Raw genomic sequence first — 57,671 nt, forward strand, 5'->3', positions numbered from 1 at the left:
TGCTGACCGAACCGCTGTGCGGTACTCCGTCGTCGTCGACTCCACGGTCGATCACCTCGGGGGTGACCATCAGTTGGATGGCGACCAGGACTGCGACGACGAAGCAGCCACCGGCGACGATGGCCGGAAACACTTGTGGACCAGGTGAAGTGGCAGTGGCCGGCACTTCCATGGTGACAGTTCCGTAGACCAGGAACACGCCGAGCGCGACGAGCAGAGCGGGGACGATCAGCCCACTGCGGCCCGTCCAGAAGGATCGGCTCGTTTCGGTAGTCGTCGTTGTCATACCAGCCCCAACTCCTCGAGAATTCCGGTGATACGTGCCTGCTCGACGTCGAGGAACTCTCCGAATTCGTCTCCGGTCACCACCGATTCCTTCCAGCGGTTGCGTTCGACGGCCGTCGCCCACTGCTCGGTCTCGACCATCTCGCCGACGATCTCGATGAGGGTCTGTCGGTCCTCGTCCGAGATCCCCGGTGGCGCAACGATTCCTCGCCAGTTGACGAGATCGACGTTGTAACCCTGTTCGATGAAGGTGTCCACATCGAATCCGTCGAGCGGTTCGGGCGATGCCACGGCGAGAGCCCGCACGTTGCCTGCCTCGATCTGATCGCGAAAGTCGTTGAAACCACTGACTGCAACGCCGACGGTGTTGGAGAGCAGAGACGTCAGCACTTCACCTCCGCCGGAGTAGGCAATGTAATTGATTGCGGCAGGGTCGATGTCGGCTTCCTGTGCCAACTGCCCGGCGACGATGTGGTCGATGCCGCCGAGTGAGCCGCCGCCGATGGGAAGTCCGCCCGGGTTGGCCCGCCAGGCCTCGATCATGTCGTCCAGATTCTGGATCGGTGAATCCTGGGGGACGACGAACACCTCGAAGTCCTCGGCGAGCTTGGCGATCGGGACGGTGTCGGCGAGAGTGGTCTCGGACCTGTTGATCGCGATTCCGCCGAGCATCACGGTGCCGGTGATCATCACCGTCGTCGGCTGACCTGCGAGGTTTTCGAGCTGGCTCAGACCGATGGTGCCACCGGCTCCGGGAACGTTGACGACCTGGGCATTGTTGACGATGCCATCGCTGCGCAGCGCCTGCTGCGATTCGCGTGCCACCAGATCCCAGCCTCCGCCCGCGGCGGCCGGTGCTATCAATGTCAGTTTGGCGCGGGCGTCGGAGCCGCTGGTACTGCGGGCGGCGTCGATGCCTGCCACAGTCACCGCTCCCACCACCACCAATGCACCGACAGTCCGTAGGAGTGTGGGAGAGATCGCCATCAGAGACCTTTCGTGTGATGTGTCACAGCGTCAGGTTAGATACAGTCTGTCTGATTAGTCCAATTCACAAAAACCTCGAGGTTGACCTCGGTGGATTCGAGCAACGGGAGAGACCGTGTCGGTAGCGAGCGCAGTGGCAGTAGCTATGAGCAACACACCGGAGGGGCACGAAGCATTGCGCCGCGGTGCTGCCGAGGCCGAACTGCGGCGGGCTTCATTGGTCGTGTTGTCCGTGGTGGACCGGGATTCGATATCGGCCGAGGACCGTAGCGCGGCGCAGGCCGAGGTTCAGCGGGTGCTCCCGGGAGCGGCTCCGACCCTGCGCGTCGAGCCCGATGGCGGCGATCCGGCGGGCGCATTGGTCGATCTCGTTGCAGACGTCGGCGCGAGCTTGGTCGTCATCGGCTCCAAGCGTCGATCCGCGGTGGGCAAGTTCCTGATGGGGAGCACGGTGCAGCGGGTGCTGCTCGATTGCCCGGTTCCAGTGCTCGTCGTGAAGGCACCGTGATCCGATACCGACGCTGACCCGGTAGTATCGGACAAACTTCACCCAAGACAACCCCGAGGAATCATGGACAGCGATAAACCCGGGCCGGACACGGCCCCCCGCACTACAGCTACTACGTGCGAGGCGGTGTCCGGCGGATGAGCGTTCTGCTCACTCTTTTGCTCGGCCTGCTCGTCGTTTTTCTCATCACTGTCGCAACCGGATACTTCGTTGCGCAGGAATTCGCCTACATGACCGTGGACCGGTCCCGCCTGAAGGCGCGTGCCGAAGCCGGTGACGCCGTCGCGGCCCGTACATTGACGGTCACCAAGCGCACCTCGTTCATGCTGTCCGGTGCCCAGCTGGGCATCACGGTCACCGGACTTCTGGTCGGCTACGTCGCCGAACCGCTGATCGGCCAGTCGTTCGGCACGATGCTGGGCGGCATCGGAATTCCGACCGCTGTCGGCGTGGGACTCGGTGCCGTTCTGGCGCTGACGTTCTCGACGTTCGTGCAGATGCTGTTCGGCGAACTGTTTCCGAAGAACTTCGCGATCGCTCGTCCCGAACCGGTCGCTCGATGGCTCTCACTGTCGACGACCATCTATCTCAAACTCTTCGGCTGGTTGATCACCATCTTCGACCAGTCCTCGAACCTGCTGCTCAAAGCACTGAAGATCGAGCCCGTACACGATGTCGAGCACTCGGCAAGTCCCCGCGATCTCGAACACATCGTGTCCGACTCGCGTGAGACCGGTGACCTCCCGGAGGAGCTCTCGACACTCCTCGATCGGATTCTCGACTTCCCGACGCGCAACGTCGAACATGCGATGATCCCGCGTTCACGTGCCGCGACCGTGCGCGATACCGACACGCTGGGGGAGGTGAAAACGTTGATGGGGCAGGAGCATTCGCGTTACCCGGTGCTGGACGAGGACGACGGAATCGTGGGTGTGGTGCATCTGCACGACGTGCTTGACTCCGCCGAACCCGATGCGACGCCGATCTCCGGTCTTGCCCGCGAGGCGCTGATTCTGCCCGAGATGCAGAGCCTGCCCGATGCGATGCGCGAACTGCGGGCCACCCGTAACCAATTGGCCTGCGTCATCGACGAATACGGCGGACTGACCGGCGTCATCACCATCGAGGATCTGGCCGAGGAACTGGTCGGTGAGATCACCGACGAGCACGACGACGGTGTACCGGACCCGAGCCCGGTCAGCGCCGACGACGGTAGTTGGACGATGGCGGGCGAGGTGCACATCGACGAGGTCGAACGCGCGATCGGGGTGGATCTGCCCGAGGGTGATTACGAGACCATCGCCGGTTTCGTCATCGCGCACCACGGTTCGCTGGCGGGAGTCGGAACCCGAATCGAAGTGGATCTACCGCCCGACAACGCCGATCTCGCCAATGACGACGAGACGCCCGTTCGATTCGTCACCGTGGAGGTGCAGGAGATCGACAGCCACGTGCCCTCACTGCTCACTCTCACCATCGACGAGCGAGCAACCGAGCACGACGAGAATTCGGCCGAGACCGACGCCGCAGGAGCACATCGATGAGCAATATCTGGGTATTCCTCGCCGTCACCATCGGTCTCATTGCGGCGAGTGCGTTCTTCGTCGCAGTGGAATTCGCGTTGCTCGCGGCCAAGCGGCACCGCCTCGAAGATGCTGCACCGAACTCGCGGGCCGCACGGGCCGCGTTGCGTAGTTCGTCGGAGTTGACCGTGCTGCTCGCCGGCTCTCAGCTCGGCATCACCATCTGCACGTTGGCGCTTGGTGCGACCACCAAACCCGCCGTGCACTACTGGCTCACGCCTCTGTTCGGCAGTATCGGCCTTCCGTACTGGTTCGCCGATGTTCTCGGTTTCGTCCTCGCGTTGATCATCGTCACCTTCTTGCATCTCGTCGTCGGCGAGATGGCTCCGAAATCCTGGGCCATCGCGCATCCGGAGAAGTCGGCCACGATGCTCGCACTTCCCATGCGCGGGTTCATGTTTCTCACGCGTCCGGTGTTGACGGTGTTGAACAACATGGCGAACTGGTGCCTGCGCAGGGTCGGGGTGGAGCCTGCCGATCAGGTGGGCTCGGGCCAGAACGCCGACGACCTGCGTCAGCTCGTCGAGCATTCGGTCAATGTGGGGGCGCTCGACGCCAGCTACCAGGCCCAGATCTCCGGTGCGCTGGAGTTGCAGGATCTCACCGTCGGGGATCTGGTTGCCCAGAGCGGCACGCCCACATCGGTGTCGTCCTCGGCGTCCATCGACGACGTGCGGGAGGTCTCGCGCATCAGTGGACATCTGAGGATTCTCGTCAGCGATGACGATGTGGTGAAAGGTGTTGTGCACGTTCGAGATACGTTGACCGATGCGGAGGATCTGGCGCAGATAACGCGTCCGGCCTACACGCTCGATTCCACCACCCCGGTGTACGTGGCGCTGGCCTCGATGCGGGAAACCAGGCACCACCTGGCGTTGGTGGTCGACGCGTCGGTCGGTGCGGGCGAGAGCTCACGCACGATCGGCGTCGTCACTCTCTCGGATGTGCTGACGCGGCTTCTGCCCGAACCCGTCTGACTCGAGTACCGCACGTGCTCGAAGCATCCCCGCCCGGACTGTTCTGCCGAGCGGGGATGCTTCGTTGTGCCTCGTCTTCTACCCGAATCAGATCGGGGCGATGACCAGAAGGTGTGCCCAGTACGACGCGACGTCGTGGCCGAGCTGGGGGAGCAGCACGTCGTAGAGCAGGTAGGACATCATTGCCGTCGAACTCCTTGTTCAGCGGGTCGTTGCCGACTCGCATGCCGAGACTTGTAGGTCATTGAAACTGTAGATGACCCGGCCCTCGGCGGCATCAACATCGCCTACCGGTCTTTTCGGAGGCGGACGTCAGCCGATGCAGCCCTGCAAGGTGGTGAAGCTGCCTGCGATGCCTGCGCCCTCGCATACTGCACCCTCGGGGGTGAGCGTGATCGTCGAACCCGGCGCGGCCACTGCGATCGACAGGCCGAGACCGGACGCGGTGTTCTGCGCGAGGGCGCCTGGGCCGAAGGCGATTGCTGCGGGTGCGCCGCCGAAACTGCCGTTGCTGACGGCGGTACCGCCATTGAGCCCCAGTGCGAGGGCTGCAGCGTTGTTCATGGCCTCGGCCGACCCCCAGCCTTCGAGCCCGACGCCGGCTGCGGCGCTCGCGCCATCGGCCGAGCTGTCGCACTGAGATCCGCCCGCGAGAGCAGTGATGTCCATGCCTCCCGGTGCGGTGGTGCACGCGACCGGAGCTGCGGACGCCGTGCCCGGCACCAGGGCCGCGAAGGTACAGGCGAATCCGAATGCTGCCGCTCCGCCGAGAATTCTCTTGGTGTGGAACATGGTGAATGCCTCCCGAGATCGGTGTGTCGGCACCGGTGTGCCGCGTGTCGAGGGGGCTGGGCCAGTTCTGTCAGGGACCCGACTCCCTGGTTTCGAGTGTTGCTTCGGCGAGCGACGGCGCGGATTCGCGAACATCTCGAATAGGTCTCGGTTCAGCAACGAAAAGATAACGCACCATTGGGGGTGGTCGGTCCCTAGGATGGCGTCATGATCGGGCGCATCGACGAAATCGTGTTCGACTGCACGCAACCGGCGGTGCTGGCGCAATTCTGGGCCGGGGTGCTCGGCGGGCAACCGGAAGCACGCGACGACTCGTGGTCCTTCGTGGATGTTCCCGGGTTCACCCGCCTGGCATTTCAGCGAGTTCCGGAGGGGAAGGTCGTCAAGAACCGACTGCACCTCGATGTCGATGTACCGAACATCGACGACGCGGTGGTTCGGGCGGTCGGTCTCGGTGCGACAGTGGTCGGCCAGAAGCACTCCGACGCGGCCGGATCCTTTCAGGTATTGCTCGACCCCGAGGGCAACGAGTGGTGCTTGGTGACCCCGCCTGGAACAAGCCCCGGTGCGTCAGCGCGCGTCGTGCTCGGCGCGTGACTCCAGCACGGTCGGCATCGAGCCTTCGATGAGTTCGATGAGATCGGTCAATCGTGATCCGACCTCGCGACCGAGTGGGGTCAGGCTGTATTGCACTTTCGGCGGAATGGTTTCGAGCACGGTACGCACTGTCAGGCCGTCGCGTTCGAGGGTCTGCAGAGTTTGCGCGAGCATCCGTTCACTGACTCCGTCGACGCGTCGGCGGAGGGCATTGAATCGGTAGTCGCCCTCGGTGAGTGCGGCCAACACCAGTACTGCCCAGCGGCTCGTCGCGTTGTGGAGCGTCTGCCTGGACGCGCATTCGCGTGCGAAGACGGATGCTGCGAGAGATTCGGCTGCCTCGGACATCCGACCATGTTAGCGCAAGCAAATCCGGAAGTGCTATTGATCGATGTTGCACTGCACGAAAAGTAAGTGCATGATGCATATAGCTTGATACTTCAACTTCAGGAGCGATCTTCATGACCACAGCAATCACCGGAGCAACCGGCAATCTCGGCGGGCTCGTCATCGCCTCGCTGCTCCGCCGCGGCGTCGCACCGGCCGATATCGTCGCCGTCGTGCGCAACGCCGACAAAGCGGCCCCGCTCGCCGAGCGCGGTCTTGTCGTGCGGGTGGCCGACTACAGCGACACTGCCGCCCTGACCTCGGCATTCGCGGGAGTGGACACGGTGCTGCTGATCTCGGGATCGGAAGTGGGCCAGCGAATTGCGCAGCACAACAACGTGATCGAGGCCGCGGAGGCGGCCGGAGTGGGCCTGATCGCGTACACCAGCCTGCTGGCCGCCGACACGTCGGGAGTGAGCCTGGCACCTGAGCACAGGGCCACCGAGCAGCGCCTGACCGCGTCCAGCATTCCCGCGGTGTTCCTGCGTAACGGGTGGTACTGGGAGAACTACCTCGGATCGCTCGCCCAGACCGTCGACGGCGGAGTTCTGCTCGGCGCAGCCGGCAGCGGCACAATTGCCGCGGCCTCGCGAGCCGACTACGCAGAAGCGGCCGCTGCGGTCCTGACGTCGAGCAACCAGGGCGGGAAGATCTACGAGCTCGGCGGTGACGAACACCTGAGCTACGCCGATCTGGCCGCCATCATCGCCGACCTCTCCGGAAAGCCGGTCGTCTACAAGGATCTCGGCGAGGCCGAGTACGCGACCGTACTCCAGGGCGCAGGCCTGCCGGACGTCGTGGCGACCATGCTCGCCAGTGCTGACGCCGGAATCTCTCGCGGTGAGCTCGATACCGACTCCGGTGACCTGCAGGCTTTGATCGGGCGTGCGTCCACTCCCGTCGCCGAGATATTTCGCGCGGCACTGTGACGGGGATCGCTGCGCTCCTTGTACCGTGGGCGCGGTGAATCACAAGACGACCCGCACCCTGTTCCTGGCCGCCACCGCTTCGCTCGCGCTGATCACCGGTGCGTGCAGTTCGGACGCCGACACCTCGGCAACTGCCACGTCCACCACCGCTTCCAGCTCCACCGCTGGTTCGGCCGAGGCAGCGGCGGTCAGCACGTGCCCTACGGCCGCCCCTGATGCATCGGCAACACCCGAGTGGACGCTGGCCGGCGACACCGGCAGCATCGCCGTCGTCGGACCCACGGAGACCACGGCCCCTGCGGTCACGGTCGAGACGCCATTCAGTGTCGCCGAGACGCAGGTCGAGACGCTGCAGGCCGGGGATGGCCCGGTCGTCGCCGACGATGCGACGGTATCGGTGTGCTACATGGGTGTGAACGGACGCGACGGCACGACGTTCGACAGCAGCTACGAGCGAGGAGCGCCGGTCGAGTTCCCGCTCGGCGGCGTGGTTGCGGGCTTCCAGAAGGCCATCGCCGGACAGACCGTCGGCTCGACGGTCGCCGTCGCGGTCACCTCGGCAGACGGTTACCCCAGCGGGCAGCCGCAGGCCGGAATCGAACCGGGCGACAGCCTGATCTTCGCGATCTCGATCCTCGGCGCGAACTGAGTGCGTAGCCGCAGTGGTGCGGCGCGACCGATCCGGAAACGGAGCCGCACCACTGCCGCAAGCACTACACCGTCGACAGCTGCTGAATCGTGGTCGCTCCACCTGGGGTGGGCGTGGTGGTGATGAAGTTCGAGTCGTAACCCAGCGATTCGACGACGCCGCGGATCTCGCGGAACTGCTCGACGCTGACGTCGGGCGTGCGCTTGAGCACGAATCCGGACGTGCGGCTCGGGCTTCCGACAAATGCCCAGGAGTAGTCCTCGGCGATGTAGGCCACGATGTAGTTGGTCGGACCGTCCAGGCTCTCTTGGGTGGGAACGCCCGGGAAGCTCACGTGCAGTTGGGCATTGGTGGTGGTGTCATTGACCCGTGCGTTACCGACGATGCGGTTTTCCTGACCGGTCCAGGTGGTGCAGGTGTTCTCGACGCGAATGTTCGACGCGTCGATCAACTGGTAGTTGGCCTGGGTGTCGCGCGCACAGATCAGGTTGAACGGCTGCGGTACTGCAGCAACCTGGTTCCAGGTGCCGAGGTAGCGGTCGATGTCCAGCGACGCGACCGGGGCGAGCGGTTCGAGGCCGACCGATCCCAACGGGCCCACCGGTTGCGCTTGCGCGGGGGTAGCGGCAAGCAGTGCGCCCGCGAGGACGGCACCGGCAAGTGCGGTGCGGCCGAATGCGTGACGGATCTTCATCAATTCGCTCCTTGTGTTGTGGTCGTGCCGGGTGTTGATTTCGTGCCGGGTGTTGTGGTCGTGCCGGAATCGAGTGTGTTCGGCCACCAGATCCGCGGGCCGATGAGGGTGAACAGGGCGGGGATGACGACGGTTCGTACCACGAAGGTATCGAGCAGAATGCCGAGTCCGACGATGATGCCGAGCTGGGTCAGGGTGATCAGAGGCAGCACGCCGAGCACACAGAACACTGCTGCCAGAACGATTCCCGCGCTCGTGATGACGCCGCCGGTGGCCGATACGGCCCGCACGATGGCAGATCTGGTGCCGTGGAGATGTGTTTCCTCGCGGGTCCGGGTGACCAGGAAGATCGTGTAGTCCACCCCGAGGGCGACGAGAAACAGGAACGCGAACAGCGGTGTGTTGTCGTCGAGTGCGGGAAATCCGAAGATGTGCAGGCTCACCCAACTGCCGATGCCGATCGCGGCCACTGCGCTCAGCACCGTTGTCGCGACGAGAATCAGCGGTGCCACAACAGCTCGTAGCAGCAGTACCAGGACCGCCAGCACCACCACGAGGATTGCGGGAATCACCACGAGGCGATCGCGAGCAGAGGCATCGGTGGTGTCGAGCGCTTTGGCGTCGCTACCACCGACTCGGGCACCGTCCACATCGGACAGTGCCGAGCGCAGATTCTCGACCACGGTGAACGACGCGTCCGACGCGGGGGCAGCGTCGGTGACGACCGACAGGCGGGTCAGGCCCGTGTCGGAATCTGCGACGCGATCGACCGAGACGACTCCGCCGATGCCCTCGACGATGCCGATCACCGAGTCGACCTCGTCGGTGGGTGCGAGAACCGTGATCGGGTCGGCAGAACCGGCCGGAAAGTGTTGCGAGAGAGTATCGAAGCCCTCGACGGACTCGGCGGTCACTCGGAACTGCTCGGTTTGGGAGAGTCCGATCTGGGTCCCGAACAATGCCGCGCAGCACGCCAACAGGGCAGCGATGGTGACCGAGGCCGTCACCACGGGACGCTTCGCGACGCCCGCCGCCACCGAGTGCCAGACGCCCTCGGTGGTGGTGTCTCGGTCGGTCTCCTTGGGCGCGAACGGCCAGAACAGCTTCGGGCCGAACAGGGCCAGTAGCGGAGGCAGTACGAACAGGACGAAGACCGCTGCGACCACGAGGCCCGCGGCGGCGAGAGCTCCCAGGCTGCGTGTGCTCGGCAGGATCGCCAACAACAAGGTCAGCAGCGAGAGCACGACGGTTGCATTGCTGGCCACGATGGCAGGTCCTGCGTGCCGGACGGCGTTCCGCAGGGCACGCCGGTGATCGGACTCGCGACGCAGTTCCTCGCGGTATCGAGAGATCAGCAGTAACGCGTAGTTCGTCCCGGCACCGAACACGAGCACGCTGGTGATGCCCGAGGTCGAACCGTCGAACGAGAGTCCGGTGGCCTGTGCGAGGACGGTGCCGACAGTGGTGGCGAATCGGTCGGCGAATCCGATGACGGCCAGCGGAACCAACCACAGGATGGGTGACCGGTAGGTGACGATCAGTAGTACTGCCACCACGAGGGCGGTGACGGCGAGAAGCGTGAAGTTGGCACCGGAGAAGGAGTTCGCGATGTCGGCACCGAACGCAGGTCCGCCGGTGACCTGAGCGCGCAGATCGGGCGGGAGGTTCTCGGTTGCTGCGCTCCGCAGGTCGGTGATCAGGTCGTCGAGAGTGAAGCCCGACAACTTCGAATCGACCTGGACGATCGCGATAGCGGCCTTTCCGTCGGGTGCCACGATCGGGGGAGGGCCGGGTTGGTCGGGGACCGAGCGATCGACGGCGAGCAGCCTGTTCTGAGCGGCGGTGGCGGCGTCGATATCGGCGGGGGTCAGGTCTGCGCCGTCGGGGCGACTGAGCACCAGAATCACGGGCGCGGTGTCGGAATCCGGAAACTCGGCCAGCAGTTGGTCCACCTGATACGACTCGGCGGAGGTCGGCAGTGAATTCGGCGACTGGCCCGCGGAATCGTTGCTGCCGACGAGCCCCATCACGGCACCGGAAAGGACGAGGATCGCCAGCGCGATAGCCCAGGACCTTCGGTGCGTGACTGCTGCGGCGATGCGGTCCCAGGCGTCGTTGCGGTCGGTTCGGGTACTGTCCACGTTCTAAACAATCTCATTAACTTAGATGTTAAGCAACTGAATCTATTGCGGGCAGTACGCTGACGGTGACCGATGCGAAGGAGTTACCACCGACATGTCCGACCGAAACCACCTCGAATCCGCGATATCAGCGGATCTGCGAGCGTTGTCTTCGGTCTCCGAGCAGATCGGCCAGGTGTTCGGTGCCCTGCACAATCTGCGGCCCAACGACTTTCGAGCATTGCTGCATGTGATGGTCGCCGATGTGGAGGGTTCGCCCCTCACCGCTGGCGAACTCGGCGCAATGCTGGGGCTGTCCTCCGCGGCCATCACCTATCTGGTCGAGCGCATGATCGCTTCGGGGCACATTCGGCGAGAGTCGGACGTATCAGACCGACGCAAGGTGATTCTGCGGTACGACGAGCACGGGATGGAGGTGGCTCGGGGCTTCTTCGGCCCCCTCGGTGTACGCACCAGTGCCGCTCTGGCGGACCTTCCCGACGCCGATCTGGCAGCCGCCCATCGAGTGTTCGAATCCCTCATCGGTGCCATGCGCGAACACCATGCCGACCTGGGCAACCGCAGTCGAACATGAATGCAGGCACCGCCTGACGTTCGAGACGCTGGTGGGCGGCCTGCTCGAGCCGATGCTGGACGCTGAGGCTGCCGGTGACGTAGGGTTGGCAGCGGTTGAGCTAACAGCCGGTCACGGGGAAACGCAGCGAAGTCGGCGTCCGGGTCAGGCATCACAATGCTCCCGCTGCGTCAATCGGTTTCCCCCTCAGTTCGACCGATCGATGGGATCTGCCATGAGTGTTGAATCTTCAGGCAACAAAGTCCGAACTACCTCGTCGGCCGTCGCGGAAAAGTCCGTATCCGTGGCAGCAACCGGCGCAATCTTCACCGCACACGATGGACCGGACGGTTCACTGATCGTCGCTGTTCACGGGGACATCGATATGCGCAGCGCGCCCATGTTCTCCGATTTCGTGTGCAGTCGCATGTCCAGCAGAGCGCATGTGACCCTCGAGCTGACCGATGTCGATTTCTTCGGTATCGCGGGACTCACCGTGTTCGATGCGGTACGCGAATACACCGCAGGCATCGGGGCAACCTGGTCGGTCGTCGCGGGACGTTCGGTCTCGCGCCTGCTGCAGGTCGCACAGCTCGACTCCACGATTCCGATGGCTCGACCGTCGAACGGGCGGTAGTACTTCGGCAATCTTCAGTGCTCCGGCGATCATCGCCGCGATAAGAGGTGGGCAGCTCCGATATCGGGGCTGCCCACTGTTGTGCACGGGCATGCCCCAGTCGGTTCATCGACCGCCGGTCCATCGACATCAGGTGCACCGACTCCGGCGGAATCGGACGGCTGCAACCGATCTGTAATGCCGTCCGATTCCGTTGCGGGACAGTCGATCTAGTCCTTTGTTCCTTCGGAGTCGCTGAAGAAGGCCCACTCGCCGTCGTGCTCGACTTCCAGTCGCCACCCCAGGTCCTCGTTGTCTGCGCGACTGTCCTTGAACCAGGCCTGCGCGTCCTCGGCACTGGAGATGTCCTTGGTATCGACGACGGTTCCGTGCGGATCGATCACTCTGTAATTTGCCATGACCTCGGGATGCCCCGATGTGGCACAACCTAATCCACGCCGGATCGCTCCCTGGGAAGCGGCGGCCGGCTCCCGCGGTCCGCGAATGCGCGCGCATTCGTCGAATGCGCGCGAAATCGCCTCAGTAAAGGCGAGATTCCGCGCGCACCTGGCAAACGCGCGCGCATTCGCGGTGATCGACTCGACCGGAGAACCCTCTACCTACGCGAGATCAGCGAGCGCGCGAAGAACATCAGGTTCGCGGGCCGCTCGGCCAGCCTGCGCATGAAATAGCCGTACCACTGCTCTCCGTACGGCACGTACACCCGAACGTGTCGATCGGCGTCGACGAGCCGCCGTTGCTCCGGATCGCGTATCCCGTAGAGCATCTGGAACTCGAATTCATCGGAAGACCGCCCTGTGGATGTTGCCAGCCGCTCCGCAGCCTCGATCATGTCCGGGTCGTGCGAGGCGACCATCGGATATCCGCTGCCCTCCATCAGCACCTGCAGGCACCGCAGATAGGAATCGGACACCTCGCGAGCGCTCTGAAACGCCACCGACGACGGTTCGTTGTACGCCCCCTTGCACAGTCGGATCCGCGATCTCGGCCCCGACAGGGCGACGCAGTCCGCCTCGGTGCGCCGCAGGTAGGCCTGCAGCACCGTGCCCAGATCGGGAAAATCCGCGCGCAGTTCGCGGACGATCGACAGCGTCGAGTCGGTGGTCGTGTGGTCCTCGGCATCCACCGTCACCCACACTCCGGCTGCCTCGGCCGCGGTGCAGATCGTTCGCGCATTCTCGAGCGCGAGACTGCGGTCGATTCCCTGGCCGAGCGCCGACAACTTGAGCGAGACCTCGAGCGCCCTTCCGCTCGTTTTCCTCGTCGAAAAGCGTTGTATCAGCGACAGATACGAATCCACGGTGGCGGCAGCCTGGGAGCGGTCGGTGGTATCTTCGCCGAGATAGTCCACCGAAACGAAGCGGCCGGAGGACAGGAGCGTATCGACGGCGGCGACGGCCGCAGGTTCGGACTCTCCTGCAACGAATCGGTCGACGAGCGATCGGGTCGCCCGAATCCGGGTGAGACCGGCCTGCAGTTTCGAGGACCTGGCCGCCGCCAGCAGCGCAGGCCGAAGGGGATTGTTGAGCAGGGTGGTCATCGCGTTCCCTCGCCTTCCTGGTGTGGGTAGCCGTGGGTGGTCGGCGGGACGAACGTTTCCTTGACGGTGCGGGCGGAGGTCCAGCGCAGCAGGTTCTGCAGTGACCCGGCCTTGTCGTTGGTTCCCGAGGCGCGAGCGCCACCGAACGGTTGCTGACCGACCACGGCACCGGTCGGCTTGTCGTTGACGTAGAAGTTTCCGGCCGCGAATCGCAATGCCGCGTGGGCCTGTTCGACCGCAGCGCGATCGGTGGCGATGACTGCTCCGGTCAGTGCGTACTTCGATCCGGTGTCGACGGTGCGCAGCGTCTCGGCGTAGCCGTCGGGCTTGCTGTCGTCGTAGACGTGCACGGCGAGGATGGGGCCGAAGTACTCGGTGGTGAAGGCCTCGTCGGTCGGGTCGTCGCCGAGGAGGACGGTGGGGGAGACGAAGTATCCCTCGGAGTCGTCGCAGGTTCCGCCTGCAGCGACGGTCAGGCTCGGCACCGACTTGGCCCGGTCGAGGGCAGCTGCGTTGCGGTCGAATGCTTTTCGGTCGATGACTGCCCCGCCGTAATTCGACAGGTCGGTCACGTCGCCGTACTTCAGCGCCGAAACCTGCTCGATGAATGTCTCGCCCATCTTCGCCCACACCGATTTCGGGACGAAAGCCCGCGATGCTGCCGAGCATTTCTGGCCCTGGAAGTCGAATGCGCCGCGAATCATGGCCGTGGTCAGCACATCCGGATCGGCGGAGCTGTGCGCGACGATGAAGTCCTTGCCTCCGGTCTCACCGACCAGACGCGGGTAGGAGTTGTAGTTCGAGATGTTGTTGCCCACCTCGCGCCACAGCGTCTGGAACGTCGCGGTGGAGCCGGTGAAGTGAATGCCGGCCATGCGCGGATCGGCCAGGGCCACCTCCGAGACCATCGGCCCATCGCCGAGGACCAGATTGATCACCCCTGGAGGTAGTCCTGCGGCTTCGAGCAGTTGCAGTGTCAGGTACGCGGCCACGGCCTGGGTGGGAGAGGGCTTCCACAGCACGGTGTTGCCCATCAGCGCAGGCGCGGTGGGTAGGTTGCCCGCGATGGCGGTGAAGTTGAACGGGGTGATGGCGTAGACGAACCCCTCGAGCGGGCGGTATTCGAGCCGGTTCCACACTCCCGGAGCCGATACCGGCTGATCGGCGAGGATCTGCCGAGCGAACGCGACGTTGAACCGCCAGAAGTCGATCAGCTCGCAGGGGGCATCGATCTCGGCCTGGTATGCGGACTTCGACTGACCGAGCATCGTTGCCGCTGCGATCCTTTCGCGCCACGGACCCGAGAGAAGATCGGCCGCGCGCAGGAAGACCGCAGCGCGCTCGTCGAACGGCAGATCCCGCCACATCGGGGCCGCTGCGCTGGCGGCGTCGATGGCATCGCGCACGTCCTGGTGACCGGCACCGGCGAAGCTACCGATGACGGACGAGTGCCGGTGCGGCTCGACGACGTTCTCCACGGCACCGTCCGCATGTCGGTGTTCTCCGCCGATCACCTGGCGGATGTCCACGGGGGAGCCTCGGAGCTCGGTCAGGTGCGCACGCAGGCGAGCGCGTTCCGCGGTCCCTGGGGCGTAGGTGTTCACTGGCTCGTTGGTGGGGGTTGGTACGGATGTGACCGCGTCCATGGCTGCTCCTCGTCGTCGATGTCTTGTGCTCATTGAAGTCCGATTCGCAGGCCGTTCAATCAGCTCATCGGCCAAAGAATTCGTGATGTACTTGTCCGCATGGCCAACGCCGTCACGCTCCGAACACTGCTCGCATCACTGCACAGCGCGGTCGTCGAACTCGTCCTCGCCCCTGCCGGGATCGACATGACCGTCGGCTCGGTGGCGTTGCTCGACGCGGACGACCTCCGCCTGCCCCCCGGTGCCAGCGCCGATGTCACGCTGCTGGTGGGAGTGACCGAGGCCGAGGTGGTGCGCTGGCTCGACGATCTCGCGCTGCGCTCCACCGCCGACCGGCCGCTCGCAGTTCTGACCAAGGTCGCCGACTCGGCTGCGCTGACGCACGGAGCCCGCGAGACCGGTATCGCGTTGGTTGCCGTGCACCGGCAAACACGATGGGAACTGCTGCTGTCGATGACGCGCGGAGTGCTCGACCAAGTACGTGCGCACGACCCGGAGAACGACACCTTCGGGGCCGATACCGATCTGTACGAACTTGCGCAGACGGTCGCGTCACTGACCAAGGGCATGGTGAGCATCGAAGACGAGCGCTCACACGTGTTGGCCTACTCGGCGGCGGACGACGCAGCCGACGAACTGCGAACCCTGTCGATCCTCGGCAGAGAAGGACCCGCCGACTATCTGCGCCGACTGCACGAGCGCGGGGTGTTCGATCGCCTGCGTCGCACCGACGACGTCATCGACGTGCCCGCCGACCCCGAACTGGGGATTCGTCGACGCCTCGCGGTGGGAATTCGTCGTCTGACCGGTAGCTCGACGACTCTCGGGACCATCTGGGTGCAGGAGGGCCTCACTCCGCTCACCGGGGAAGCCGACGCGGTACTGCGCGGAGCCTCGGCTGTCGCAGCCCGGCTGATCACCCGCATCACCAACGCGCCGACCAACGAGACCCTGCAGATTCAGCGACTACTCGGGGCACGGGGCGGCGGAGTGGACGTGCCCTCGCTGGCGTCGGCGCTGTCGATCCCCACCTCCGGGTCCTCGGCAGTCGTCGGGTTCGCTCCCTGCGGCGACTTCGACATCGGCACCCTGGCACCGTCGATCCGTCTGCACGCCAGTGCTTTTCGACGTGAATCTCTGGTCACCACCATCGGTGCGAGAATCTACGCACTGTTTCCCGGGGTGGCGTCGGGCACCCCGATTTCGGCCTGGACCGCCGATGCCGTCGGCCGGATCGAGACGCGGACCTCGCTGGCCCTGCGTGCCGCGGTGGCCGCGCCGATCGCAGACCTCGAAGCCGTGGCCGTGGCCAGATTCGAGGTAGATCGGGTACTCGACGGCACCACCGGGGAGGTGCGTGTCACGACGCTCGAAGAGTCGAGAACATCGGTGCTGCTGGGGGAGATTCTCGAACTGATCGGCAACCACGAACAGTTGCGTGATCCGCGTATCGCCGCCCTCGACCGATACGACGCATCCAACGACGCGAGAATGAGGGAGAGTCTGGACATATACCTGGCGTGCTTCGGCGACGTTCGGTCCGCTGCCGAGTCTCTGCACGTTCACCCGAACACTCTGCGTTACCGTATCCGCCGCGTCGAGCAGATCCTCGAGCTCGATCTCACCGATCCCGATGCACGTCTGCTCGTCGAGATTCAGCTGCGGATGTGATTGTCCCACAAGGGGTTCGCTCGGACACGGACCCAGCTGTCCGGTGAGTCAGTGCAGCTCGTGAACCGACTGTTTGCCGCTCTTGAGCCAGCGACTCGGAAGCCGACCGACCAACTCTCCGAGCGGGTGAACCGCAGCGGAGAGTATCTCCACGGAATCCTGCAGGATGTCGATCGAAATGCTCATCCGCTCGATGTTCGGTGCCACCGCTGTCAGCGTCTCGGAGAGTTTGACCAACTGATCGAGTGGACCGCCCTTGGCCGTCAAGCGCTCGACGGCTCCGTCCTCGGCCAGCATCGTCTCGAGGATGCCGTCCTCGGCGATGGCGCGTTCGATCAGGCCGTCCTGACGTGTGAGTACCTCGAGCGGGCCGTCCGTGGCCGTGAGCCGTTCGAGCGGACCGTTGGTGGCGGTGATGCGGTCGAGCAGGCCGCCCTCGGCGAGCAGTCGCTCGAGCGGTCCGTCCTCGGCGAGTAGCCGATCCAGGGGCCCTCCCGGCGCGAGAATCCGTTCGACCGGCCCACCCGGAGCCAGCAGCCGTTCGAGGGTCCCGTCCTCGGAAGTGAGGCGATCGACGACGCCTCCCTGGGCGAGCAGGCGGTCGAGGGGCCCGCCCTCCTTGAGTGCATTGCCCAGGGCGCGGTCGTCGGAGGTGAGCTGACCGAGTTGGGTGAGAAGCTGCATCGTGCCGCCGCGCGGGTTGGCCAGCGAGGCCACGCCTGCAGTATTGGACGCGCCGGTTGCCAATGCCATCCGGGTGGTCGCCAGGGCAACCTCCGCGACGCCGACTGCCTGCTCGGCGATCGCGAGTCCGGCGCGCGCGGGCAGTGTGATCGCTGACACCCAGTTCATCGTCTTACTGTAACTGCTCGTAGCTCGGAAAATCAGTGAAGAACCTTCAGTCCGATAACGCATCCGACAATGCCGCGCAGGAGCGCAACTTTGAGCAGCGAGGCGGCCTCGGCCCCGGTGAGCATGGCGTACGTGACCGTCAGGGTGGCACCGATACCGACCCATACTGCGTAGGCGGTACCGGTGGGCAACGACCGCATCGCGATCGCGAGTCCGATCATGCTGAGCACCACCGCGACACCGAACACCACCGAGGGGCCGAGTTTGGTGAAGCCCTCGGATTTGCCGAGCGCGGTTGCCCAGATCGCTTCGAGAACGCCGGAGACGACGAGAATCAGCCAAGCCATGAGAGATCACTCCTCTGACACCGTCTTGTCTGAGCGGGTACGGTGCCCCTCGTCCGATTGTCGGAAGTGACTTGTACGATCGTACCAATTTAGGGCCGAAGTGGCCATATCAGTAGGCGTACGTGTTCTCCGGTGCCTCGATACGTTCTACCGACGAGACCGTCATCGTGGGCGTGAATGCCGTCTGCTCGGTGGCAGTAGCCGCGTCGACGGTCCCCGACACGCGCAGCCAGGTGCCCTCCGCAATGCCGTCGAGAGCGACGCGACCTGCATCGAGATGGATGCGAACGGACCTGGCGTCGGCCGCGCAGCAGATGATGAGAATGCGGGCGAGGTCGATGCCTTCTCTCGTGCCGTCGGCGCGCGGCGAGCCACCGTCTGCGGTGGCGACGGCGAATCCGGTGACGCGAATCTCCCGACCGTCGAGGCTGCCTTCGGTGTCCCTGACCGCGCGTTGGACGACCTCGAGGAGAGCAACCTCGGGCGCGTCCTCGTCCGGCAGGGGTGCAAACGCTGTCCTCTGACGATCGGCTGCCGAGGTGACGGATCGATCGCCGACGGCCGAGACGCCCAGCGCGGGCGGGGCGATGAACACGATGACCGCCAGCGGGACCAGAAGCAGCCAATACGGACGCGAATCATGATCGTGTCCGTCGTCGCCGGGCCCACCGCGGCGGATGTCGGCAACGATCGACGCAATCGCCAGGGCGACGATCACCACCCCGGCGGCCAGCAGATACGGGTGCAGCGACGGTTTGACGTATCGCACAAAGGTGCCGTCCAACGAGATCTTGACCGTGGCCCCGCCGAGGAACAGCAGCAGCAGATTCTGCACCTCACGTTTCATCGCGCACCCACCAACACGTAGCCGCTCACCGAGGCGCAGACGATTGCGACGACGAAGGTCAACGGGGCGAAGCGAGCAACGAAGCCGCGTCCGAAACTGCCCGCCTGCATCGCCATCAATTTCACGTCGACAGCAGGTCCGACCACCAGGAACACCAGCCGAGGCAACAGCGGCAGCATCGACATGCTGGCCGCGACGAATGCATCGGCCTCCGAGCACAGCGCCAGAATCACCGCCAGGACGGCCATGACCACGATGGAGAGCAGCAGCTGCCCAGCCAGATGCGCGAAGACCCAGTCCGGAACCACCAGGTGCAGCAGCGCGGCTGCCGCTGCTCCGAACACGAGAAACGCTCCGGCCTGGAGCAGGTCCGCCCTCGCAGACTCACGGAAGGTCTCCCACGGGGTGCCTTCGTGGCGGTGTTCGCGATCAGCGAGCCGTGCGGTGATCCACTCTGCCTTGCCGAATCTGGTCCACAGCCAACCCATCACCAGAGCGGTGGCCAGCGAGCCGAGGAACCGCGCGAGCACCATCGCCGGTTCGCCGGGGAAGGCCACTGCGGTCGAGACCAGGACGACAGGGTTGATCGCCGGTGCCGAGAGCAGAAATGCCAGAGCGGCAGAGGTAGGAACACCCTGATCCATCAACCGCCGCGAGACCGGCACCGCCCCGCACTCACAACCGGGCAACGCCATTCCCGCGAGACCGCTCACTCCGACCGCAGCGGTGGCGTTCTTCGGTACCACCTTCTGCAGCACACGGGGCGAGACGAACGCGGCGATGCCACCGCTGACGAGCACACCGAGCACCAGGAAAGGCGTCGCCTGGACGAAAATCCCGGTGAACACCGTCGTACCGGTCCGCAGCGCCGGGGACGACAGGACCCACCGGGAAGCGTCGGCACCGAAGACGATGCCCAACACGAGCAGAGTTGCGAATACGTGCATGGATGAGATCGGACGCCGAGCCCGCGGACGGGAGTCGGTGTTCGCATCGAGCATCGCTGCCATCATGCCCCCTCCTCGGTCTCGCTGTTTCGGCGACAGGCTCACAGCAACCTCACAGCGAGAGTGCAGCGAACCAGCAGTCTCGCGCGCGAAGATGGGTACCGTGAGCGAGACACCCGAGGCGAGAGTCCTGATAGTCGACGACGAGCCCACCATCGTCGAACTACTGTCGGTCAGTCTCAGGTTCCAGGGATTCGAGGTGGCGACGGCCTCGTCCGGCCCCGAGGCTCTGGACAAGGCCCGCAATTTCCGGCCCGAGGCCCTGATCCTCGACGTGATGATGCCCGGCATGGACGGCTTCGGGCTGCTTCGTCGCCTCCGCGCCGACGGGACCGACGCACCGGCACTGTTCCTGACGGCGCGCGATTCGGTGGACGACAAGGTGACCGGCCTGACCCTCGGTGCGGACGACTACGTCACCAAGCCGTTCTCCCTCGAAGAGGTGGTCGCCCGGCTCCGGGTGATTCTGCGGCGATGGGGCAAGGACGAGGACGCGCAACCGTCGCGAGTGGTGTTCGCGGACATCGAACTGGACGACGACACCCACGAGGTCTGGAAGGCAGGCGAGCCGATCTCCCTCTCACCCACCGAGTTCACGCTGTTGCGGTATTTCATGGTCAACGCGGGAACCGTGTTGAGCAAGCCGCGGATCCTCGATCATGTGTGGCACTACGATTTCGGCGGCGAAGTGGGAGTGGTGGAGTCCTACGTGTCCTACTTGCGACGCAAGGTCGACACAGGCGACACCCGCCTGATCCACACGCTGCGAGGAGTCGGATACGTCATGCGCCGGCCACGGTGAGGGGGCTTCGGGCACGGCTGCGACATCTCCCGCTGCGACTGACCTTGGTCGCGGCGCTGCTGCTTCTGGTCGGGGTGGGCCTGTTGGCGTCGGGAGTGGCGGTGACGACCTCGCTCGAGACGTCTCTGATGCGTCGCCTGGACAGCCAGCTGGTGGAGGCCTCCCGTGGGTGGGCGCAACCCGACGCCCGCCCGCTTCCGCCGCTGGACGAGCCGAACCCGGGTCGGCCCCCGTCGAACTTCTTCGTTCGCTCGGTGGCCACGGACGGTACCGTGCGCGGCCCGATCAACGATGTGGCCAACGACGGTCCGGACCTGTCGGGCCCGCCGTCGGCGATCCCGAAAACCGTCGGGTCCGAGGGTGACCCGTCGAAGCAGTGGCGGGTGATCACGGTGACCAACAGCGCAGGTTCGACCACCGTGGGAATGTCGCTCAGCGCCAATCAGATGACCGTCGGCAGGCTCGTGGTACTGCAGTTCTACATCGGCGCGGCCGTGTTGCTCGCGCTGGGTGTGATGGCCTACTTCGTGGTGCGACGCAGTCTTCGTCCCCTCCGCGAGGTGGAGACGACTGCGGCGGCCATCGCGGCCGGGGATCTGCATCGCCGCGTACCCGAATGGAGTGAGAAGACCGAGGTGGGTCGGTTGTCGGCGGCCCTGAACGGAATGCTCTCGCAGATCCAGCGCGCGTTCGCCGCAACCGCGGCCTCGGAGGAGGCGGCCCGTGCGTCGGAAGATCGGATGCGCAGATTCGTCGCCGATGCCAGCCACGAACTGCGCACGCCGCTGACGACGATCCGCGGATTCGCCGAACTGTATCGGCAGGGCGCGATGAGTGACATCTCGTTGCTGATGACGCGTATCGAAGGCGAGTCGGCGCGCATGGGTCTGCTCGTCGAGGACCTGCTCATGCTGGCCAGGCTCGATGCCCAACGCCCTCTCGACATGCGCCGGGTCGACGTGCTGACCATCGCCGCCGATGCCGTCCACGACGCCACGGCGATCTCGCCCGGCCGAGACATCACACTGAAAGTGATGGCAGAGCAAGGGATTCCCGAAGTCATCGGCGATGACCCACGGCTGCGTCAGGTGGTGGCGAACCTCGTCGGAAACGCGGTTCGGCACACCCCCGACACTGCGTCGATCACCGTATGCGTCGAGACGACCCGCTCGTCGGTGCTGCTCGACGTGCAGGACACCGGTCCCGGTCTCAGTGAAGACGAGGCAGCTCACGTCTTCGAGCGCTTCTATCGAGCGGACTCCTCGCGGACCCGCGAGAGTGGTGGCAGCGGTCTCGGGTTGTCGATCGTTGCGGCGTTGGTGGCCGCTCACAGTGGCACCGTGAGCGTGCAGAGCGTCCCGGGGAAGGGCGCGAGGTTCCGGGTCGAATTACCCCGCGCCGACGGCTGATTCGCGAGGACGGTTGATTTGCGAGGACGGTTGATTCGCGAGGACGGTGCCGTCGGCCCCGAGCGCTCGGCTCATCCGGTCGGACGCACTCATGCTCCGGACTTGACCAGCAGAACCGGAACCGGAATCTCGAGGAGCAGGCGTTGAATCGTCTGTCCCATCAGGAACTTGCCGACGGCCGAGCGATGGCGCGAGCCGACGACCAGGATGTCGGACTTGTGCTCCTCCACCAATGCCAACACGGTGCTCACGGCGTCGGGATCGGGTCGGCCCACTGCCACGGACCAGGTGACGGCACCGGCGTGATCGAGATCGCTCAACGCGGAGTCCACGGCAGTGGACACCGCCTGAGTCTCGACCGTCTCGGCAGCCGGTTCGGCAGATCCGGACAGTGCGTGCAGGACGACGAGATCGGTTTCTCGGATACGGGCCTCGCGAACCGCGGCCGCCAGGGCGGCGCGGCCCTCGGGTGCATTGTTGTGCAGTACGCCGACAGTCATGCGGTTTCTCCTACGAAGTGGGGGTGGGGTTCAGCCGAACGGAATCTGGCCGAGGACGACGCCGACGGCCAGCATGGCCAGGGACACGACCACCGCTCGCCACAGCACCTTCTTGTGGTGATCGGCCAACGAGACTCCGGCGAGGGTGACCAGCAGCAGGATGGCGGGAACCAGCGGGCTCTGCAGGTGCACGGGCTGGCCGGTGATCGAGGCACGGGCCATCTCGACGGGGTCGATGCCGTACTTGCCCGCAGTCTCGGTCAGCACCGGCAAGACCCCGAAGTAGAAGGCGTCGTTGGTCATGAAGAACGTCAGCGGGATGCTGAGAATGCCGGTGATGACGGCCAGGTACGGGCCCATACCGGACGGGATCACGTTGAGCAGCCACTCGGCCATGGCCTCGACCATTCCGGTGCCCTGGAAGACGCCGGTGAGGATCGCCGCAGCAAGAACCATCGCGACCACCGAGACGATGGAGGACGAATGCCGAGCGATCGCGTCGCCCTGCTCCTTGACCTTGGGGAAGTTGACCGTCAATGCGATCGAGGCCGCGATCATGAACAGCACCGGAATCGGGAGGACATCCATGACGAGGATGACGAGCAGGCTGACCGTCAGAGCAGCGTTGAACCACAGCAGCTTTGGGCGCAGAGTGGCGCGGTTGGGGTCGAGGCCGTCGAAGAACTGACCCGATTCGCCGTCGTCCGATCCACCGGTGCCCGCCCCGCCGGTTGCCGTGCCGCTCCTGCCGGTACTGCCGCCGCCACCACCGGAGGCCACCAGTTCGGGCTCGTAGATCAGCTTGCCGATGCGTCGGCGTTCCATGATGCCCAGGTGAACGGCGAAGAGCAGCACGATGATCAGGCCCACGATCATCGAGGGAACCATCGGAACGAAAACCTCGGACGGGGAGATTCCGAGAGCAGAAGCAGCGCGAACCGTCGGGCCGCCCCACGGAATGATGTTCATCGTGCCGTTGGCGAGACCGGCGACGACCGTCAGAATCACCGGGCTGACACCGAGTTTGAGATACAGCGGCAACAGGGCGGACGTGACGATGATGAACGTCGTCGAGCCGTCACCGTCCAGCGAGACGACCATGGCCAGAACAGCAGTTCCGACAACGAGTTTCATCGGATCGTTGCGAACGACCCGCAAGATGCCGCGGACCAGCGGATCGAAAAGTCCGACGTCGATCATGATTCCGAAGAAGATGATGGCGAAGAAGAGCAGGGCTGCAGTGGGGGCCAGGGACTTGATGCCGTCGGTGATCATATCGCCGATGCCGAGCCCGGCACCGGCCAGCAGACCGAAGATGACGGGTACGAGAGTGAGTGCGACGACGGGCGTTGCTCTCTTCGTCAGGATCAAGAACATGAAGGCGGCGACCATGAGGAAGCCGAGTATCACCAACATCGTGCACTCCTTGTCGAATGTGTGAGGTGGGTCCGGTCGGACTCGGTGTGTGACTGAAGTTACGTAACCGGCATCACAGGATCGCTGTTGTGCGCACTACCCGCGCAAGCGACGTAAAGAGCCTTTTGCGCATTGTGCTCACGGCCCGGAAGTGGAGCCTGCGGAATGACCCCAAAGGTGTGTTCTGGGCATAGCCTGGCCGAGTGCGATTGAGGACTCAGGTGCTGTTGTTGCAGGCCGCACTGGTGGCGGTGGCTCTGGCGGTGGCGTTCGGAGTGTTCGCGATCAGCAGTGGCAGGCAGGCGAGCGAGGAATACGGTGAACGCGCCCTCGCGGTCGCACGGACGGTGGCGTCGGATCCGCAGGTCCGCTCGCTCGTCGAGCAGTTCTCGGCCGCCGACACCGCGGGCACCGATGCCGCACCTGCGGGAGTGCTGGCAGGCGGGGCATTGCAACGCGCGGCCGAAGGTGCTCGGATTCGCACCGATGCCTTGTTCGTCGTCATCACCGATGATCGTGGTCTGCGGTTGGCGCATCCGGACCCCACCGTTCTCGGTCAACGGGTCAGCACCGACCCCTCGGGCGCGCTGGCCGGAAACGAGGTGGTCGAGCAGCAGCGCGGCACCCTCGGTGACTCCGTACGCGCGAAAGTGCCTGTGTTGGCGCTCGGTTCGAGGGACGTGGTGATCGGTGAAGTAAGCGTCGGTATTTCGACGACGGCCGTTCGCACGGAATTGTCGAAGGATCTGATCAACGGAGGGTTGGTCACCGGTGGCGTGCTGTTGTTGGGCCTGGTCGGTTCGATTCTGTTGGCGCGCAGATGGAAAAGACTGACCCTGGGGCTCGAGCCGGAGGAACTGGCCGAACTCGTGCGTGAACAGGAGGCCGTGCTGCACGGAATCGGGGAGGGCGTGGTGGCAATCGACCCGGACGGGGTGGTGACGGTCGTCAACGACGAGGCGCGCACGCTGCTCTCGATCGACGGCAGGCCGGGGATGCGGGTGGAGGACATCGGCCTGACCCCGCGGCTGCTCGAGGTCATCGAAAATCCGACGGCCGAGCCGGTGCTCGCCGCCGTGAACGAGGTGGTGGTCATTGCATCCGCCCGAAAAGTGCTGCGCGACAGCCGTGATCTGGGTACCGTGCTGACGGTGCGCGACCGGACCGATGTGGAAACCCTGACGCGTCAGCTCGACGCGGTGCAGTCGATGTCCGCCGTACTGCGCGCACAACGTCACGAGTTCGCGAACCGGATGCATCTGGTCAGTGGCTTGCTGCACGAGGGGCATCCGGATCGGGCCTCGCAGTACATCGACGACATCCTCGGAATCGGTTCGAGGTCGGAATCGATCGAGGGCATCGATGCCGTCGCCGATGCCTATCTTCGGTCGTTCCTGACAGCAAAGGCCGCACATGCGCGTGAGAGCGGAGTGCGGTTGGTGCTGGGCGAGAACACCTGGGTGGGCGGTGAGCTGGCCGTTCCGGTGGACGTGACCACGGTGCTGGGAAATCTCGTCGACAACGCGATCGACGCGGCACGGTTGGGGGTTCGTCGGCCGGCGGAGGTGGAAGTGGAACTGGTGCAGGATCATTCGACGCTGCACATCGTGGTCCTCGATTCCGGCGACGGCGTGGACATGCCATCGGATCAGGTGTTCGTCGAGGGTGTGTCGACGAAATCGACCGCAGAAACGCCCGGCGGCCGAGGAGTGGGCCTGGCCTTGAGTCGTCAGATCGCGCGTACCCGCGGCGGCGATGTGACTCTGGCCGATGTCGGCGGGCAGGTCACCGCGGACAACGGCAGAGGCGGCGCGGTGTTCATCGCGTCGATACCGGGTGCGCTACACGACAACGAGGTGTCGCAATGAGAGTTCTGGTGGTGGACGACGACTTTCGGGTGGCAGATCTGCACGCGGCACTGGTGAACTCGCTCGAGGGCTACGAGGTGGTCGCGGTGGCGACGAGTATCGCGCAGGCGCGTGAGCTGTTGGCGACCCGGTCGTTCGATCTGGCATTGGTCGACGTGTACCTGCCCGATGGCTCCGGCATCGAGCTGGTGCGCGAACTTCCGTGCGAGGCAATGGTGCTCTCTGCCGCCGCCGATCAGCCGACGGTGCGAGCTGCGATGATCGCGGGTGCCTGGACGTATCTGGTGAAGCCGTTTCCGCGCTCGGCATTGGTCGACCGTCTCACCGGCTACGTTGCCTACCGCGCTGCCCTCGATCGTTCGGAGGAGCTCGGTCAGGCCGATATCGACAGTGGACTCGACGCGCTGCGCCCACGCCCATCTGCCCCGACGCCGACCTCGCAGTCGGTCACCCGCGATCTGGTTCTCGACGCCGTCCGCGGTACGTCCGAGCCGATGTCGGCGGGCGAAGTTGCAGCCGCCATAGGGATTTCGCGGGCGACGGCGCAGCGCTACCTGGCAACACTGGTATCCAAGGGACGGCTGCGCATGCAGTTGCGCTACGGGTCCACCGGTCGACCGGAACAGGAGTATTCGTCAGTTCCTGGTTCGTGACGCCGCCACCACCACGGCTCCGAACACCGAGATCGCTGCGGTGACCAGGGCTGCGGTATTCCAGCCGTGTACCAGTGCGACAACGCCGCTGGCACTCGCGCCTACAGGAACTGCGACCACCGCGACGATGGTGACACCGATGGCAGAGCCCACGTAGCGCGCGGTGTTGTTCGCGCCACTGCCCATTCCTGCTCGCCCCGCGGGGACTCCGGCCACGGCCTCGCGTCCCAGTGCAGCGTTGAGTACCCCGCTGGCGACTCCGGCCACGAGTAGGCCGGGGAGCAGCCGTGGCCAGGATGCGTTCTCGGACAACCCTGTCAGCATCACCATCCCGATGGCGACGCCCACGAGACCGACGGCAAGTTGCGTGCGGCCACCGATCGAGGCGGGAAGTCTGCGGGCCAGCAAGGCGGTGACCACGGACGTGGCCGACCATCCGAACAACAGCAGGGCGGCACCGAGCGCATCGATCCCGAGCGCGATGCCGAGAAATCCTGACATGTACGACATCAACGCGATGATCCCACCGCCCGTGGCCAGCGCTGCAACCGTCGCAGCGACGAACGGCGGGTGCTGAAACAGAGCGAGGTCGAGCATCGCTGTTGTGCTTCGCAATTCGAAGACGACGAAGCCGACCAGCAGGAGTGCGGCGAGAACGAACAGCAGGATCGGGACGAGCGAGGTCCACCCCTGCCTGCCCTCGACCAATGCGGCCAACAATGCACCGACGCCCGTCGCCAACAGCAGTGCGCCGAGTGGGTCGAGCCCTCTGGGTGCGTCGGACGTGGATTCCTCGACGAGCAGATGTGCGGCCACGGTCAGCACGGCTGTGGCCACGGCCAGCACCACGTAGGCCTCGCGCCAACTCGCCCAGCGATCCAGGACGGCGGCCAGCAACGGGCCGAGCGCGATGCCGGCACCCACGCTTGCGCCCCATACTCCGCTGGCCTTGGCGCGAACGGGACCGGCCGGGTGGGTGTGCGCGATGATGCCCAGGCTCGATGCCATGACGGCAGCGCCGCCGAGGCCCTGCAGGATGCGGGCCAGCACGAAGGTCAGTGTGTTGGGGGCGATGGCGCAGACGACCGCGCCTAGGGCAAGCACCGCAGCACCGAGCACGAACGTGCGGCGACGACCGAAATCGTCGGCGACCGTTCCGGTGGTGAGCAACGCGGCTGCGAGACCGATGCTCATGGAACTGAGAATCCAGGTTCGTCCCGCGGCGTCCGACATCAGATCGGCCGCGGTGCTGTTGATGGTCGCGAGCGGCGCGGTGAACGCCATCAGCGTCAGCAGCGTGCCGAGGGCGGCGACAGACAGGGCTCGGGTGCTGTTCGCTGTGCCGGTGGGTGAGGGCGCGGAGTGGGTCATCTTCGTCCTTCTGGTCTGGTGATCGAACTGTAAACGCCCAACTTGGTTCGGTCAACAGACTGTAGGATCACGCCATGGCACTCGGAATCGACTATGCCCGCCAGGACTGCTCCCTGGCCCGCGCCCTCGAACTCGTCGGCGAGCGATGGACGATGCTCATCGTGCGTGACTGCTTCTTCGGCATCCGGCGCTTCGGCGACTTCCTGGTCCACCTCGATATCTCCAAAGCCGTCCTCACCCAACGACTCGGAGCACTCGTCGACGCCGGGATCCTCGAAAAACGAGCCCGCACCGCCGAGGGTGGACACGACGACTACGTCCCCACAGCCGCCCTCGAAGGACTGTGGCCCGCTCTGTTCGCCCTGACCTACTGGGGTGAGGAACAGACCGCGAAACCCGAAGGGCGGCGTCGGCGATTCCTGCACGCTCCCTGCGGAACCGACCTCGGACCACTGGGACTGTGCCCCGAATGCGGCGTGGCACCGGGCCCGCAGGACATCGACACCGACATCGGACCCGGTTACGACCCCGACACTCGATCCGACGAGGTGTCGATGCAACTACGAACGCGTCGACGGCTACTCGAGCCCCTGCGCTGAGCGAGAGTCAGTCCGGCACGTGTGCCGCGTGGCCGAGATCGCGCAGGGCCGCCCGCAGCGTGCTCGCGGCCTCGTCCTGCGACTCCGGTGAAGGGTTCGGATCCGCTCCGGAGATGTCGAAGTTCCCCATCTCGTACGCCGGGAACACGTGCAGGTGCAGATGCGGCACCTCGAGTCCGGCAATCAGCAGTCCGGCGCGGGGCGCGTCGAACGCCGTCCGGACGGCCTGGCCGACGATCTGCGCGACGGCAGTGACCTTGGCGAACACGGCACCGTCCACGTCCTGCCACTGGTCGATCTCCTCCCGAGGCACCACCAACGTGTGGCCCTGGGTGACCGGGGCGATCGTCAGAAACGCGACCACATCGTCGTCCTGCCAGACGAAGCGACCCGGAATCTCGCCGGCGATGATCTTGCTGAAAATGGAAGCCATGGGAACAGGATGCCTCATACAAGGTCCTGTTCACCGGTCACTCCACAGGTTGCGCTCCTGACTCCCTGCTGCCCTGCTGCCCTCCCAGGTGATTGCCAGGTTCATCGCAGGCAGGGTCCAGCTCTGCACCCGAGCCTTGTCGACATGACAACGAATTCCCTCGCCCGAGCAGCAGGCCCGCGGCCCGGCTCGAACACCACTGCCACGCTCGAGGTGGTCATCCCGGTCTACAACGAAGAGGCCGACCTGGAACAGTGCATTCGTCGTCTCCATGAGCATCTCGAGGACCGGATCCCGTTTCGGTCGAGCATCACCATCGCCGACAACGCCAGCACCGACGGCACCCTCACCGTCGCGCATCGTCTCGCCGAGCAGATCGACGGAGTTCGAGTCCGTCATCTGGACGAGAAAGGCCGCGGACGCGCACTCAAGGCAGTGTGGTCGACATCGACGGCAGATGTCGTGGCCTACATGGATGTCGACCTCTCGACCGACCTCAACGCGCTGATGCCGCTGATCGCACCGCTGATGTCCGGGCACTCGGACCTCGCGATCGGATCGCGGTTGAACCGATCATCTCGGGTAGTCCGCGGAGCCAAACGTGAGTTCATCTCGCGCAGTTACAATCTCATTCTGCGTACCTCGCTGCGCGCGCGATTCTCCGATGCCCAGTGCGGCTTCAAGGCCATGCGCACCGACGTGGCCCGGCAATTGCTGCCGCTCGTCGAAGACACCGGATGGTTCTTCGACACCGAATTGCTCGTCATCGCAGAGAAAGTCGGGCTGCGGATTCACGAAGTACCCGTTGACTGGGTCGACGATCCGAACAGCAGCGTCGACATCGTCGACACCGCCGTCGAGGACTTGCGGGGGTGCTGGCGCGTCGGTCGCGCGCTGGCCACCGGAGTGCTGCCCGTCGCCGAACTACGCCGGAGCCTGGGCCGGGAACCGCTCGTACCCGGTGTGCCGCACGGAATGATCAGCCAGATGGTGAGATTCGGCATCATCGGTATCGCCAGCACCGTCGCCTACGCTCTGCTGTACCTCGTGCTGCACCCGTTGATCGGGGCCCAGGCCGCGAACTTCGTCGGGTTGCTGATCACTGCGGTACTCAATACAGCGGCCAACCGCGCCTTCACCTTCGGGGTGAGAGGCTCCGACGGGGCAGGCAAGCATCAACTGCAAGGGCTGGTGATCTTCGGCTTCGCCCTCGTCGTCACCAGCGGGTCGCTCGCAGTGCTGCATGCCTGGGCTCCCGGCGTCGACCGGCACGTCGAACTCGCCGTCCTCATCGTTGCCAACCTCGTGGCCACCGTGTGCCGATTCGTAGCTCTGCGATGGGTCTTCCGTAACCCGGAGTCGGCGCTCGCACCGACCACGGTGGAGCCGAGCCGATGACGACGACGATCGAGCGGCCCTCACCGGCCGCGGAATCCGCGCCCGCGACCTCCCCCCGGTGGGAATGGATCGCAACCGCTGCGCTGTTGGTCGGCACCGGTGTCGCCTACCTCTGGGACCTCGGAGCGTCGGGCTGGGCCAATTCTTTCTATTCTGCTGCCGTACAAGCAGGTTCGGTGTCCTGGAAGGCCTTCTTCTTCGGATCCTCCGATGCCGGCAATTCGATCACCGTCGACAAGCCGCCGATGTCACTGTGGCTGATGTCGCTGTCGGTGCGTCTGTTCGGGCTCAGTACCTGGGCGATGCTGGTGCCGCAGGTACTGCTCGGCGTCGCCTCGGTGGCACTGCTCCGCGCCACCGTCAAGCGCCACTTCGGCGCCGCCGCAGGCTTGCTCGCCGGCCTGGTACTGGCCCTCACCCCGGTCGCGGCACTGATGTTCCGGTTCAACAACCCCGATGCGTTGCTCGTACTACTGATGATCGCGGCGGTCTGGGCCCTGCTGCGCGGTGTCGAGACCGGAAAGACCACGTGGCTGTTGCTCACCGGGATGTTCGTCGGATTCGGATTCCTCACCAAGCAACTCCAGGTGATGCTCGTGGTGCCGCCGCTGGCGCTGACCTACCTGATTGCCGGACCGCCCAAGCTCGTCACCCGAGTGCTGCAGCTGTTCGGCGCGCTCGGTGCGATGATCGTCTCGGCCGGATGGTGGCTGCTGATCGTCGAATTCTGGCCCGCATCCTCACGGCCGTGGGTCGGTGGATCGCAGAACAATTCGATCCTCGAGCTCACGTTCGGCTACAACGGATTCGGCCGGCTCAGCGGCGACGAGACCGGAAGCGTCACCCGCGGTGGCTTCGGGGGTGCGGGTGGCGGCTCGATGTGGGGCGAAACCGGCATCTCCCGCATGTTCGACGCCTCCCAGGGCGGCCAGATCGCCTGGCTGATCCCGGCGGCGCTGATTCTGCTGGTGGTCGGACTCGTGTTGTGCGGCAGATCTCCTCGATCGAACGGTCGGCGTGCGTCGTTGATCGTCTGGGGTTCGTGGGTGCTCGTCACCGGTCTGACGTTCAGCTTCATGGCGGGGATCTTCCATGCGTACTACACAGTTGCACTCTCGCCTGCCATTGCCGCGCTGATCGGCATCGGCAGTGTGATGGCGTGGCGTCGGCGCGAGAGGTGGTGGGTGCGGACCGCGATGGCGGTCGCGGTGGCGGCGACGGTTGCGATGGCCTGGGTGTTGCTCGGGCGCAGTGCGAGTTTCGTGCCGTGGCTGAAGTGGACGATCGTCGTCGTCGGAGTGCTCGCCGCGACGGCCCTGCTGATCCCCGCCCTGACCCGTGGCCGGTTGGCGGCAGTGTCGATCCTTGCGGTGATGTTCGCCGGCCTGGCCGGTCCGACGGCGTACGCGGCCGACACGATCGTCACCCCGCACACCGGATCGATCGTCTCGGCCGGGCCGAGCACCGGCATGCGCGGATTCGGCGGCACGGGCATGGGCAAGGGCATGGGCGAGGGCCACGGAGGCCGAGGTGCCATTCCTGCCGGTATGCAACTGCCGGCCGGATTCCCCGGTCGCACCGGGGCTCCCGGGCAGGCACCCGCAGCCGGTCATGTGTCGGAGATCGGCCGCGGGATGGGTGGTCTGCTCGAGGCCAGCACACCCACGGCAGCGATCACAGCCATGCTCGAGCAGAACGCGGATTCGTACACCTGGGTGGCGGCGACCGTCGGAGCCAACACCGCCGCGGGGTACCAACTGGCCACCGAGGATCCCGTCATGCCCGTGGGCGGATTCAACGGCACCGATCCCTCGCCGACACTCGCCGAATTCGAGCAGTACGTCGCCGACGGACGGATCCACTACTTCATCGGCGGTGCCGTCCCGGGAATGCAGTCGGGTACCTCGGCTGCGATATCGGCCTGGGTCGCCGAGAACTTCACCGCGACCACGGTCGACAGCGTGACGTTCTACGACCTCTCGAAGTAACACCGGACCACCACGAAAGAGCCCCGCACCATGACAGGTGCGGGGCGCTTTTGCGTCGAGCAGATAGTCTGATGCACTGTGCGCGTACTAGTCATTGGTTCCGGTGCTCGAGAGCACGCCCTTCTCCTTGCGTTGAAGGCCGACCCGTCGGTCGAGAAGCTCTTCGTGGCTCCCGGTAACGCAGGCACTGCAAAGCTCGCCGAGCAGCACGCGGTCGACGTGGCCTCGGGTGAGGCGGTGACCGCGCTGGCCAAGGAACTCGGCGTCGATCTCGTCGTCATCGGACCAGAGGTCCCCCTGGTGCTCGGCGTGGCCGATGCACTTCGTGAGGCAGGTATCGCTGCGTTCGGCCCGTCCGCCGATGCCGCTCGCATCGAGGGCTCCAAGGCGTTCGCCAAGGATGTGATGACCGCTGCGGGTGTGCGGACCGCGCACAGCGAAATCGTCGACTCGCCCGCGCTGCTCGACGCAGCCCTGGACCGTTTCGGTCCCAACTGGGTGGTCAAGGACGACGGCCTGGCCGCAGGCAAGGGCGTCGTCGTCACCACCGATCGGCTCGTCGCCCGCGCACACGCCGCCGAACTCCTCGAGAACGGCCACCCGGTGCTCCTCGAATCGTTCCTCGACGGCCCCGAGGTCTCCCTCTTCTGCCTCGTCGACGGCGAGACCGTCGTGCCGCTGCTGCCCGCGCAGGACCACAAACGCGTCGGCGACGGAGATACCGGGCCCAACACCGGCGGCATGGGTGCGTACACCCCGTTGCCGTGGTTGCCCGAAGGCGCTGTCGACGAGATCGTCCGCGATGTGGTGAAACCTGTTGCCGCCGAGATGGTCCAGCGCGGTGTGCCGTTCTCCGGTCTGCTGTACGCCGGGTTGGCGATGGGGGCCGACGGCCCGGCGGTGGTCGAATTCAACTGTCGCTTCGGTGATCCCGAGACCCAAGCCGTACTCGCTCTGCTGAAGACACCTCTCGGTACCGTGTTGAACGCAACCGCCACCGGGACTTTGGCGTCGTTGCCCGCGCTGGAATGGGCAGACGGTGCCGCGGTCACTGTCGTCATCGCCGCCGAGAACTACCCCGGACGTCCGCGCACCGGCGACGAGATTCTCGGTTCCGACGGAGCAGGCGTCCTGCACGCAGGCACCGCCGTCGAGGACGGCGTTGTGGTCTCCGCCGGTGGCCGAGTACTGAGCGTCGTCGGTACCGGATTCGACCTCACCGCCGCCCGAGACGACGCCTACTCCCGGATCGCAGGAATCCGGCTGCCGGGCAGCCACTTCCGTACCGATATCGGATTGGCTGCCGTCGAGGGTCGTATCTCGCTGTAGATGCGGTCGGTGTCCACAGTTTCGCCTAGCACACCCGATACCGTGCACCGGGTCGAAAAGTGGACACTCAGGTCAGTAGTCCACAGGTAGCAGCGCCATCCACATTTCTCGAATCGCCCGCCAACGGGGAGCTGTTCGACGCCAGGCTGTCACCCGTGGGGGTTTACACGAGGCAACAGTTGCTGGACGACGGCGTCAGCGAGGGCGCAATCGTCTACCGGACCGGGGTCGGCACACTGACCCGTCTGCTTCCGAGTATCTACTGCACGGGCGAACCGACGTTTCGCGATCGCTGCGTTGCCGCGACACTGTGGCAGCCGCACGCAGTGCTCAGTCACCGCACTGCGGCGTGGTGGTGGAACCTGCTCGATCACGAACCCGAGCAGGTGGAGATCACCGTTCCCCGCAGCTCGAGGCCGCGCGGTCCGAAGTGGCTGCGGGCGTATCGTCGCAGTCTCGACGAGTCGAGCTTCGCCCACGGTCTGCCGGTCGTGACCATCGAGCAGTCCGTCATCGACGTCGCCGTATCGCTGACCCGTCCCGCGCTGGAGAAATTCTTCGACTCTGCGCTCAGTCGCGCGGTGAGCTGGCGCGCAGTGGCGATCCAATGCGAGAAGTCAGCGGGGATGGCCGGCATCACCGAGGTGAGGAGGCAGCTACGCCTGGGGTGCCCGCGCACTCTGTCCGAACCCGAACGCCTGGTGGCACGGGCACTCACCTTCGCGGGCTACTTTCTGGAGATCAACGCCGAGGTGGGGCCGTACTATGCGGATCTGCTGGATCGCCGGGCGCGCGTGATCGTCGAAATCGATGGACGTGAGTTCCACAGCGCACCGGAAGTGTTCACCAACGACAGGGTTCGGCAGAACGGTCTGACACTCGACGGATGGCTCGTGCTGCGCTACTCGGCTGCGATGGTGATGACGGATCTGGACTACGTGTCGCGGCAGATCATCGAGACCGTGCGACGTCGGCGGAAGGCACTGACCTGAGTGTCCACATTGTGCAGTCACGATCGCGATCCCGTCTGGCGAGCGAAATAGTGGACATTCACATCAGTAGTGTCGAGACAATGCACAGTGAATCCCAGCGATCGAGGGTCGAGCCGTTCCATGTCATGGATGTGTTCGCCGCAGCTGCCGAGCGGGCGCGCACCCACGGCGACGTGCTGTCCCTGGCAGCGGGGCAGCCGTCGACCCGCGCGCCCGAGCCGGTGTTGCGCGCCACTCGTGATGCACTGGATGCGCACCTGCTCGGCTACACCGAGACGCTGGGCATCCTGCCGCTGCGGCAGGCGATCGCCGAGTATCACAGCGAGCGATACGGAATCACCGTCGACGCCGACGACGTGGTCGTCACCACCGGGTCCTCCGGCGCGTTCACCCTGCTGTTTCTCGCGGCGTTCGACGTGGGGGACACCGTCGTCATGGCGAGGCCGGGATATCCGGCGTACCGAAACACATTGGCGTCCTTGGGTTGCCGGGTCGTCGAATTGGACACTCTGGCAGGCACGCGGTTTCAGCCGACCGTAGCCATGCTCGAGCAGCTGCCCGAGCCGCCCGCCGGCCTCATCATCGCCAGCCCTGCCAACCCAACCGGCACGATCATCGATGCGGACGAGCTCGCGGCCATCGCTCGCTGGTGCGACGAGCACGGAACGCTGCTGATCTCGGACGAGATCTACCACGGCATTTCGTACGGCGCGCACACCTCCAGTGCCTGGGAGACTTCGAAGGAATCCGTGGCGATCGGATCGGTGTCGAAGTACTTCTCGATGACCGGGTGGCGGTTGGGATGGATGCTGTTGCCGTCTCGATTGCGAAGAGCCGTCGAGCGATTGGCCTCGAACATGACGGTGTGCCCGCCCGCGATCTCCCAGGTTGCCGCCATCGCGGCGTTCACCGAACAATCGCGCACGGAGTTGGACTCACACGTCCGGCGTTACGCCGTCAACCGGCAGATTCTGCTCGACGGTTTGCCGGCCATGGGCATCACTGATCTCGCACCGGCCGACGGCGCGTTCTACGTGTACGCCGACATAGCGCATCTCACCGACGATTCGCGGGCGTGGTGCGCGCAGGTGTTGGCGCGGACCGGAGTCGCGTTGGCGCCGGGTGTCGATTTCGACACCGTGCGCGGCCATACGACTGTGCGCTTTTCGTTCGCGGGGACCACTGCCGATGTCGAGGCGGCGTTGACGCGGCTGCGCGGGTTCACAACCTACTGAGTGCCTCGTCGATATCGGCGGCACTGACATCTCGGTGCGTGACGAAGCGCACCTTGCCGGCAACCGTCACTGCGGCGACGCCGAGCGCGTCCAACTCCGCGACCGTCGCCGCCGGATCGGGAACCGATGCCAGCACGATGTTCGTCTCGGGCTCCGCCACATCCCAATTCCGCTCGCGCAGTCCACCGGCGAGTGCCGATGCGTTGGCGTGATCGGCGGCCAGATCGCCGATTCGATCGAGGGCGACCAATCCGGCCGCGGCCAGGACTCCGCCCTGACGAACGCCGCCGCCCAACATCTTTCGGACCCGTCGTGCGTCGTGAATTCGATCGGCATCGGAGACCAGCACTGACCCGACCGGTGCGCCGAGGCCCTTGCTCAAGCACACCTGCACCGTGTCGGCGCCGGCGGCCAACGACGCGATCGGAACATCGAGGGCCACAGCGGCATTCCACAGTCGTGCGCCGTCCAGATGAATGCTCAGCCCGCAATCACGCCCGGCAGCAACGAGTTCGGCCCACTCGGCCGGACCGAAGGCGGCGCCGCCTGCGAAGTTGTGAGTGTTCTCGAGTGACAGCAGCGTCGTCCGCAGCGTGAAGTACGGTCCGGCACCGCCTGCCTTCGCGCGCACCGTCGACGCCAGCGGCCGCCCGGGCCCACCGTCGTGGGGGAGCGCGTCGGGCATCCCGCCCGCCAACCACGCGGCGGTACCGAGCTCGGAACCGAGGACGTGCGCGTGCTCGGGTGCCAGGAATCGATCGCCGCGCTGCAGATGCAGCATCAGCGCGATCATGTTTCCCATCGAACCCGAGGGGACCCACAGTGCCGACTCGAAACCGAGCAGCCCTGCAACCGCTTCTTCCAGTGCCGCCATCGTCGGATCGTGATCGAGGACATCGTCACCTACATCGGCCTCGGCCATGGCTCTGCGCATGACCGAATCGGGACGGGTGATGGTGTCGGAGCGGAGGTCGATCGTTCGATGTGCCACGAGCACTGACAATTCCATAGCGCCAAAGCAGTCCGACGAAGGGCCTCGAGCTGGCACGATAACTTGAATGTCCGCAGGTCCGACCGAGTCGCAGCACAAGGTGTCGGGTGCGACTCCCAAGGGGGTGCGCCGGCGCCAGGCACTCGCGTCGGCGGCTGCGGACCTCCTCGTCGAGGGTGGGTTCGACGCGGTTCGGCACCGATCGGTTGCTGCACGGGCCGGGCTGCCGCTCGCATCGACGACCTACTATTTCGAATCCCTCGGCGACCTGGTCGCTGCGGCCGTCGACATCGTCGGAACCCGCGAAATCGAGGTCATGCGCGGCCGGATCGACGACGAGGGCACCTGCTCACGCAAGATGGAGTCGACGGTCGATCTGATCGTCGACCTGCTCATCGGCCCACAGGACGGCCACGAGCACCTGATCGCGAGATACGAGCGTTTCATCGCCTCCGCCCGGCATCCAGAACTGCGTGAGGTGCAACTGCGGTTGCGCGCACAGATCGACGATCTACTCACCGACGTGCTGCGCAGGTCCGGACGAACCGTGCGCGAAGAGCAGCTTCGTCGGCTGGTGGCCGTGGTCGACGGTGCGGTCGTCGGTGCCCTCAGCGAGGTGGACCCCGATCCGCGCGGCATGGCGCGCAGCATGCTCTTGGCCGTCATCGACGTCGTCGCACCAGCCGAATGACGGGGCCACGTAAGCTGGTCGCTCGTGAGCATCCCGAATGTCCTGGCCACCCGCTACGCAAGTCCCGAACTGGTGGAGCTGTGGTCACCGGAGCACAAGATCGTCCTGGAACGCCAACTGTGGATCGCGGTGCTGCGCGCGCAGTCCTCCCTCGGAGTCGACGTCCCGAGCGCCGCCGTCGCGGATTACGAAGCGGTCGTCGACCAGGTGGACCTCGCGTCGATCGCCGAGCGTGAACGAATCACCCGGCACGACGTCAAGGCTCGGATCGAGGAGTTCAACGCCCTCGCCGGCCACGAACACATCCACAAGGGCCTCACCAGCCGCGACCTCACCGAGAACGTCGAGCAGCTGCAGATTCTGCGTTCACTCGAACATGTCCACGGGCACGGGGTCGCGGTGGCCAAGCGCCTGGCCGAACGCGCGGCCGAGTACTCCTCGCTCGTCATGGCCGGGCGCAGCCACAATGTCGCAGCTCAGGCCACGACTCTCGGTAAGCGCTTCGCATCTGCCGCCGACGAACTGCTGCTGGCTCTGTCACGCCTGCAGGAACTGATCGCGCGCTACCCGCTGCGCGGAATCAAGGGCCCGATGGGCACTTCGCAGGACATGCTCGACCTGTTCGGCGGCGACTCGGCCAAACTCGTCGCGCTCGAGCGGATCGTCGCCGATCACCTCGGCTTCCGTCACACGCTCACCAGTGTCGGCCAGGTGTACCCCCGCTCGCTCGACCACGAGGTCGTCTCCGCCCTGGTCCAGGTCGGTGCCGGTCCGTCGTCCTTCGCGCACACCGTTCGCCTGATGGCGGGCCACGAACTCGTCACCGAAGGTTTTCAGGCCGGGCAGGTCGGCTCGTCGGCGATGCCGCACAAGATGAACACCCGTTCGTGCGAGCGCGTCAACGGCCTGCAGGTGGTGCTCCGCGGCTATGGATCGATGGCCGCCGAACTCGCCGGTGCGCAATGGAACGAGGGCGACGTCTTCTGCTCCGTGGTGCGCCGCGTCGCGCTGCCCGACGCCTTCTTCGCCATCGACGGCCTCATCGAGACCTTCCTGACGGTGCTCGACGAGTTCGGGGCCTACCCGGCCGTCATCGCCAAGGAACTCGACCGGTACCTGCCGTTCCTCGCGACGACGAAGGTGCTGATGGCCGCCGTGCGCGCAGGCGTCGGACGCGAAACCGCACACGAGGCGATCAAGGAACACGCCGTGGCTGTCGCGTTGGCGATGCGCGAGCAGGGACTCGAACCGGATCTGCTCGACCGCCTGGCCGCCGACGATCGCCTGCCGCTCGACCGCGCCGCACTCGACGCGGCACTGGCAGACAAGACGGCCTTCATCGGTGCTGCCGATGCGCAGGTCGGTTCCGTGGTGTCGGCAGTGGAGCGGCTGATGGAGAAGTTCCCGGCCGGCGCGTCCTACAGCCCGTCGCCGATTCTCTAGTCAGGACAGGACGCCGGGAAGGTCGGCGACCGAGGAGATCACGTAGTCGGGTTCCATCGCGAACTCGTCCTTGATACGTCGGTCCAGCACATCCTGCTGGAACTTGCCGGTGCGGACCAGGACTCCGGTCATTCCGACGACCTGTGCGGCCAGTACGTCGTTGTCCAGGTCGTCGCCGACCATCACGACGTCCTCAGGGTCGATGCCCATCCGCTCGGACGCTGTTCGGAAGCCGAGAGGTGCCGGCTTCCCGATGGCCTTCGCGGTGTGTCCGGAGGCCTGCTCCATCCCGGCCAGATACATACCGGTGTCGATACGAAGCCCGGCCCCGGTGCTCCACATCAACGAGCGATGCATCGCGACGACCGGTATGCCGCGACAGAGCCAGTCGTAGACGCGACTGAGGCGCTCGTGTGTGAACTCCGGGCCTGCACCGCCGACGACCACGACATCCGGATCCTCGGAGGATTCGTCGACGAACTCGATACCCGGCATATCGTGTGCGATCTCACCGTTGTTGATCAGTACCACCCGGGCGTCCGGATAGTTCTCGCGGAGATGATCGGCGGTGAGCGACGCGGCGGTGACGATCTCGTCGGAGTGCACGTCCAGTCCCACCTCGCGGAGCGCAACAGCTATCTGCTCGCGGGTCTTCGAGGTGGTATTGGTCAGAAACGCGCGGGCGATATCTCTGCTGTCGAGATACTTCAGAGTTTCCGCGGCACCGGGCACCGCCTGCCACGACGTGACCAGGACGCCGTCGATGTCGAAAAGAACCCCGCCGATACCCATCGGCAAACAGTAGTCGCCGGGCCCGGGCCTCGCAGCCCCAGCGCGTCGAGCGCCTACGCTCGGAGGCTGTGAACCCCTACACGATTTTCGCCGAGATCATTGCCGGGACGGCCGAGGCTTCTCGGGTCCACGAGGACGAGACAGCGATTGCGTTCATGGACATCAGGCCGCTCACCAGCGGACATGTGTTGGTGGTGCCCAAGGAGCAGTATCGGACGCTGGCGGAGCTGCCGCCGGAGATCGGGGCGCACCTGTTCGTGGTGGGGCAGAAGGTGGCCGCCGCTGTGCGTGCCAGCAATCCGCGGGTGGCCGGCGTCAACTTCTTTCTCGCCGACGGCACAGTGGCCGGTCAGGAAATCTTCCACGTGCATCTGCACGTCATCCCGCGCATGATCGGCGACGGCTTCGGGCTCCGTGCCAGGCCGTCGTCCCCGCAGCGATCCGAACTCGACCGGCAGGCCGGAGAGATCGCAGCCGCGCTGCCTCGGTAGTGACCTTCTGCGCTGTCGATAGAGCTGTGCCGTCCGCGGCCGGGTGCGCGCTGAGGTCGACGGCCCGGGCCCGACGCATCTAGCTTCCCCAGGGTCGGCTAACGCAGGGTAGCCTGCCCTTATGAACTGGTGGCATTCTTCTGTTCGCACCCAGTACGACGCAGAGCGCAGCCGATCGAAGGGGCACCGGATGGATCCGCACGGAATCGGGACCGAAGAACTGCGGGCACAGGTCGCAGAACTGATCGGCTCCGAGCCCGAGGCGGTGCCGATCGATGCGAACCTGTTCGAGTTGGGTCTGGAATCGATCGTGCTGATGCGGTTGGTGGGCAGATTCCGTCAGCAGGGCAGGGCGGTGACATTCGCCGATCTTGCTGCGCAGCCCACGGTCTCGGCCTGGTCCGAACTGGTCGGCGCAGCAATCGAGCCGGTACCCGCGGCCACCGCTCGCACCCCGGAGCCGAACCGGCCTGACACCGGCAGCTTCGATCTCGCCGTACTGCAGCACGCCTATTGGATCGGCCGCAGCGCAGAGCAGCGGTACGGCGGCGTCGCCCCGCACCTCTACACCGAATTCGACGGCAGAGCCGTCGATCCCGAACGGCTACGCGCCGCACTCGACGCCGTGGCCCGCAGGCACGACATGCTGCGGGCTCGGATCACCGACGACGGACATCAGGTGATCGAGTCCAACCCTGGGTGGCGCGGACTGACGGTGCACGATCTGCAGAGCGAGTGCGACGCAGTGGTCGAGCTGGAACGAACTCGGCAACGCCTGACGCATCAGATGCTCGATATCGAAGCCGGAGAGGTGTTCTCGGCCGATCTGTCGTTGCTGCCGGGCGGCCGAACTCGGCTGCATCTCGACGTGGACATGATTGCAGGCGACGCCGTCAGCTTCAGAATTCTGGTCGCAGATCTGGCGAGGGCATACGATGGCCAGGAGCTGCCGGCAGTCGACTACAGCTACGCGCGCTACCTCGCCGACCGTCCGCAGGATCGCCGACAGGCTCGGGCGCAGGCCGAACGCTACTGGACCGATCGATTGGATTCTCTGCCCGGAACGCCCACTCTGCCTCTGGTGGAACGTGATTCGGGCTCACCCTCGGCGACGCGTCGGGCGTTTCACCTCGACTCGCAGCACTATTCGCTCTTGCAGTCGCGGGCTCGCGCACAGGGCGTCACTCCGGCGGTGGCGGTGGTAGCGGCCTTCGCCGAAGTGGTCGGGGCCTGGTCGGTCGAGCAGCGATTTTTGCTCAACGTTCCGATGTTCGACCGTGCCCCGACGCATCCAGCCGTCGGAGATCTCGTCGGGGACTTCTCGTCCTCGGTGATGTTGGACGTCGATCTGCGGGAAAGTCTGTCGTTCGCCCAGCGGTCCCGGCGGTTGCGGGCTCGACTGCACGAGGACGCCTCGCACGTCGACTACTCCGGGGTGGAGGTACTGCGCGATCTCGGCCGTCGTCGCGGACAGCCGGTACTCGCGCCCGTGGTCTTCACCAGTGCGCTCGGATTGGGTGAGCTGTTCGACGCACGTGCTCGGGAGGTGTTCGGAGACCCGGTGTGGATCATCTCGCAGGGGCCGCAGGTGGTTCTGGACGCCCAGATCACCGAACTCGACGGCGGCGTGCTGGTCAACTGGGACATACGCGAGAACGAGTTCCTGCCAGGGGTTCCCGAGGCGATGTTCGACGCCTTCGAGATGCTGGTCCGTGCACTCGTGGTCGATGGTGACAGCGTGTGGTCGGAACCGGTAGGGCAGCTGGTTCCGCCGCGTCAGCTTGCGCCGAGAACCCCGGCCGCCGAGGTACCGCGGATCGATGCATTGCCGACCGCCGAGAACCAGACCCTGCACCGCGCTTTCTTCGATCGCGCATCGCGCAACCCCGATGCGGTGGCGCTCGTATGGGGCGATGGCGAGTCGATGACGTACGGCGATCTGCGCGATCGAGCGATGAGAGTGGCTGCGGCACTGACGGATCGGGACGTGGCAGTGGGCGACACGGTCGGGGTGACGCTGCCGAAGGGGCCGGATCAAGTGGCCGCAATTCTCGGTGTGCTCGCCGCAGGCGGCGTGTACGTACCGATCGGCATCGACCAACCGGCGAGTCGAGCTTCCCTGATCGCCCGAAAGGCCGGGTTCGCGGTGACGATCGGAGGATCGGGTGACGACGGCCTCGCGGTGTCCGACGCGGTCCTGACCGAGCCGATGCCCGTCCCGCACCTCGGACCCGACACCGCTCACGCATACATGATCTTCACCTCCGGTTCGACGGGGGAGCCCAAGGGTGTGGTCGTCCCGCATCGCGCGGCGATGAACACGATCGGCGATCTGGTCCAACGATTCTCACTGGACGAGCGCTATCGCCCGTTGTGCCTGTCGGAGTTGGATTTCGACCTGTGCACGTTCGACCTGTTCTCGGTGTTCGAGGCCGGCGGTACGGCCGTGCTCATCGAGGAACACGAGCGCAGAGACCCGCAGCGCTGGGTCGCGCTGATTCGTGCGCATCGAGTCACGGTGATCAGCTGCGTACCGCCGCTATTGGACATGATCCTGTCGACCGGCGAGGATCTGGGCGACTCGCTCGAGGTCGTCATGCTCGGCGGGGACAAGGTGGGTCTCGACCTCTACCGCCGGATGAACGCAGCGGTGCCGGGATGTCGGTTCGCCGGACTCGGCGGCGCAACCGAAACGGCGATCCACAACAGCATCTGCGAGGTCGTGGACGTCGATCCGCACTGGCGCACGGTGCCGTTCGGACTGCCGCTACGGTCGATGGCGCTCCGGGTCGTCGATGCGCGCGGCCACCAGGTGCCGGACTGGGTACCCGGCGAGCTGTGGGTGGCAGGAACAGGATTGGCCGACGGTTACCTGGACGACCTCGAACGCACGAACGAGCGCTTCGTCGAGGCCGATGGCTACCGCTGGTACCGCACCGGCGATCTGGTTCGCTACGGCACGGACTCGATGGTCGAATTCATCGGCCGCGTCGACAACCAGATCAAGATCAACGGATTTCGCATCGAGCTCGGGGAGATCGAGTCCGTCCTGGCCGGCGATCCCGAGGTCGTTGCCGCCGCCGCAGTCGTCGACCGCTCGGGTTCTGCTGCGGTGATGGCAGCGGTGGTTCTCGGCGATTCCGCTGCCGACCCCGATCAGAGCGTGGCGGGCATCACCGGCAGGGTGGCCGACCGTTTGCCCGCCCACATGGTGCCGGACCGGATCGTGGCACTGCGCACTTTGCCGCTCACCGTCAACGGCAAGATCGATTCCGCGGCAATTGCACAGCAGTGCCGAGCTGCAGGTGATTCCGAGCGAGCCGGAGCGCGTGTTGCGCCTCGAACCCGACTCGAGGGCGCACTCGCCCTGATCTGGCAGAGCGTGCTCGGTGCCGAGGAGGTGGGAGTCACCGACACCCTGTTCGCGTTGGGCGGCGATTCGGTACTCGCGACCACCATCGTCGCCCGAATTCGCGCGGCGTTCGACATCACCTCCGTCACGGTGCGGATGCTGTTCGCCGCGCCGACCGTGTCGGGTCTGGCGGAGTCGATGATCGCAGCCGAAGGCAACGGCGAACTGCTCGAGGCGACCGCAGAGATCTACGGATCGATCGAATCCATGTCGGAGGACCAACTGGTGGCCGCACTCGACCACCAGCACACTCCCTGACTCGATATGCCCACTCCCTCCTTCGAAGATCGGGAATCCACAGTGCACCCAGTCATCGAGCACCCAGATATCGAGAACCCAGCTGACTTCGTACCGTTCGACGACAGCCGAACCCGGACATACCTCGACGCCGGACTCTGGCGCGAGACAACACTTCCCGAGGTGTTCGCCTCGTGGGTAGACCGGTTCGGCTCTCGTCGCGCGATCGTCGACGACACCGAGGAGCTGACGTACGACGAGCTGAATTCGCGAGTTCGAGCGACCGCAGCGGGGTTTGCCGACCGGGGAATCGGGTCGGGCGATCGGGTGCTGGTGCAATTACCCAATTCGGTGTGTTTCGCGGTGGTGCTGTTCGCGTTGCTCGAGTGCGGCGCGGTTCCCGTGCTCACCCTGCCCGCGCACCGTCGACGCGAAATCGTCCATCTGGCAGCCACATCGAAGGCCGTGGCGTACGTGATCGCGGAGCGGGACGGAAACTTCGACTGTATAGCGCTCGCCGACGAGACGATGGCGGCGGTGCCGAGCATTCGGGAGGTCTTCGTCGATGGCCCGACAGATCGGGGCGGGGTGCATACCCCGTTGTCCGGTGTCGTCGGTGCGCCACGGGAGTTTCCGCGTGCGTCCCCAGCGGATATGGCAGTGCTGTTGGTGTCCGGCGGAACGACGGGTCTGCCGAAGTTGATTCCGCGTACCCACAACGACTACGAGTACAACGCGCGGGCCAGCGCGGAGGTCTGTGAACTGACGGCCCAGGATGTCTATCTCGCGGTTCTTCCCGCTGCACACAACTTTCCGCTGGCGTGTCCAGGCGTGCTCGGGGCGCTCGGGGTCGGAGCGACCGTGGTCTTCGCTCGTGTACCCAGTCCCGATCAGGTGTTCGCGGTGATCGAGCGGCATCGGGTCACCGTCACCGCACTGGTTCCGACGTTGACTCATCTGTGGTGTGAGGCGACGGACTGGGAAGAGGCGGACCTGTCCAGTCTGCGGCTGCTGCAGGTCGGCGGCGCGAAGCTCTCGCCCGAGGTCGCCAAGCTCGTCGAGCCGTCGCTCGGGTGCCGGTTGCAGCAGGTGTTCGGCATGGCGGAGGGGCTGTTGAACTACACACGGGCAGGCGACGCACCGGATCTGGTCATCGGCACCCAGGGGCGCCCGCTGTCCGAGCACGACGAGATCCGAATCGTCGATGCCGACGGTGACGACGTGCCGGTCGGGGAGACGGGCGAGCTGCTCACCCGCGGCCCGTACACCATCAACGGCTATTACTCTGCAGCAGAGCACAATACGAAAGCCATCACCCCCGACGGCTTCTATCGGAGCGGAGACCAGGTTCGACGGTTGGCCTCCGGTCATCTGGTCGTCACCGGCCGGATCAAGGACGTCATCACCCGCAACGGTGAGAACGTCGCGGCCGACGAGCTGGAGGATCTGCTGCTCACCCATCCCGGAATCGCCCGAGTTGCGGTGATAGGCGTACCCGATCCCGCTGTGGGCGAGAGCATCTGCGCGGTGATCGTGCCTAGCGGCAGCGCTCCGAACCTTGCCGAGGTGCGAGCATTTCTCACCGCCGCAGGCTGCGCCGGGTTCACCTTGCCCGATCGTGTGGTGACACGAACGACGCTTCCCGTCACCGCGATCGGCAAAGTGGACAAGTCCATGCTCGTCAGGCGGGCAACCGAACGACAGGTGAGAACATGAAGCCCTCGGATCTCGACGACATCAAGCGCCGGTTGCTGGCAGATCGTCTGCGGCGCAGCAGGGGCGGTGAGACCGCCGAGGTCGAGCGCGGTCCTCTCGCACATCTCCCATCGTCCGAATTCGACTGGCTGAGGACGCGATTCGAGACCATCGACGATGTGTGGCCGCTGTCTGCGCTGCAACTGGGGTTGGTTTACCAGATCGGGGTGGATGCGAACGCCACCGATCTCTACACCGTTCGTACCGTGGTCGAGGTGGACCGAGTTCTGGACGGCGACCGGGTTCGGCACGCTCTGCAGTCGGTGGTCGACTCCACTGCGGCGTTGCGGACGGCGTTCGTCACTCCCGACGGCGGTATGCCGGTGCAGGTGGTGCTGTCGACGGTGCAGGCGCCGTTGACGGTTGTGGACCTCGGTCGCTGTTCGGCGAGCGAGTTGGAGGAACAGTGGAACCGGGTGCTCGCCGACGACCGGCAGTGGTCGTTCGACATCGCTGTTCCTGCCCTGTTCAGGGTCACACTCGTCCACCTGCCCGACGGGGTCGACCGCCTGCTGACGACCTACTGGTTCGGGTGTTTCGACGGTGGCTCCTCGGCGCTGTTGGTCTCTCGTGTCCTGGAGCAGTACGACGGCGCGAGCCCGAACCTCGATCACGGCTACCGGGAGTACCTGCGCTGGTGGACCTCTCGCGACCGGGCCGAGTCCGAGCGGGCATGGCAGCGGTGGTTCGGCGATGTCGACACCCCCACACTGGTGGCCGATTCGGGTCAGGGCGTCGGCCAGGCTCCCCGGCGGGTCGAACGCAGACTGTCGCGAGCTCGGTCCGGTCGACTGGATTCGGTTGCGCACGAAGCGGGTTCGACACTCTTCACCGTGCTGGCTGCCGCGTGGGCGAGCGTGCTGATGCGCGTGGTCGGTCGGTCCGACGTGGTATTCGGTACCGCAGTGGCCGGACGACCGATGGAGGTGCCGGGCTCGGAGCGAGCCATCGGACCGTTCATCAGTACCGTTCCGCTCAGGGTCGCGGCAGGCGGATCCGATACAGCCGCAGACATCGCCGTCCGGGTGCAGGATCAGCGTCTGGATCTGATGGCGCACGACTCGCTCGGTCTCGGCGGGATTCAGAAGGCGATCGGTGCCGGTGCGCTGTTCGACACCCTGCTGGTGCTGCGCAACGCAGCGGGTCCTGCAGCCGACACAGATGCCGCGCCGGGGCGGCAGGTGCGACACATCTCGACCGTCGACGGGTCGGAATTCCCGGTGTCGATTGCCGTCGACCCGGGTAGCGAGCTGAATCTGTCGGCGACGTACCTGCCCGACTCCGTGGACGACGATCGCGCACGGTACCTGCTCGACTCCTTCGAAACCGCCCTCGACGCCGTTGCCGAACAATCCGATCTGCCGATATCGCGGTGGCCTGCCCCGGCAACCGAATCGACGAGCATCGCGGACAACGGCTTCGACGACAGGGACGAGCGGCTGCCCGATTCCACGATCGCCGAGTTGCTGGCCGATCGCGCCGCGGCCGTCCCCGAGTCGACCGCGCTGGTATTCGGGGCCGAACGGGTGACGTTCGCAGACCTGGACGTGCGGGTCCGCGCGTGCGCACGGGCACTCCTGCGCCGAGGTGCCGGTCCGGAATGCATCGTTGCGCTCGCGCTGCCGCGGTCGGTGGAGATGGTGGTGGCGCTGTTCGCGGTGCTGCGCACCGGCTCGGCCTATCTGCCTCTCGAACTCGACTACCCGAGCGATCGCCTCGACCTGATCTTGGCCGACGCACAGCCGACGATCCTGGTGACGAACACCGAGACGCAGTCCCGTGCACTGACGACCGACGCCATCGAGATGGTCGTCGACGACCCCCGTGTGGCTGCCGAATTGGCGCAACGCGTCGAGCCGTCGGAGTTCGACACGGGTCCGTTCGCGCCTGGGACACCCGGCCGCCTCGAGCACCCGGCCTATGTCATCTACACCTCGGGTTCGACCGGCACACCCAAAGGCGTCGTCACCCCGTACCGGGGCCTGACGAACATGCTGATCAATCACCGCGACCAGATCTTCGGCCCCACCATCGCCGCGGCCGGGCATCGGACACTGCGGATCGCGCACACCGTCTCGTTCTCCTTCGACATGTCCTGGGAAGAGCTGCTGTGGCTCGTGGAGGGCCACGAGGTGCACGTCTGCGACGAGGAACTGCGCCGTGACGGTGACGCATTGGCGCGATACTGCGAGCAGAACCTGATCGACGTGGTCAACGTGACGCCCACGTACGCCGGGCACCTGCTGGATCTGGGACTGCTGAACGAGCATGACGGACATCGGATTCCGCTGGTACTTCTCGGCGGAGAGGCGGTTCCCGAGTCGTTGTGGCAGCAGCTCGGCGGTGTCGGATACAACCTCTACGGACCCACCGAGTACACGATCAACGCGCTCGGTGCCGGTACCCGTGACAGCGACACCCCGTCGATCGGATCACCGATTCTCGGTACCCGCGCGTACGTTCTGGATCAGTGGCTGCGGCCGGTTCCAGTGGGATCTGTCGGTGAGCTGCACCTGTCCGGTGTGGGCCTGGCTCGTGGTTACCTGAACCGATATGCGCAGACGGCAACCAGTTTCGTCGCCGATCCCTGGTCGCCGGGCGAGCGAATGTACCGCACCGGCGATCTGGTCCGGATCAGGCCCGACGGCCAGTTCGAGTATCTGGGCCGGGCAGACGACCAGGTCAAGATCCGCGGCTATCGCGTGGAGACCGCGGAAGTCGAACGGGCGGTGAAGAACTGCGACGCGGTTGCCGGGGCGGTGGTGCGGGCGGTGGACAGAGGTGCGGGCACTCGGGCGCTCGCCGCGTACGTGGTCCCCCTGCACGCCGCTGCGTCCGAGGACCATGGCGCGCTGTTCGGATCCATTCGGGACGAGCTCGCGGCCGTACTGCCGGAGTACATGGTGCCCACGCTGTTCGCTGCGCTCGAACGCGTTCCGATGACGATCAATGGCAAGCTCGATTATCGGGCTCTGCCGACCGTGGATGCCGCGGGCACCGGCACGTTCGTGCCGCCGCGAACACCGGTGGAGACGATGCTGTGCGAGATCGTCGAGGCGGTACTCGGGGTCGGTCGGGTGGGAATCGACGACGATTTCTTCGCCCTCGGAGGTGACAGCATCACCTCCCTCGCCGTGGCATCGCGGGCGCGCAAGGCAGCGATTCCGCTGGCACCACGGGAGGTGATGCGCAAGCGAACAATACGGATGTTCGGTGCGGAACTCGTCACCGACGAGACCGTCCGGCCCGCAGTCTCCGCTGCGGCGGTCACCGTGGATCTGTCCCAGGACGAGCTCGACGAATTCGAAAGCAGTATGTGAGTGACCGAGACGACGACCGGTACCCCGGCGACTCCGCAATCGAAGATCGCGGCTGTTCTGCCATTGACGGCGCTCCAGGTGGGAATGTATCTGCAGTCGAGTCTGGCTGCAGCGACACAGGATCCGTATCTGTCTCAGACGGTGCTCGACCTGTCTGCTCCGGTTCGAATCGACCGCCTCACACGGGCGCTGGAGCAGCTCTTCGAACGTCATCCGAACATCAAGGCGCTACTGCGCCAGCGCCGCAACGGTGACCTGGTGTGGGTGATTCCGCGCGCATCGACACCGGAACCGACGCCTGTCCGCGGAGACTGGGACGATCATCTGGTCCGCGACAGGTCCGCCGGATTCGCGTTCTTCGAAGGGCCGTTGATCCGCTGCGCGTACTCGACCGATCCTCGGTCGCCACGGGTACTGATCACCTACCATCACGCCCTGATGGACGGGTGGTCCGAGGCCATCTTCGTTCGCGAGTTGATCGCCCTCTACCGGTCGGGGGAGACAGAGGTGTTGGCACCTGCTCCCGACTATCGCGACTACCTGGCCTGGACGGCCGGTCAGGATCGTGATGCTGCGCTGGCGCGTTGGGCGAACTATCTCCACGGCTTCGACTCTCCGACACTGATCGCAGACGGCGCACCGGCACAGACCAATTCGTGCTCCCGTATCGACCTCGACATCGCCGACGAGATGGCAGGGCGTGTCGCCGACTACGCGCGGAGTCGCGGCGTGACCACGAACGTGGTGGTGCAGATGGCCTGGGCGTCGATGCTGGCGGCTCGGACCGGAGCAGGCGACGTGACCTTCGGAATGGCGAGCTCCATCAGGCCGTTCGACCTCGACGGGGCCGAGGCCATGGTCGGTCTGCTGCTCAACACCGTGCCCGTTCGGGTTCGATTCGATACGAGCAAGGCCGTGGCCGATGTGGTCGACGGCCTACAGACCGACCATCTCGACCTGGACGAGCACCGGTTCCTCGGCCTGTCCGAGATCGCCGGAACCGTCGGCGGCGGTGCACTGTTCGACACGATCGTCGTGTATCAGAACTATCCGACACTGCCCTCCGAAGCGAGCGCGGCCGTCGACCAGGTCACCGTACTGGGCGCTCACATGAGCTTCCCGATGGCTCTGATCGTCGGTCCCGACCCTGCTCTGTGGGCGTTCGTGCTGCACGACGAGGCAGCCGTCGATCACCGTTCGGCCACGGTGTGCGCCGAGACCTTCGTCGAGATGCTGGACAGGCTGACGAGCCGTCCGGACGTCGATGTGCCGCAGCTCCTCTCGGCCCCCGACGGCCAGGGATACAGCATCGGAGCGTCTCGGCAGGTGCCGACGCTGGAGACGGCCCTCGCCGACCGGTTCGCGCAGTCGAGCGAGGACGTCGCGTTGACGGTCGGTGGTGACGCGATCACCTACGCCGAACTGCGATCCCGGGTGGCCGAGGTGTCGACGCGGCTCCGCAGCTGGGGTATCGGGACCGAGAACCGTGTCGCGATCGCGCTGGGCCGGGGAGTCGACATGGTGGCTGCGCTGCTGGCGACCATCGACGTGGGTGCGGTGTTCGTACCCATCGACATTCGCTACCCGCGTGAGCGCATCGACTACGTGCTCGCAGACTCTCGCCACGACATTCTGTTGGTCGACGATGCCACCCCTACCGCGCTGACCGCTCTCGAGACCGCGGCGAGAATCGATTCGATGTCGACTACCGAGACAGTGGAAGAACCCTTTGCCCGGAGCATCCCGGACGACTGCGGGTCCTATCTTGTGTACACCTCCGGTTCGAGCGGAATGCCCAAGGGAGTGCTGGGAACCAGAGCCGCGCTGGCCCATCGTCTGCACTGGGCGACGCTGCACTGGGGCGGTCCGAGGAGCCGGATTGCCAAGAGCTCATTGTCGTTCATCGATGGAGCAACCGAACTGCTGACCGGGATTCTCGCGGGCCAACACGTGGTGTTCGCACAGGATCACGAGTATGCCGATCCGAGGGCGCTGGTCGAGCTCATCGCTCGATCCGGGGCCGGGCAGATCACCGCCGTCGGGTCGCTCGCCGCGGCATTGGCGACGACTTCGCCGCAGGAATGTGGTTCGCTGACCAGTTGGATACTCAGCGGAGAACCTTTGACCAGCAACACGATCGCTGCGATCGGAGCAGCGACGCCCGAGGCGGCGGTGTACAACTCCTACGGCTCCTCCGAGGTGGCGGGCGACGTTGCCGTGCACAGGGTCGCAGGCGACCCGGCCGTCATCGGAACGGCGGTGGACAACACTATCCTCGGCGTGCTCGACGACCGACTGCGCCCGCTGAGAACAGGGATCGGCGGCGAGCTCTACGTCGCGGGGGTGCAGCTCGCGCGTGGATATGTCGGTAGACCGGCCGAGACCGCCGCACGGTTCGTCGCAGACCCGGGCGGGGACGGCGGCCGAATGTACCGCACCGGTGATCGCGCCCGCATCCTCGACGACGGTGCGCTCGAATTCCTGGGACGCGCCGACCGGCAGGTCAAGGTCAGGGGCCATCGCGTCGAGCTGGGGGAGATCGAAAACCTCACTGCCGAAATCGAATCCGTGGACGCGTGTGCAGTGGTCGCGGTGACCGACGACGGGGGCGCAACCGTGCTCGTCGCACATGTGACCCCCGGTAATGTCGATGCCGCCGCGGTGCGCGACGTCCTGCGAGGGCGGGTGCCCGACTATCTGGTGCCGGCGTTCTGGGTGGCGATAGACCACGTACCGCGCACTCCCAACGGCAAGACGGATCTGGTCACTTTGACGCAGCGCGGGATTCCCGAGAACGGACCGAGCCGGTCACGAGCAGCTGCGAGCGACGACGAGCAGTGCCTCGTACACCTTTTCGCAGATGCGACTCGTACGGGTGCAGAGTCGATCGGGGTACACGACGACTTCTTCGCGTTGGGCGGCGACAGTATCACCGCCATCAGCATGGTTCATCACGCACGCGGTACCGGATTGGCGATCACGACCGCCGACGTCTTCGAGTGCCGCACAGTCGCGGCGCTGGTCGAGCGAGCCCGGCTCGCCGAAACGGTCTGTGCTGCAGCAGAACCTGACAGCAGCGCGCCGCTACTGGACGCGCAGGACCTGACCGAGCTACGCACACTCGGAATCGATACAAAACTCGCACGTCCGGCAACTCCGTTGCAGCAAGGGCTGGCATTCCAGTCGCTCGCGGGAGGAGACGGACTCGAGGAAATCTACGTCATCGCCACCGAGTTCGAGATACGAGGCGAGCTACACCTCGGAAGGTTCGAGGACGCACTGGACGCAGTGTGCGAGCGCCACCCGGCTCTGCGCTCACGCTTTCTCACCCTGAATTCCGGGACCACCGTCTCGGTCCGCGACACGGAACGAGTGCACGTGCGCAGGCGGGCCGTCGAGGATCCGGATGCACCCTCGGTGCGCGCCCTGGTCGCCGAGGATCGCGGGACCTTCGACATCGAGCACGGTCCCCTGGTGCGAGTTCTTCTGCTGGACTGCGGAGAACAGCTACATCGCGTGGTATTGACCGTGCATCACCTCCTCGTCGACGGTTGGTCGATGGGGACCGTCGGCACCGAATTGTTCATGCTCTACCGTGGCCGGGATCTACCGGCTCCGGCGTCGTTCGACGACTATCTTCGCTGGCTGTCGCGGCGAGACGATTCGTCGATCGAGGTATGGCGTCGAGCACTGGGCACCGACGTGGTGCCGACCATCCTGGCCTCGACCACCTCAGCGTCCGAGGTGCGATCGGAGTCGCGCGAGATCGAGATTCGTTGGGATGTGCAGGACTCCGCCCGCCTCGCGGATTCCGCTCGTCGTAGATCCGTGACGGCGAGCGAATTGATCAATGCGGCATGGGCCGTGGTGCTCTCGGCGTTCACCGATTCCCGATCGGTGGTGTTCGGATCCACGGTGTCGGGACGCCCGACCGACCTGAACCGCGTCGGCGACATGGTCGGGCTGTTCATCAATACCATCCCGGTGCGCGTCGACATCGAGCCCGACGCCACCGTGTCGTCGGTTCTCGCAGGCCTCCGGGATTTCTCCGTCGCCGTGGCCGCGCATCATCACGTCGGTCTCGCGGACATCCAGAAAGCGCTCGGCGGGGGAACGCTGTTCGACACCCTCGTGGTGTTCGAGAACTTCGCTGCCGCCGATACCTCCGGTGTCGATACCGAGGACTTCTCGGTCTCGGTTGCCGGGTTCCACACGGTGACTCACTACCCCTTGACGCTGACGGTGTTTCCGGGCGAAGAACTGCGGTTGGTGGTGGAATATCGAAGCGGCGCAGTATCGGCCGAGCGTGCACGGGCGGTGGCCTCGGCCATGACGGCGGTGCTTCGGAGGTTCGCCGAGGCGGACGATCCGTTCATTGCGTCGGTGCCCCTCGTGGATCAAGCAACGGCGCACCGGCTCACCGACGAGCATGCCTGCGGCGCTCGCCCCTATCCGAGCGAAACGTTGGTCGAGCTCTTTGCCGAACAGGTGGCGCTGCAGCCCGATGCGATCGCCGTTCAGGACGCCGCCGCGGCACTGACGTTCGCCGAATTGGACCGCATGTCCAACCGAACCGCACGGTGGCTCATCGGTGCAGGCGTGGGGGCCGAGGATCTCGTGGCCGTTCTGGCCCCACGCACAGTGATCTCGATTGCGGCAATCCTCGGGGTGATGAAGTCCGGGGCCGCATATCTGCCGATCGACCCGAACTGGCCGGCCGACCGCACCAGCCGAATTCTCGGCGAGGCGCAGCCGGTGATGACATTGACCACGGATTCCGTTGCCTCGCTTACGGCTTCGTCCCTCGACTCGGTAGGTATCACCGATGCCGAACGGCGAGCACCGTTGCACCCCGACCACCCCGTGTATTCGATCTACACCTCGGGCACGACAGGCGCGCCCAAGGGCGTTCTGGTCCCACATCGTGGCCTGATCAACCTGTACCACTCGCATCGCGAGAACGTGCACGAACCGGCTGCCCGACGCGCGGGTAAGTCGACTCTGAACGTGGCGCACGCCTGGTCGATGGCCTTCGACGCGTCCTGGCAGCCGCAGCTGTGGCTGTTCGGCGGGCACACGGTGCATCTGATCGATCCCGAGACCGTCCTCGACCCGGTGGAACTGACTGCTCGGTTGACTGCGCTGTCGGCGGACTTCATCGAAGTCGTGCCCTCGTTGCTCGAACAGATGCTGAGATCGGGTTCGATCGAGACACTCTCGACGGTCGGCGTCGGAGGAGAGGCGGTGTCCGCCGAGCTGTGGAATCGGTTACGTAGCAGGCAGACCCTGGTGGCGTACAACTTCTACGGGCCGACCGAAGCGACGGTGGACGCGGTGTACACCACTACCGAACTGTCGAGTGAGCCGGAGATAGGCCGACCGGTGACCAACATGCGGGCCTATGTATTGGACAGAAGCCTTCGACTGGTGCCGCCCGGCGTGTTGGGCGAGCTCTATCTCGGCGGGCCCGGCGTCGTGCGGGGATACCGGAATGCGCCGGGGCGCACGGCACACCGATTTGTTGCCGATCCTTTCGGCGCGGGTGGCACGCGGCTGTACCGGACCGGGGACCTCGTCGCGTGGACCGAGAGCGGCGCACTGCGGTACGGGGGCCGGACGGACGATCAGGTGAAGATTCGTGGTCACCGCGTCGAAGTGGCCGAGGTGGAGGTTCGGCTGCGCGAGTTCGACGCCGTGGCAGACGCGCGGGTGGTGGTGCGAGGATCCGAGAACGGGAATGCCGTGCTCGCCGGCTACGTGGTGGCAGAACAGGGTAAATCACTGGATCCGAATGCCGTTCGTACCCGCCTGCGCGGTCTGCTCCCGTCGTACCTGGTGCCGGCGTCGCTGACCGTGCTCGATGCATTTCCCGTCCTGTCGAACGGCAAGCTCGACGCTTCCGCACTGCCCGAGCCCGAGCTCGCGACGCGCTGCGGGCGTCTCCCGAATTCGGAGGTGGAGCGGCAGATCTGCGCGGAGGCGGCCGCGGTGTTGCACGTGACCGAGGTCGGTGCCGACGAGGACTTCTTCGATCTGGGCGGCGACAGCATCATGGCGATGGAGCTGTCCGCGAGGCTCCGGTCGGCCGGCCTGACGGTGCCGCCGCGGCTCATCGTCTCTCTTCGGACGCCGGAAGGTGTTGCCGAGCAGCTGGAGTCGGGGCCGTCGTCGAGCGCATCGAGCATCGTCGATGCCTGCGGAACGGTACCGCTGACACCCATCATGCGGTGGATGGACGCCCTCGACGGGCCTGTCGACGAGATCTCGCAGGCGGTGTTGCTCGACGCTCCGACACTGCTCACCGAGGATTCGCTGGCAGAACTCCTTCGGTTGTTGGTGGACCGGCATCCGATTCTGCATTCACGATTCGAGCGCAATCTCGAAGGGGAGTCCACGTTCACGGTGTTGCCGCGGGGGAGTGCCGATGTCGGTTCCTGGATTCGGGTCGAGGACTGCGGCGCACTGACCGAGTCGGAGCTGGCGAACCGCGTGGCAGAGCAATCACGAGCTGCACGTGGCCGACTGAATCCGGCGGCCGCCAGGATGGTCGATGTCGTCTGGCTGCGGAATCGACCACATCCCGAGTCTGCAGGGGAGCTGTTGATCACCCTGCACCACCTGGTGGTCGACGGTGTGAGTTGGCGGATTCTGTTGCCCGATCTGACGGAGCTCTGGGAGCGCGGTCGTTCGGCCGTGCACGCAGCTGCCGGACACTCGATGCGGCGGTGGGCGCTCGAGACGCGCCGTCGTGCATCCTCGCCGGAGGTACTCGCCGATCTCGACTACTGGTCGAGCGTCGGTGACGGCGCAGTGTCGATTCCGCTCGCGCGGCCCCTCGACCCGTCCGTGGACACCGGTGCTCGCATGCGCGTCAGCACGTTCGCGTTGTCGGCGGACGAGACGGCACAGTTGATGTCGGCGACCCACGGCCGCCTCGGTGCGTCCGTCGAACACCTCCTGCTGGCGACCTTCGCTGCCGCTACCGCGGGCTGGCTCGATGGCGAGGCGTCGACGCCACAGTCGTTCGTCGTCGACATGGAGGGCCACGGTCGGTCGGGAGTGGCCTCGGACCGAGTGGATGGATCGTCGGTGGTCGGATGGCTCACTGCGGTGTTCCCGCTGCGCCTCACTGCACAGCCTCGGGATCGCAGGATCCTTGCCGAGTACGAGTCGAATCCCGCTGCAGCAGAGGCTGTTCTGCATGAACTCGTGACGGCTGCCAGGACGTCCAGGGAGTCGGTGCCGGGAGACGGATCCACCTATGGCATGCTGCGGTTCTCCGAGATCGAAGCCTGTGAGGTGATTCGTCGGAAGCCTTCTGCCGCCATCGAATTCAACTACCTCGGGCGGTTCGACGCGGCTACGGGCGGTCTGTTCGGTGCCAGCAGGCTACGCAGCAGCCTGGATTCCTCTCCGGGGGAGCGTACGCCCTGTGGGTATGCACTGGTCGTGGACAGTTACATCCACGATCGGGATTCGGCGGCTGTTCTCGGCGTCACGATCTCCTGGCCGGAGGGTGTGTTCGAGGGTGCGGCGGAACTGGCGCGTCTGTGGCGTGGGGCCTTGACCTCGGCCTGCCGAATCCTCGCTGTCGACCCGGACAAATGCACCACGAGGGCGGTTTAGGCTACCCGAAACTATTTGTTGGATCTGTTGAATAATGCGTGTCCTTCTTCTAGAGTGACGAGGTGTTCCTCGCCGTCGCGTCCTCGCTGCCCCGTCTCGTAGGTCGATGACGAACACCGGGACCTCCGGTGACGTGCCGGTCACACTGGCGCAAGTGCAGTCCCGGGGCCGTGGACGTGCCGCTGTGGCCTTGTTGGGGCCGGCGTTCGTGGCATCGGTCGCCTATATCGACCCGGGGAATTTCGCCACCAACTTCGCTGCCGGTGCCGAGCACGGCTACAGGCTGGTGTGGGTGATCGTGATGGCCAACGCCATGGCCATGGTGGTGCAGTACCTCACCTCCAAGACGGGCTTGTCCACGGGCCGCAGTCTCCCGGAGCTGTGTCGGCGTCGATTCGGTAGGCGCATCAACGTCGTATTGTGGTTGCAGGCCGAGGTGGTGGCGATGGCCACCGATCTGGCCGAATTCGTCGGTGCCGCAGTGGGACTGAATTTGGTGTTCGGGGTGCCCCTCTTGCCGGCGGGGCTGATCACGGCGGTGACGGCGTTCGCCATCCTGGCGCTGCAGCAGCGCAGCTATCGCCGTTTCGAGTTGGCGATCGTGGCGTTGCTGATGCTCGTCGGTGCGGGATTCCTCTACGTGTTCATCGCCTCCGGTGGACAGGACTACATTCAGTTGGCGGACGGCCTGATTCCGCGTCTGGACGGCGGCGACACCGTGAGCCTGACCGTGGGCATCATCGGGGCGACGGTCATGCCGCACGTGGTGTATTTGCATTCCGCACTGCAGACGAACCGCATCGGCACTGTCGACCGGCGGGAGCGACACGTCCTGCTCCGATACAACAAGTGGGACTGCATCGTCGGATTGGGGCTGGCCGGTCTGGTGAACTTGGCGATGTTGTGCATCGCGGCCGCGCTGTTCCACACACCTGGTCTGACCGGCGTGAGTGATCTGGAATCGATCCACTCGCACCTGGGCGTGCTGCTCGGCGGTGGTGCCGCCCTGGCCTTCGGCGTGGCGTTGATCGCGTCGGGCTTGTCCTCGTCGAGTGTGGGTACCTACGCCGGGCAGGTAGTCATGGCAGGGTTCATGAACTGGCGGATTCCCCTGTTTCTTCGGCGCACACTGACGATGCTGCCGGCTCTGATCGTGCTGGGCCTGTCCGTGGATACCACCCAGGCATTGATCTACTCCCAGATCGTGCTGTCGTTCGGTATTCCATTCGCATTGCTGCCGCTACTGCTGATCACCCGCGATCCCCGGGTCATGACCGATATGGTCAACCGC

At 65.5% G+C, this 57,671-nt stretch carries 46 protein-coding genes and 1 riboswitch (2 of these 47 running past the window's edge); of the genes, 27 read left to right on the top strand and 19 right to left on the bottom strand.

The annotated features are described in order from the left end of the window. Positions 1-286, bottom strand: the 5' portion of a protein-coding gene (locus tag J1M87_RS23330; protein WP_206492174.1) for a tripartite tricarboxylate transporter TctB family protein. It extends 239 nt beyond the left edge of the window; 286 of the gene's 525 nt are visible here — the first part of the coding sequence; its start codon is at positions 284-286; its stop codon lies beyond the left edge, outside the window. After that, positions 283-1,272 carry a tripartite tricarboxylate transporter substrate binding protein gene (locus J1M87_RS23335; protein WP_206492175.1) on the bottom strand — a complete coding sequence of 330 codons (990 nt, stop codon included), beginning with the start codon at positions 1,270-1,272 and terminating at the stop codon, positions 283-285. The genes J1M87_RS23330 and J1M87_RS23335 overlap by 4 nt, the downstream gene beginning before the upstream one ends. A gap of 145 nt (positions 1,273-1,417) precedes the next feature. On the opposite strand from J1M87_RS23335, the gene J1M87_RS23340 reads away from it, so the two are divergent. The 3 genes from J1M87_RS23340 to J1M87_RS23350 all read left to right on the top strand — a co-directional run bounded on the left by J1M87_RS23340 (position 1,418) and on the right by J1M87_RS23350 (position 4,340). Next, positions 1,418-1,780 carry a universal stress protein gene (locus J1M87_RS23340; RefSeq protein ID WP_206492176.1) on the top strand — a complete coding sequence of 121 codons (363 nt, stop codon included), beginning with the start codon at positions 1,418-1,420 and terminating at the stop codon, positions 1,778-1,780. 137 nt (positions 1,781-1,917) lie between these two features. Next, positions 1,918-3,324: a hemolysin family protein gene (locus J1M87_RS23345; protein ID WP_206492177.1), complete on the top strand. Its 1,407-nt coding sequence runs from the start codon at positions 1,918-1,920 to the stop codon at positions 3,322-3,324. Continuing rightward, on the top strand, positions 3,321-4,340 hold the full coding sequence (locus tag J1M87_RS23350) for a hemolysin family protein (protein ID WP_206492178.1): 1,020 nt from the start codon (positions 3,321-3,323) through the stop codon (positions 4,338-4,340). The genes J1M87_RS23345 and J1M87_RS23350 overlap by 4 nt, the downstream gene beginning before the upstream one ends. A 312-nt stretch (positions 4,341-4,652) precedes the next feature. Here the strand turns inward: J1M87_RS23350 and J1M87_RS23355 are convergent, their stop codons facing one another. Beyond that, a complete protein-coding gene (locus J1M87_RS23355; protein ID WP_206492179.1) occupies positions 4,653-5,132 on the bottom strand; it encodes a DUF6764 family protein in 480 nt (159 codons plus the stop codon). A gap of 207 nt (positions 5,133-5,339) precedes the next feature. Here J1M87_RS23355 and J1M87_RS23360 point away from each other — a divergent pair, with 207 nt between their 5' ends. Further along, positions 5,340-5,729 (top strand): VOC family protein, encoded by a 390-nt coding sequence (locus J1M87_RS23360; RefSeq protein ID WP_206492180.1) that lies wholly within the window; start codon positions 5,340-5,342, stop codon positions 5,727-5,729. On the opposite strand, the gene J1M87_RS23365 is transcribed toward J1M87_RS23360, so the two are convergent. Beyond that, on the bottom strand, positions 5,703-6,077 hold the full coding sequence (locus J1M87_RS23365) for a helix-turn-helix domain-containing protein (RefSeq protein WP_206492181.1): 375 nt from the start codon (positions 6,075-6,077) through the stop codon (positions 5,703-5,705). The genes J1M87_RS23360 and J1M87_RS23365 overlap by 27 nt on opposite strands. Positions 6,078-6,190: 113 nt before the next feature. Between J1M87_RS23365 and J1M87_RS23370 the strand changes: the two genes are divergently transcribed. Then, positions 6,191-7,045: an SDR family oxidoreductase gene (locus tag J1M87_RS23370; RefSeq protein ID WP_206492182.1), complete on the top strand. Its 855-nt coding sequence runs from the start codon at positions 6,191-6,193 to the stop codon at positions 7,043-7,045. 25 nt (positions 7,046-7,070) lie between these two features. After that, complete coding sequence (locus J1M87_RS23375) at positions 7,071-7,694, top strand: FKBP-type peptidyl-prolyl cis-trans isomerase (RefSeq protein ID WP_206492183.1); 624 nt, start codon at positions 7,071-7,073, stop codon at positions 7,692-7,694. Positions 7,695-7,758: 64 nt separating this feature from the next. Here the strand turns inward: J1M87_RS23375 and J1M87_RS23380 are convergent, their stop codons facing one another. After that, a complete protein-coding gene (locus J1M87_RS23380; protein WP_206492184.1) occupies positions 7,759-8,388 on the bottom strand; it encodes a lipocalin family protein in 630 nt (209 codons plus the stop codon). Further along, complete coding sequence (locus J1M87_RS23385; protein ID WP_206492255.1) at positions 8,388-10,415, bottom strand: MMPL family transporter; 2,028 nt, start codon at positions 10,413-10,415, stop codon at positions 8,388-8,390. Before J1M87_RS23385 ends, J1M87_RS23380 begins: the two co-directional genes overlap by 1 nt. Before the next feature lie 208 nt (positions 10,416-10,623). Here J1M87_RS23385 and J1M87_RS23390 point away from each other — a divergent pair, with 208 nt between their 5' ends. Further along, positions 10,624-11,103 (top strand): MarR family winged helix-turn-helix transcriptional regulator, encoded by a 480-nt coding sequence (locus J1M87_RS23390; protein WP_206492185.1) that lies wholly within the window; start codon positions 10,624-10,626, stop codon positions 11,101-11,103. 214 nt (positions 11,104-11,317) lie between these two features. Continuing rightward, positions 11,318-11,719, top strand: coding sequence for an STAS domain-containing protein (locus tag J1M87_RS23395; protein WP_206492186.1), 402 nt, complete (start codon positions 11,318-11,320; stop codon positions 11,717-11,719). A 209-nt stretch (positions 11,720-11,928) separates the two neighbouring features. Here J1M87_RS23395 and J1M87_RS23400 read toward each other — a convergent pair whose 3' ends face one another. The 3 genes from J1M87_RS23400 to pruA all read right to left on the bottom strand — a co-directional run bounded on the left by J1M87_RS23400 (position 11,929) and on the right by pruA (position 14,905). Next, entirely contained in the window at positions 11,929-12,117 is a 189-nt protein-coding gene (locus J1M87_RS23400; protein ID WP_206492187.1) for a hypothetical protein, read from the bottom strand. A gap of 197 nt (positions 12,118-12,314) precedes the next feature. Further along, positions 12,315-13,259 (bottom strand): proline dehydrogenase family protein, encoded by a 945-nt coding sequence (locus J1M87_RS23405; protein WP_206492188.1) that lies wholly within the window; start codon positions 13,257-13,259, stop codon positions 12,315-12,317. Continuing rightward, positions 13,256-14,905 carry an L-glutamate gamma-semialdehyde dehydrogenase gene (gene pruA, locus J1M87_RS23410; RefSeq protein WP_206492189.1) on the bottom strand — a complete coding sequence of 550 codons (1,650 nt, stop codon included), beginning with the start codon at positions 14,903-14,905 and terminating at the stop codon, positions 13,256-13,258. The genes J1M87_RS23405 and pruA overlap by 4 nt, the downstream gene beginning before the upstream one ends. Before the next feature lie 99 nt (positions 14,906-15,004). Here pruA and J1M87_RS23415 point away from each other — a divergent pair, with 99 nt between their 5' ends. Then, positions 15,005-16,576 carry a CdaR family transcriptional regulator gene (locus tag J1M87_RS23415; protein WP_206492190.1) on the top strand — a complete coding sequence of 524 codons (1,572 nt, stop codon included), beginning with the start codon at positions 15,005-15,007 and terminating at the stop codon, positions 16,574-16,576. Positions 16,577-16,624: 48 nt separating this feature from the next. On the opposite strand, the gene J1M87_RS23420 is transcribed toward J1M87_RS23415, so the two are convergent. The 4 genes from J1M87_RS23420 to J1M87_RS23435 all read right to left on the bottom strand — a co-directional run bounded on the left by J1M87_RS23420 (position 16,625) and on the right by J1M87_RS23435 (position 19,623). Then, positions 16,625-17,428: an ABC transporter gene (locus J1M87_RS23420; RefSeq protein WP_206492191.1), complete on the bottom strand. Its 804-nt coding sequence runs from the start codon at positions 17,426-17,428 to the stop codon at positions 16,625-16,627. Between the two features lie 32 nt (positions 17,429-17,460). Further along, positions 17,461-17,775, bottom strand: a complete 315-nt coding sequence (locus tag J1M87_RS23425; protein WP_206492192.1) for a multidrug efflux SMR transporter — start codon at positions 17,773-17,775, stop codon at positions 17,461-17,463. Between the two features lie 14 nt (positions 17,776-17,789). Beyond that, a riboswitch (guanidine-III (ykkC-III) riboswitch) is annotated at positions 17,790-17,851 on the bottom strand. A gap of 33 nt (positions 17,852-17,884) precedes the next feature. After that, positions 17,885-18,622, bottom strand: coding sequence for a TIGR03943 family protein (locus J1M87_RS23430; protein WP_206492193.1), 738 nt, complete (start codon positions 18,620-18,622; stop codon positions 17,885-17,887). Beyond that, positions 18,619-19,623: a permease gene (locus J1M87_RS23435; RefSeq protein ID WP_206492256.1), complete on the bottom strand. Its 1,005-nt coding sequence runs from the start codon at positions 19,621-19,623 to the stop codon at positions 18,619-18,621. Before J1M87_RS23435 ends, J1M87_RS23430 begins: the two co-directional genes overlap by 4 nt. A gap of 100 nt (positions 19,624-19,723) precedes the next feature. On the opposite strand from J1M87_RS23435, the gene J1M87_RS23440 reads away from it, so the two are divergent. Both J1M87_RS23440 and J1M87_RS23445 read left to right on the top strand, forming a co-directional pair. Then, complete coding sequence (locus J1M87_RS23440; RefSeq protein WP_206492194.1) at positions 19,724-20,431, top strand: response regulator transcription factor; 708 nt, start codon at positions 19,724-19,726, stop codon at positions 20,429-20,431. Beyond that, positions 20,428-21,840: a HAMP domain-containing sensor histidine kinase gene (locus tag J1M87_RS23445; RefSeq protein WP_307830913.1), complete on the top strand. Its 1,413-nt coding sequence runs from the start codon at positions 20,428-20,430 to the stop codon at positions 21,838-21,840. Before J1M87_RS23440 ends, J1M87_RS23445 begins: the two co-directional genes overlap by 4 nt. A gap of 89 nt (positions 21,841-21,929) precedes the next feature. On the opposite strand, the gene J1M87_RS23450 is transcribed toward J1M87_RS23445, so the two are convergent. Then, a complete protein-coding gene (locus tag J1M87_RS23450) occupies positions 21,930-22,340 on the bottom strand; it encodes a universal stress protein (RefSeq protein ID WP_206492195.1) in 411 nt (136 codons plus the stop codon). A 30-nt stretch (positions 22,341-22,370) separates the two neighbouring features. Continuing rightward, positions 22,371-23,756, bottom strand: a complete 1,386-nt coding sequence (locus J1M87_RS23455; RefSeq protein WP_206492196.1) for a CitMHS family transporter — start codon at positions 23,754-23,756, stop codon at positions 22,371-22,373. A gap of 203 nt (positions 23,757-23,959) precedes the next feature. Here J1M87_RS23455 and J1M87_RS23460 point away from each other — a divergent pair, with 203 nt between their 5' ends. Both J1M87_RS23460 and J1M87_RS23465 read left to right on the top strand, forming a co-directional pair. Next, positions 23,960-25,624: a sensor histidine kinase gene (locus J1M87_RS23460; protein WP_206492197.1), complete on the top strand. Its 1,665-nt coding sequence runs from the start codon at positions 23,960-23,962 to the stop codon at positions 25,622-25,624. Next, complete coding sequence (locus J1M87_RS23465) at positions 25,621-26,277, top strand: response regulator (RefSeq protein ID WP_206492198.1); 657 nt, start codon at positions 25,621-25,623, stop codon at positions 26,275-26,277. Before J1M87_RS23460 ends, J1M87_RS23465 begins: the two co-directional genes overlap by 4 nt. On the opposite strand, the gene J1M87_RS23470 is transcribed toward J1M87_RS23465, so the two are convergent. Continuing rightward, entirely contained in the window at positions 26,260-27,648 is a 1,389-nt protein-coding gene (locus J1M87_RS23470) for an MFS transporter (RefSeq protein WP_206492199.1), read from the bottom strand. The two genes, J1M87_RS23465 and J1M87_RS23470, sit on opposite strands and share 18 nt — an antisense overlap. A gap of 74 nt (positions 27,649-27,722) precedes the next feature. Between J1M87_RS23470 and J1M87_RS23475 the strand changes: the two genes are divergently transcribed. Beyond that, positions 27,723-28,247 carry a helix-turn-helix domain-containing protein gene (locus tag J1M87_RS23475; protein WP_206492200.1) on the top strand — a complete coding sequence of 175 codons (525 nt, stop codon included), beginning with the start codon at positions 27,723-27,725 and terminating at the stop codon, positions 28,245-28,247. 7 nt (positions 28,248-28,254) lie between these two features. On the opposite strand, the gene J1M87_RS23480 is transcribed toward J1M87_RS23475, so the two are convergent. Further along, complete coding sequence (locus tag J1M87_RS23480; protein ID WP_206492201.1) at positions 28,255-28,680, bottom strand: HIT family protein; 426 nt, start codon at positions 28,678-28,680, stop codon at positions 28,255-28,257. 144 nt (positions 28,681-28,824) lie between these two features. Here J1M87_RS23480 and J1M87_RS23485 point away from each other — a divergent pair, with 144 nt between their 5' ends. The 5 genes from J1M87_RS23485 to J1M87_RS23505 all read left to right on the top strand — a co-directional run bounded on the left by J1M87_RS23485 (position 28,825) and on the right by J1M87_RS23505 (position 35,622). Next, on the top strand, positions 28,825-30,078 hold the full coding sequence (locus J1M87_RS23485; RefSeq protein WP_206492202.1) for a bifunctional glycosyltransferase family 2/GtrA family protein: 1,254 nt from the start codon (positions 28,825-28,827) through the stop codon (positions 30,076-30,078). Then, a complete protein-coding gene (locus J1M87_RS23490) occupies positions 30,075-32,066 on the top strand; it encodes a glycosyltransferase family 39 protein (RefSeq protein ID WP_206492203.1) in 1,992 nt (663 codons plus the stop codon). Before J1M87_RS23485 ends, J1M87_RS23490 begins: the two co-directional genes overlap by 4 nt. A gap of 78 nt (positions 32,067-32,144) precedes the next feature. Beyond that, the gene (gene purD / locus J1M87_RS23495) at positions 32,145-33,395 is read left to right on the top strand and encodes a phosphoribosylamine--glycine ligase (protein ID WP_206492204.1); all 1,251 of its coding nucleotides are present in this window, start codon (positions 32,145-32,147) and stop codon (positions 33,393-33,395) included. A gap of 155 nt (positions 33,396-33,550) precedes the next feature. Continuing rightward, a complete protein-coding gene (locus J1M87_RS23500; RefSeq protein ID WP_206492205.1) occupies positions 33,551-34,387 on the top strand; it encodes a DUF559 domain-containing protein in 837 nt (278 codons plus the stop codon). A gap of 80 nt (positions 34,388-34,467) precedes the next feature. Then, on the top strand, positions 34,468-35,622 hold the full coding sequence (locus tag J1M87_RS23505) for a pyridoxal phosphate-dependent aminotransferase (RefSeq protein ID WP_206492206.1): 1,155 nt from the start codon (positions 34,468-34,470) through the stop codon (positions 35,620-35,622). Here J1M87_RS23505 and J1M87_RS23510 read toward each other — a convergent pair. Continuing rightward, positions 35,609-36,613 (bottom strand): low specificity L-threonine aldolase, encoded by a 1,005-nt coding sequence (locus tag J1M87_RS23510; RefSeq protein WP_374222414.1) that lies wholly within the window; start codon positions 36,611-36,613, stop codon positions 35,609-35,611. The two genes, J1M87_RS23505 and J1M87_RS23510, sit on opposite strands and share 14 nt — an antisense overlap. Positions 36,614-36,680: 67 nt before the next feature. Between J1M87_RS23510 and J1M87_RS23515 the strand changes: the two genes are divergently transcribed. After that, entirely contained in the window at positions 36,681-37,304 is a 624-nt protein-coding gene (locus J1M87_RS23515) for a TetR/AcrR family transcriptional regulator (RefSeq protein ID WP_206492208.1), read from the top strand. Positions 37,305-37,328: 24 nt separating this feature from the next. After that, the gene (purB, locus tag J1M87_RS23520; RefSeq protein ID WP_206492209.1) at positions 37,329-38,747 is read left to right on the top strand and encodes an adenylosuccinate lyase; all 1,419 of its coding nucleotides are present in this window, start codon (positions 37,329-37,331) and stop codon (positions 38,745-38,747) included. Here purB and J1M87_RS23525 read toward each other — a convergent pair whose 3' ends face one another. Then, the gene (locus J1M87_RS23525; protein WP_206492210.1) at positions 38,748-39,539 is read right to left on the bottom strand and encodes an HAD-IIA family hydrolase; all 792 of its coding nucleotides are present in this window, start codon (positions 39,537-39,539) and stop codon (positions 38,748-38,750) included. Between the two features lie 68 nt (positions 39,540-39,607). Here J1M87_RS23525 and J1M87_RS23530 point away from each other — a divergent pair, with 68 nt between their 5' ends. From J1M87_RS23530 to J1M87_RS23555, 6 genes are all read left to right on the top strand, one after another. After that, the gene (locus J1M87_RS23530) at positions 39,608-40,030 is read left to right on the top strand and encodes an HIT family protein (protein WP_206492211.1); all 423 of its coding nucleotides are present in this window, start codon (positions 39,608-39,610) and stop codon (positions 40,028-40,030) included. A 121-nt stretch (positions 40,031-40,151) separates the two neighbouring features. Further along, positions 40,152-43,700 carry an amino acid adenylation domain-containing protein gene (locus J1M87_RS23535; protein ID WP_241257376.1) on the top strand — a complete coding sequence of 1,183 codons (3,549 nt, stop codon included), beginning with the start codon at positions 40,152-40,154 and terminating at the stop codon, positions 43,698-43,700. A 42-nt stretch (positions 43,701-43,742) separates the two neighbouring features. Beyond that, complete coding sequence (locus J1M87_RS23540) at positions 43,743-45,395, top strand: AMP-binding protein (protein WP_307830914.1); 1,653 nt, start codon at positions 43,743-43,745, stop codon at positions 45,393-45,395. Then, a complete protein-coding gene (locus J1M87_RS23545; protein WP_206492213.1) occupies positions 45,392-48,754 on the top strand; it encodes a non-ribosomal peptide synthetase in 3,363 nt (1,120 codons plus the stop codon). Before J1M87_RS23540 ends, J1M87_RS23545 begins: the two co-directional genes overlap by 4 nt. After that, positions 48,755-56,380, top strand: coding sequence for a non-ribosomal peptide synthetase (locus J1M87_RS23550; protein WP_206492214.1), 7,626 nt, complete (start codon positions 48,755-48,757; stop codon positions 56,378-56,380). 106 nt (positions 56,381-56,486) lie between these two features. After that, positions 56,487-57,671: the 5' portion of an Nramp family divalent metal transporter gene (locus tag J1M87_RS23555; protein ID WP_206492215.1), read on the top strand. The gene runs 93 nt beyond the window's last position; 1,185 of the gene's 1,278 nt are visible here — the first part of the coding sequence; the start codon lies at positions 56,487-56,489; its stop codon lies beyond the right edge, outside the window.

This window comes from Rhodococcus sp. KRD162 (assembly GCF_017168335.1).
Classification (GTDB): Bacteria; Actinomycetota; Actinomycetes; order Mycobacteriales; family Mycobacteriaceae; genus Rhodococcoides.

Bases quoted from the DNA above. Each gene is read 5' to 3' on its own strand.
- J1M87_RS23440 (WP_206492194.1), top strand. From the start codon at position 19,724: ATGGGTACCGTGAGCGAGACACCCGAGGCGAGAGTCCTGATAGTCGAC.
- J1M87_RS23340 (WP_206492176.1), top strand. From the start codon at position 1,418: ATGAGCAACACACCGGAGGGGCACGAAGCATTGCGCCGCGGTGCTGCC.
- J1M87_RS23490 (WP_206492203.1), top strand. From the start codon at position 30,075: ATGACGACGACGATCGAGCGGCCCTCACCGGCCGCGGAATCCGCGCCC.
- J1M87_RS23475 (WP_206492200.1), top strand. From the start codon at position 27,723: ATGGCACTCGGAATCGACTATGCCCGCCAGGACTGCTCCCTGGCCCGC.
- J1M87_RS23430 (WP_206492193.1), bottom strand. From the start codon at position 18,622: ATGAAACGTGAGGTGCAGAATCTGCTGCTGCTGTTCCTCGGCGGGGCC.
- J1M87_RS23380 (WP_206492184.1), bottom strand. From the start codon at position 8,388: ATGAAGATCCGTCACGCATTCGGCCGCACCGCACTTGCCGGTGCCGTC.
- pruA (WP_206492189.1), bottom strand. From the start codon at position 14,905: ATGGACGCGGTCACATCCGTACCAACCCCCACCAACGAGCCAGTGAAC.
- J1M87_RS23455 (WP_206492196.1), bottom strand. From the start codon at position 23,756: ATGTTGGTGATACTCGGCTTCCTCATGGTCGCCGCCTTCATGTTCTTG.
- J1M87_RS23480 (WP_206492201.1), bottom strand. From the start codon at position 28,680: ATGGCTTCCATTTTCAGCAAGATCATCGCCGGCGAGATTCCGGGTCGC.
- J1M87_RS23360 (WP_206492180.1), top strand. From the start codon at position 5,340: ATGATCGGGCGCATCGACGAAATCGTGTTCGACTGCACGCAACCGGCG.
- J1M87_RS23425 (WP_206492192.1), bottom strand. From the start codon at position 17,775: ATGGCTTGGCTGATTCTCGTCGTCTCCGGCGTTCTCGAAGCGATCTGG.
- J1M87_RS23385 (WP_206492255.1), bottom strand. From the start codon at position 10,415: ATGGGGCTCGTCGGCAGCAACGATTCCGCGGGCCAGTCGCCGAATTCA.
- J1M87_RS23435 (WP_206492256.1), bottom strand. From the start codon at position 19,623: ATGCTCGATGCGAACACCGACTCCCGTCCGCGGGCTCGGCGTCCGATC.
- J1M87_RS23405 (WP_206492188.1), bottom strand. From the start codon at position 13,259: ATGACCACCCTGCTCAACAATCCCCTTCGGCCTGCGCTGCTGGCGGCG.
- J1M87_RS23535 (WP_241257376.1), top strand. From the start codon at position 40,152: ATGAACTGGTGGCATTCTTCTGTTCGCACCCAGTACGACGCAGAGCGC.
- J1M87_RS23390 (WP_206492185.1), top strand. From the start codon at position 10,624: ATGTCCGACCGAAACCACCTCGAATCCGCGATATCAGCGGATCTGCGA.
- J1M87_RS23335 (WP_206492175.1), bottom strand. From the start codon at position 1,272: ATGGCGATCTCTCCCACACTCCTACGGACTGTCGGTGCATTGGTGGTG.
- J1M87_RS23345 (WP_206492177.1), top strand. From the start codon at position 1,918: ATGAGCGTTCTGCTCACTCTTTTGCTCGGCCTGCTCGTCGTTTTTCTC.
- J1M87_RS23415 (WP_206492190.1), top strand. From the start codon at position 15,005: ATGGCCAACGCCGTCACGCTCCGAACACTGCTCGCATCACTGCACAGC.
- J1M87_RS23370 (WP_206492182.1), top strand. From the start codon at position 6,191: ATGACCACAGCAATCACCGGAGCAACCGGCAATCTCGGCGGGCTCGTC.
- J1M87_RS23545 (WP_206492213.1), top strand. From the start codon at position 45,392: ATGAAGCCCTCGGATCTCGACGACATCAAGCGCCGGTTGCTGGCAGAT.
- J1M87_RS23485 (WP_206492202.1), top strand. From the start codon at position 28,825: ATGACAACGAATTCCCTCGCCCGAGCAGCAGGCCCGCGGCCCGGCTCG.
- J1M87_RS23450 (WP_206492195.1), bottom strand. From the start codon at position 22,340: ATGACTGTCGGCGTACTGCACAACAATGCACCCGAGGGCCGCGCCGCC.
- J1M87_RS23400 (WP_206492187.1), bottom strand. From the start codon at position 12,117: ATGGCAAATTACAGAGTGATCGATCCGCACGGAACCGTCGTCGATACC.
- J1M87_RS23350 (WP_206492178.1), top strand. From the start codon at position 3,321: ATGAGCAATATCTGGGTATTCCTCGCCGTCACCATCGGTCTCATTGCG.
- J1M87_RS23365 (WP_206492181.1), bottom strand. From the start codon at position 6,077: ATGTCCGAGGCAGCCGAATCTCTCGCAGCATCCGTCTTCGCACGCGAA.
- J1M87_RS23420 (WP_206492191.1), bottom strand. From the start codon at position 17,428: ATGAACTGGGTGTCAGCGATCACACTGCCCGCGCGCGCCGGACTCGCG.
- J1M87_RS23470 (WP_206492199.1), bottom strand. From the start codon at position 27,648: ATGACCCACTCCGCGCCCTCACCCACCGGCACAGCGAACAGCACCCGA.
- J1M87_RS23515 (WP_206492208.1), top strand. From the start codon at position 36,681: ATGTCCGCAGGTCCGACCGAGTCGCAGCACAAGGTGTCGGGTGCGACT.
- J1M87_RS23355 (WP_206492179.1), bottom strand. From the start codon at position 5,132: ATGTTCCACACCAAGAGAATTCTCGGCGGAGCGGCAGCATTCGGATTC.
- J1M87_RS23505 (WP_206492206.1), top strand. From the start codon at position 34,468: ATGCACAGTGAATCCCAGCGATCGAGGGTCGAGCCGTTCCATGTCATG.
- J1M87_RS23395 (WP_206492186.1), top strand. From the start codon at position 11,318: ATGAGTGTTGAATCTTCAGGCAACAAAGTCCGAACTACCTCGTCGGCC.
- J1M87_RS23525 (WP_206492210.1), bottom strand. From the start codon at position 39,539: ATGGGTATCGGCGGGGTTCTTTTCGACATCGACGGCGTCCTGGTCACG.
- J1M87_RS23465 (WP_206492198.1), top strand. From the start codon at position 25,621: ATGAGAGTTCTGGTGGTGGACGACGACTTTCGGGTGGCAGATCTGCAC.